This window comes from Brucella anthropi (assembly GCF_046630315.1).
In the GTDB taxonomy this organism is placed as follows: Bacteria; Pseudomonadota; Alphaproteobacteria; order Rhizobiales; family Rhizobiaceae; genus Brucella; species Brucella anthropi_A.
This window is the reverse complement of sequence record NZ_LQBD01000016.1, coordinates 1-57671: the sequence shown is the minus strand read 5'-3', so window position 1 is coordinate 57671 and position 57671 is coordinate 1. Positions and strand designations below refer to the sequence as shown.

Below are 57671 nucleotides of genomic sequence, written 5' to 3'. Positions count from 1 at the left end.
CCGCAACCGACGATATCCGCCGCACGGCAAGCGAAATTCGCAACGAACTCAACACGACTCGCGGCGAACTGAAGCGCGGCGTTCTCGACATGCCAGCCGAAGCCAAGGAAACGACGACCGCAATGCGCAAGGCCGTGAGCGAACAGATCAATGCGCTCAAGGAACTGGCGGAAATCGTCAACAAATCAGGCCGCCTGGTCGATGTCGGTGAAAGCCGTGCAGATCGTCCGGTTTCGCGCCCGGCGCCTGTAGCTGCGGTGCGCCCGGCACCTGTTCAGGCACCGGCGGCAGATGTTGCGGTGCGTCAGCGCGCCTATGAGGCACCGAAGACGCAGCCCGCACAAGCCGCTACCCAGGCCGAAAAGCCGCGTGGATGGGTGTCCGATCTTCTTGCCCGCGCTTCCCGCGAGGAAGAAGAAGCCGTGCAGCCCAAGGCACAGCCGACCGCCACACCCCGCTCGCCGAGCCATGTTGTGGAATCCCTGAACTCGCTTTCAGTCGATATTGCGCGTGCGATCGACCACGAAGCATCCGTGGAACTGTGGGACCGTTATCGTCGGGGTGAGCGGAACGTCTTTACCCGCCGTCTCTATACGCTGAAGGGCCAGCAGACCTTTGACGATATCAAGCGCAAATATCAGACGGATAGTGAATTCCGCCGCGCGGTTGACCGCTACATGGACGACTTCCAGCGTCTGCTCGAAGATGTGGCCCGCAATGACCGGGACAACATGGTCACACGCACTTATCTCACGTCGGACACCGGCAAGGTTTACACCATGCTTGCACATGCAAGCGGTCGCCTCCGCTAGAGCGGTTCCTGTTTTAACGGAATCGTCGGAACCGCTCTAACTATTTGTTTTGTCGCATTATCCTACGCAAAACCGTTTCACACTTTTGCTGGAAATGCTCTAAAAAGCTGAGATCAAAGAAAACGCGGCTTTCGGGCCGCGTTTTCGTTTGTCCAGTTGCAAGGATTTATATCGGCAGGTTTTACTTGTAAAAAAAGGCCGATGACGATCATCGACCTTTCTCAACCGTTACCTTTCGCCTCCGCTCAGAGCGTCGTTACCGTCCAGCTCACGATCTCGTTGGCAGTCCGTTCGAAGGCAGCGTTAAGCGCCTTCACATAGGCGGCATTTGTTGTGCCGCTGACCGGAATTTCAGTGCGGAATACGCGTGTCGCACGCACCTCGCCAGTCTTGTCGTTCATCAGGCGAACGGCCATTTCGACCACGGCAAGCTGTGGCGAGGCGTAAGCCTGAATGCCGAACACGCGCAAATCGGTCAGGACTTGATAATTGATCGCCAGCCCATCGCCCGGACGGCCGATACCGCCAAACACGCCGGTATTTTCATAAGCCTGCACCAGCCGCGACTGCACGATATTCGTCAGCCTGTCGCCCCACTGCGCACCTTTGAGATATTCAATGGAGCCGGGGGCCGAACTGACAACGATATTCTCGCTGTCGAGCGCCTTGAGCGCCGTCGGTGCGGGAACCAGCAACTGCATGTTCTTGCGGCTTGGCGCGGATATTCCAGGCTGCGGCGCTGACAGATTGAATGTGTCGAGCGGCGTTGCCGTGCCGCAGCCCGCAAGTATCATGCTGAGCAGAATGGAGGCCGAAGTCATGCGGCGAAGGGTGCGACGTGATTTCATGTCAAAAGAGCCGGCTTTGGAAATCAATGACGATTCCTCCCATCATACCGAGGCACGCTGCCAGGACCGCCGAAGATAAGCCGCTGTGGATTGCGCTCAAGTTCGGTAACGGCTTGTTCTATACGCTGTATGGCGCGACGGCTCTCCAGAACCACGCCTTGCACTTCACGCAAGCCCTGACCGGAAAAACGTTCGAGATTATTGGCAATCGGCCCCATCCGCCTGTCAAGATTGTCGGATGTCTGGCGAATGGATTCCAGCGTTGCCTTTGCCTGTGCGACAACACCATCCTTGTCGTCGCTCGACAAAAGCTTGTCCGTCTTCGCCAGAATGGCGTCAACGCGCACAGAGGCTGCATTCAGCCGGGCCATCATGTCCTTGGCGTCGGTAACGATCTGGTTGATGTTCCCCGTATTCTCACCAAGTTCCTGAATGATGTTGGCGTTCTTTGCCAGAGCATCAGTGAATATCTTCGTATTGTTGATCGTATCCGTGAGCGGTCCGCGCGCATCCTTCACAAAGCCTTCCAACTGCCCGAGCACCGAATTTGCGCGCGCGGCGATGTCCTGCGCCGTGGCAAGGAGATTGTTGACGGCGGATGGGTCTGCATCAATACGCGCAACCGTATCTTCCTTCGCAGCCTCGGTCAGGAGATTGGGTTCATCGAGACGACCGCCCTTCAGTTCGATATAGGCCTGTCCCGTCAATCCCTGAAAACCGAGCGTTGCGGTCGTCGAGCGGGTGATCGGCGTTGTCGCATTCACACGTGTCTGTACAATAACCATCTCGGGATTGGTTTCATCAAGGTGAAGCCGGCGCACGTCGCCGACCTTGATGCCATTGAACAGAACCTGGCTGCCAACCGTAAGCCCGGTCACGGAGCCGGGAATACGAACGTCGAGAGGCAGGGAATCCCGCGCTTCACCGTAACGGGCAATCCAGTACACGAATCCGAAAGCCAACAGGCTGACGATCAGCGTAAAGACACCCACCAGTACGTAATTGGCTTTGGTTTCCATAGTTTATCCAGTCTGCAAGCGGTTGCCGGGCCGCCGTCTCGTTGGCGCCGAGGGGTCGATCTGGCGCGCGCGCTTGCCCCGAAAATAGGATTTAACCCACGGATCATCTACTTTCAGCATGTCTTCGATGGTGCCGCTGACCAGGATTTTCTTGTTCCCGAGAACGGCAATCCGGTCGCAGATTGCAAAAAGGCTGTCGAGATCATGAGTGACCATGTAGACGGTCAACCCCATCGTATCGCGCAGGTTGGCGATCAAATCATCAAAATCGGCCGCACCGATCGGATCAAGACCCGATGTCGGCTCGTCAAGAAACAGAATGTCAGGGTCGAGCGCCAGCGCACGCGCAAGGGCGGCGCGCTTGATCATCCCGCCGGAAAGCTCGGAGGGAAATTTTTCCGCCGTATCCGGTTTCAAACCCACCAGGTCGATTTTCAACCGCGCCAGCTCGTCCATCAGCTTTGGCGACAGATCGAGATACTCCCGCATCGGAACCTGAATATTCTCAAGCACATTCAAGGCCGAAAACAGTGCGCCGTGCTGGAACAGAACCCCCATACGCATGTCGATGGACATTTTTTCCAGCTCGTTCAGCTGGTCGATGTTGCGGCCAAGAATCTCGATCTCGCCGGCCTGCTTCTTGTTCAGCCCCAGGATCGTCCGCATCAGCACGGACTTGCCCGATCCGGACGGGCCGATAAAGCCCAGAACTTCGCCCTGGTAAATATCAAGCGACAGTTTATCGAGCACAGTCTGGCGCCCAAACGAAACCGTCACGTCGCGCACCGAGATCATCGGCACAGCCGTTTGGGTAACCTTGTCCTGCGGTTGCGACTGATAGTCGATGCCGTTCTCCATAATCTTTCTTTAACCGAGCTTGGCTTCCGACTGAACCGCCGAACACAATTGCGGGTTCAATTTTTTGCGCGACTGTGTCCCAAAGAGCCCATAAAAAACAAAGAACATAAGCGGATACTAAAAATTGATTGCCGCATAGAACATGGCGAACAGCCCATCCACGACGATTACGACAAAGATCGCCTTCACAACGGAAGCAGTGACGCGGCGCCCCAGTGATTCTGCGCTTCCCCCAACCTTCATGCCTTCCACCGATGCGAGAACGCCGATAATCATGGCCATGAACGGTGCCTTGATAAGACCCGCGAAATAGGTATTCAGCGCAACCGCATCATGCAGGCGGCTGAGAAAGGCCTCTGGCGAAATATTGGAATAGAACCAGGCGACACCGGCTGCCCCGATCAAGGCGGAAAGATCCGCGATGATCGTGAGCAATGGCAGGACCACGACAAGCGCAACAAGCCGGGGAAACACCAGAACACCCACCGGATTGAGGCCGATAACGGTGAGGGCATCGGTCTCTTCGCGCATTTTCATGGAGCCGATTTCAGCCGTGATCGCACTGCCGGAACGGCCTGCGATCATGATGGCGGTCAGAAGCACCCCGAGTTCGCGCAGGACCAGAATGCCCACCAGATCGACCACGAAGATTTCCGCGCCGAAATAGCGCAGCTGAAATGCGCCTTGCTGGGCAATGATCGCGCCAACGATTGTCGACATCAGAATGATGATGGGAATCGCTCCAACACCCATCCGGTCCATCTGCGTGACGATTGCCGGAACCGGAATTCCGCTGCCGCGCCCATACTTCAACTGGGCTCCGCGAATGGTCGCGCCCAGAATATGCATGGCCATCTTGAAATCGTTACCCATGGAGATGACGCCGCCGCCAAGCGCCGCCAGGAACGAAATGAAAAAGAAAGGCTTTTTCTGACGCGGTGTATCAAGAGTCCGTTCAACGGCCTGCCCCACTTCCTGCATCAGGGGAAGCCAGGATTGTTGCACGCCTTCAAGCTGCGCATCCGCACTCCTTGCTATGAGCCTCTGCCGCATCCGTTCGATCAGCCAGGCGCCGGCCGTATCAAGACTGGATACGCCTGAAATATCGATGATCGTTGCTTTGTGTTCGTCAGTTTTCTCGAGACCGCGCATCTTGTCATCAACAAGATTGACGCTTTGCGACACCCAGCGACCGCTCAGGCGAATGCGCCGCGCACCGTCCTCCTCCACCAGATCGATCTTCGGCGCAGGATTGTCGGCGGCTCTTGCTTTGTCGGCGGTGTCGGTCAACATGGCCTACCTCATATACGAGTCGTTGAACGACCGAAATACTGCGTCGCAGAGGGCATCTCTATGCACAATACATTGAATATCATTGTCGAACGCTATCCCATCGCCGGAAAATTCACAATCTCCAGAGGCTCCAAGACGGAAGCTGCTGTTGTTGTGTGTGTGATCGGCAACGGTCCCCATCAGGGACGCGGCGAATGCGTTCCCTATGCGCGCTATGGGGAAAGCATCGAAAGCGTGATCGCACAGATCGAGACCGTTCGCTCCGCTATTGAGCACGGGGCCTCGCGGCAGGATATCCAGAGCTTGATGCCGGCCGGCGCTGCGCGCAACGCAGTCGATTGCGCTTTATGGGATCTGGAAGCCAAGGAAACGGGCAGAAGTGTCGCCGACATGCTCGGCACACCGACCCGTCCGCTTGAAACCGCAATCACCGTTTCGCTCGGATCGCCGTCCGAAATGGCGCAATCGGCAGCAAAAGTCGCGCATTATCCGCTGATCAAGGTCAAGATGGGCGGCGAAAACGATATCGAAAAAATCCACGCGGTCACAAAGGCCGCACCGAACAGCCGCATCATCATCGATGCGAACGAGGGGTGGACAGCGGACAATATCGCCCAAAACATGCGTGCCGCAGCGGATGCGGGCGTCGTGCTTATCGAACAGCCCCTGCCCGCGGATAATGATCAGATTCTCAGTGAAATCGAACGGCCTGTCATTATCTGTGCCGATGAAAGCGTCCACACATCGGTTGGACTTGAGGAACTGGCCCGGCGCTACGACGCCGTCAATATCAAGCTCGACAAGGCAGGTGGACTGACCGAAGGCCTTCTCATGCGTGACAAGGCAATCGACCTCGGCCTTCAGATCATGGTCGGCTGCATGGTCGGCACCTCGCTCGGCATGGCACCAGCCGTCCTGCTTGCCCAGAAGGCCAACGTGGTCGACCTCGATGGGCCGCTGCTTCTCGCGCATGACCGCGATCCGGGACTGCGCTATGAGGGTGCACTGGTTTACCCGCCGGAAGCCGCCGTCTGGGGCTGACCCGCACGTGGACAGCTCTCGTTTGCGGTTCGGCTTATCGGGGCGAGAGCATCCTCAAAAATATCCGCACAGGCGTCCCAGGTGAATGGTTTGAGCACATGCGCGGGATCAAACGGTTTCATTTGCAGGGCCGCCAGACATGCCTCCTTCAGATCGTCGGAGAGAACGCCCGCACCGGTGGCCCCGACGACATCGCGTGAACCGGGCACCGGATAGGCCGCCACCGGCAGGCCGGAGGCGATCGCCTCCAGCAAGACAAGGCCGAACGTGTCAGTCCGGCTTGGGAAGACGAACACATCGGCTGCGGCATAAGTGTTTGCCAATGCTTCACCTTCCCGCTTCCCCACGAACACGGCCTCTGGAAACCGTATGCGCAGATCATGGAGAGACGGGCCGTCTCCGACGATGAGTTTCGTGCCGGGTAGATCAAGCTCCAGAAAGGCCGGCAGATTTTTCTCCGCAGCCACACGTCCAACGCAGATGAAGACCGGGCGCGGCAGATCCCTAACCACATCCGGCCGCGGATGGAACAATGTGCGGTCCACACCGCGCGTCCAGAGGTCCAGCCCTGTAAACCCACGGCTTTCGAGATCATCCAGAATGGATTGGGTTGGCACCAGCGTGTGCTGGGCCGCATTATGGAAACGCCGCAGGAACGCATAGGTCCAGCGCGGCGGGACCGGAAAGCGCTCCTCCAGATATTCGGGAAAGCGCGTATGAAAGCTGGTCGTGAAGGACCAGCCCCTTTTCAGGCAAGCGCGCCGCGCCATGAAGCCAAGCGGACCTTCGGTTGCAATATGCACATAATCCGGCCCCATGGCCGCCAGCCGCCGCCCAAGAGCGCCGGGCGTCGTCAAGGCGAGCCGGATTTCCGGATAGGTGGGACAGGGAACAGACCGATAGTCGAGCGGTGATATGACTGCGACGTCATATCCGCGTCCCGTCATCAGGTCCCGGCATTTGGTCAGCGTGCGCACGACACCGTTGACTTGAGGATGCCAGGCGTCGGTGATGATGACGATTTTCTTCATCTGCGGAAGGTCGCCAGTTCGCGCGCCGGACGCGGAAGCCGGATCACCCTGCCCTCGTCATGCTCTTCGCCGTCAGAAACAATGTTCCCTGTCGTGGGGCCGCGATCACGGCGTTCCGTCCATTCGAGGAGTTCCATCCGCCCGTCGAAATGCTCGATCACCGCCGTGCAGCTTTCCACCCAGTCACCCGTATTGATGTATTCCACACCGTTCATGCTTTCGATCGTGGCATGGTGGATATGACCGCAGATCACGCCATCCACGCCGATCCGCTGCGCTTCTTCCGAAACCACGGTCTCGAACTGACCGATAAAGCTGACCGCTTTTTTCACACGAAATTTGGCCCAGGCTGAAAATGACCAATAGCGCAGGCCGAAAAGCGAGCGGACGCGGCTCATGACCGTATTGATCCAGATCGCCGTGTCATAGGCCCAGTCACCCAGATAGGCGATGAAGCGGGCATTTCGCACCACGACATCGAATTGATCGCCGTGAATGACTAGAAACTTGCGGCCATCCGCCGTTTCATGGATCGCCCGATTCATGACTTCGATACCGCCGAAATGCGTCCCCTGGAAATTCCGCAGGAACTCGTCGTGATTGCCCGCAATATAGATGATATTGGCCCCCTTGCGGCTCTTGCGAAGCAGCTTCTGGACCACATCATTGTGCTCCTGCGGCCAATGCCAATTGCGCCTCAGACGCCAGCCATCGACAATATCGCCCACGAGATAGATCGTCTCGGCGTCGTGATAACGCAGAAAATCCAGAAGCAATTCGGCCTGTGCCGCTTTGGAGCCGAGATGCACATCCGAAATGAACAGGGTTCGGACTTTTCTGGACTGCGGGGCGTCGGTGCTCATTTGGTTGTCCCTTTCGACGGCAACCTGATCTGAGCGCAGAAAACCCGATTCATGTCACAGACATATGACGGCCCGTTTCAGGGCGCGGAAAGTGATGTCCGCGCCCCGAAATTGCTCAATTGCCGCGTGGGTTTATTCAAATAAAGCGCGTCAGGGGTCGATATCAGGCGACGAGCTCCGCCTTTGGACCGACATAGCGGGATTGCGGACGAATGAGCCTGTTCGCCGCCATCTGTTCGCGGCAATGGGCTATCCACCCCATGGTTCTTCCCATGGCAAAAACGCAGGTGAACGCTTCACGCGGGAAGCCCAACTGTTCCAGCAACAGGGCGGTGTAGAACTCGACATTGGTTTCAAGGGAACGATCCGGCTTGTGCCGCTTGAGAATCGCAATGGCGGCCTTCTCCACGGCCTCAGCCAGTTCCACCCTGGGTTTTCCACGCCCGTGCCCAAGGGCCTCGATACGCCTCAAAGCACCTTTCAAGGCGTCGGCCCGCGGGTCGCGGACACGGTAAACGCGATGGCCGAATCCCATCAGCCTGTCCCCGTTGGCAACGGCTGATTCAAGCCAGCTTTCCGCATTGTCAGGCCGGCCGATCGCATCCAGCATGTCGAGAACAGGTCCGGGAGCGCCGCCATGCAGCGGCCCCTTCAGCGCGCTGATCGCGGCAAGCAGGGATGAGGTCAGTCCGGCGCGCGTCGATGCGACCACACGCGCCGCGAAAGTCGACGCGTTCAGGCCATGGTCGCAAACCGTCATGAGATAGGTGTCCAGCCCGGCAACCTCTGTCTCGTCGGGCATGGCCGCGTTCATCATGCGAAGAATGTCGGCACTATGCGGAAGTGTCGGGTCAGGGCGCACAGGACGACGCCCCTTTTGCGCACGCAAGATGGCTGTCGTGAAAACGGCAGGCGCTGCCATCAGATATAGGGCCGCAGTCAGGTCGTCATCGTCGGAAAGGCGGGCCATCAACGCACGAAGCGCTTCGATGGGCGACAACTCCATCAATGCGTCGTCAAGCGCATCGGTATGATGAAATATCTGTCGGCGCGCTTCCCCCAATGCCTTTTGAAGCTCCGCGCCCTTGGGAATATCCTGGAAGAACCCATCCCATAAAAGCTCCATCCCGTCCTCAACACTTGCGTGCGGAACCAGATCGTCCAGCGACCGACCGCGAATAACCAGTCTTCCGGCGAGTCCATCCACGTCCGACAGAACAGTTTCGGCAGCAATCACATCTTCAAGTCCGCTATTCATGATGGTTCTCCTCGTTTGCTTTCCGACATTGAAACCAAGTATAGTTGACGTCAATCTTGATGAAATCAATCAATGTAGGTCGCAATAATGGACTGGTTGACAGCGGAAGAAGCCCTCGCCGTTCTTCAGACAAAGCCGCAGACGCTTTATGCAAATGTGAGCCGTGGCCGCATCCGTTCCAAGCCATTGCCCGATGACCCCAGACGCAGCCTGTACCGATCGGAGGATGTGCATCGTCTGGCTGGCAGGCGTCCGGGCCGCAAGAGGGACAGCATGGTCGCCGCCGACACCATTCGCTGGGGGCTGCCCATCATGCGCTCGGGCATTTCGACGGTTATCGATGGCCGGCTGCTCTACCGCGGATGTGATGCCGCCGAACTGTCCGAAACCGCAACGCTGGAAGAAGTCGCCGCCTTGCTGTGGCAGATGGATTTCGATGGCAATACCGGCAATGACGCCGAAACGAGTTTGGATGCCCGAAAAGCAGATTCCGGGCCGCTGGAACGACTATTTGCCGTCTTTGGCATTCGCGCTGCGAACGATCTGCCCAGTTGCGGGCGCTCGGCGACAATCTTGCAGCGGGAGGCTTTCGGCCTCCTGCAACTCTTCCACGCCACGGTTCTCGGCGTTTCTTCATCCAATATGCCGATGCATGAGCGCATTGCACGAGCCTGGGGAAAACCACAGGCGAGCGATGTGATCCGGCGTGTTCTGGTTCTCCTTGCGGACCATGAACTCAATGCATCGACATTCGCCACCCGTGTCGCCGCATCGACAGGCGCACCGCTTTCTGCCGCAATTCTTGCGGGACTATCAACATTGATCGGCCCGCGCCATGGCCGTGCCGCGGCCGCAGCCGCCGCGATTATCGCGCAGGCCCGGCAGGTGGGGGCGGAAGCCGCGATTAAAGACAAGCTTAGACAAGGGACACAGTTCCATTTCTTCGGTCATCCGCTCTATCGCGAAACAGGCGATGCCCGCGCCTCGGCCCTGCTGGAACATCTGGAACTGCCGGCCCCTTACCGCGATCTGGAACAAAGCGCGGCAGACATTCTAGGCGAGAAACCAAATGTGGATTTTGCCCTTGCAGCCGTCACGGAGATTTATGATCTGCCCCCGGATGCGCCGCTGTTTCTGTTTGCTCTTGCACGGATCGTGGGCTGGCTTGCGCATGCGCTGGAACAGGTCGATAACGGGTCGCTGATACGACCGAGAGCCGAATTCACTCCGCCCCTCGAATAGCGAGGTTCACCAAATAGTGTTCGCAGGGATTGCGTTTCTGGCTCTAAAAAGTGGACACAGGAACCTGTAAACCAGAATCCGGTTGATTGGACCGCTTGCTTGGTGGCATGTCTTTAAAAACTTGAAAAATGCGAGGATCAAACCGTGGATCTGGGCCTCAAAGGTCGAAAAGCAATTGTGTGCGCTTCCAGTAAGGGGCTGGGGCGGGCCTGTGCCGAGGCACTCGCCGAAGCCGGATGTGATCTCGTTCTCAATGGGCGAAATGAAGAAGCCCTCGCGACGGCGGCGGAAGCAATTCGAAAGGCATATGGCGTGAAGGTCGATGCTGTTGCCGCCGACATATCGTCTCCTGAAGGACAGGCTGACCTCATATCCGCCTGCCCCGCGCCGGATATCCTCGTGAACAATAATGGTGGTCCGGCCTTCAAGGATTTTCGCCTTCTCGATCGCGATGCGATCCTTCAAGGCGTGACGCAGAATATGGTTACGCCAATAGAACTGATTAAAGCCGTTATCGACGGGATGGTCGAGCGCCGTTTCGGACGCATCGTCAATATCACATCGACGTCCGTATACGCTCCCATTCCCGGTCTCGATCTTTCATCCGGCGCCCGCGCGGGCCTGACCGCCTTTCTGGCGGGCGTTGCCCGCACGGTGGCCGCCTCCAATGTGACCATCAACAATATCCTTCCCGGCGCGTTCGACACGGATCGCCTTCGCAGCGGCTTTGCATTTGCAGCCCGGAAGAACGGCACGACACCGGAGACGGAAGCCGAGAAGCGGGCGTCGGCTATTCCCGCCCGGCGGATCGGCCAGCCGAAGGAGTTCGGCCAGGCCTGCGCCTTCCTTTGCTCGGAACATTCCGGTTTCATTACCGGGCAGAATCTCGTTATCGACGGCGGCGCGTATCAAAGTGCGTTTTAGACTATAGAGACGATCAATCTGCAAATTTGGAAAAACTCATTCTCGAAAACGGGCCTACAGAGATTTGAGCCGATAGTCTAAGAACGATAATGGCCCAATGTGCGGACGCTGCGCGCGGAACCTCCATGCGAACCGCCGCGCCCTGCATGTGCAATGAGCTTTTTGCCCTGCACGAAAGATTTTTGGAAAGCGATGCGACCATGACCAAGAAAACACCATCCACTTCCCGTTCGGATTTCGATGAAGCAGCACTGTTCTTCCACCGTTATCCGAAGCCCGGAAAGCTGGAGATTCAGGCGACCAAGCCCCTTGGCAACCAGCGCGACCTGGCGCTGGCTTATTCGCCGGGCGTCGCCGCACCTTGCCTCGCAATCCACGAAGACCCCGCAGCCGCCGCCGAATACACGGCCCGCGGCAATCTCGTTGCCGTCGTTTCCAACGGAACCGCAGTTCTGGGGCTGGGAAATATCGGCGCGCTTGCATCCAAGCCGGTGATGGAAGGCAAGGCCGTTCTCTTCAAGAAATTCGCGGATATCGACGTGTTCGACATTGAAATCGACGCACTCGAAATCAATCGCATCGTCGACGTCGTTTCAGCTTTGGAACCGACATTCGGCGGCATCAATCTGGAAGACATCAAGGCGCCCGAGTGCTTCGAGGTTGAGGAACAGCTTCGTGCGAAAATGAACATCCCTGTTTTCCACGACGACCAGCACGGCACCGCCATCATCGTTGCATCGGCGGTACTGAACGGTCTGGAGCTCGCCGGCAAGAAAATCGGCGATGCCAAGATTGTTACGTCGGGTGCAGGCGCTGCGGCTCTTGCCTGCCTCAATCTCCTCGTCAATCTGGGCGCAAAACGCGAGAATATCTGGGTTTGCGATCTCGAAGGCGTCGTCTACGAAGGCCGCAACACGCTTATGGACCGCTGGAAGGAAGTTTATGCGCAGAAAACCGACGCACGTGTTCTGGCCGATGTCATCGGCGGTGCCGACGTTTTCCTCGGCCTTTCGGCTGCGGGTGTGCTGAAGCCTGAACTTTTGAAGCAGATGGCCGAGAAGCCGCTCATCATGGCCCTCGCCAATCCAAAGCCGGAAATCATGCCGGAAGAGGCCCGCGCCGCCCGTGCCGACGCGATGATCTGCACTGGACGATCGGACTATCCGAACCAGGTCAACAATGTTCTCTGCTTCCCCTACATCTTCCGCGGGGCACTCGACGTCGGTGCAACCGCCATCAACGAGGAAATGAAGCTCGCGGCGGTGCGCGCCATTGCTGCACTCGCCCGGGAAGAGCCTTCGGATGTCGCGGCGCGCGCCTATTCGGGCGATACGCCGACTTTTGGGCCCGACTACATCATCCCCTCGCCATTCGATCAGCGCCTCATTCTTCGCATAGCCCCCGCAGTCGCAAAGGCCGCCATGGAAACAGGCGTGGCCACACGCCCGATCGAGGATATGGAAGCCTATCTGGATCGCCTGAATCGCTTCGTCTTCCGTTCCGGCCTCATCATGAAGCCGGTCTTTGCCGCTGCCCGCGCGCATGAGAAGCCCAAACGCGTCATTTACGCCGACGGCGAAGACGAGCGCGTGCTGCGCGCCGCGCAGGTCGTAATCGAAGAGCGCATCGCGGCACCGATCCTTGTCGGACGCCCGCAGGTTATTGAAACACGCCTGCGTCGCTATGGCCTCAAGATCCGTCCGGGAACAGATTTCGAACTCATCAATCCTGAAGACGATCCGCGCTACCGCGACTACGTCGATCTCTATCTGTCCTATACCGGCAGGCAGGGTGTCACGCCGGAAGCGGCACGCACCATCGTGCGCACGAATTCGACCGCAATTGCTGCCCTCGCCGTTATGCGCGATGAAGCCGACGCCATGATCTGCGGTCTTGAAGGCCGGTTCGAACGCCACCTTCGCGTGGTGCGCCAGATCATCGGCAAGGTTCCCGGCATTCGGGACTATTCCGCCTTGAGCCTGCTCATTTCGCAGCGTGGCGCTCTCTTCCTCACCGACACTTATGTCAACGTGGAACCGGGCGCAAACGAAGTGGCTGAAATGGCAATTCTTGCCGCCAAGGAAATCAGCCGCTTTGGCATCGAGCCCAAGGCCGCCTTGGTCTCGCATTCGAACTTCGGATCGAAAGAATCAGCCAGCGCGGAAAAGATGCGTGAAGCAGCAGCAATTCTTGCAGAAAAGGCGCCGGAACTCGAATCCGACGGTGAGATGCACGGAGATTCCGCCCTTTCGCAGATGTTGCGTGACCGGGTATTCCCGAATTCGCGTCTGAAAGGCGAAGCCAATCTTCTCGTCTTCCCGAACCTCGACGCTGCGAACATCACGCTGAATGTGGTCAAGATGGTCACGGACGCCCTGCACGTCGGCCCGATCCTGCTTGGCGCGGCCCGTCCCGCGCATATCTTGACCCCTTCCGTCACGTCACGGGGTGTCGTCAACATGACCGCGCTGGCGGTCGTTGAAGCGTTGCAGAAGTCTGGCGAGACTCTTCGCAGGAAGGCTTAAGACATACAAATAATTTAGACATAAGTAATATAAAAATAATACGGCGAGTATACTTGAATATACTCGCCGTTAATATTTAATTTACTATATTTTTTAACCATGACCTTGCAAGCATCGTTGCAGAGGTCGCTATGTCTAACATTTCTACAAATTCTAATAGAATACTGTTCTCCTCAATACTCCTGACTTTTCTCGGTATATTGACGGGCTGCACAACCATGCGCCCTACAGAATTATGCACGCCTTTCGAGCAGGCGCAGCTCAGGAAACAACACATCGTCACCCAATCGCTTCTCGACCGCAAAGAGGCCGATCTTTCGCGTATGAGACGAACCGTCGCCCAGAACCAGTGTGCGGCAAGTGTCTTTGCGCCTGCTGCAAAAACCGCGCAGTGCACAAAATGGCGGGCGCGAACCGACAATCTGACGACTGAAATACAGACCTTGCGCGAACGCCTTCATGAGTTGAACCTGGCACTGGCTGGTCGGCCATCCCCCTCCCGGCATGTCAAATCGTGCAAAGCCTCATGGGTTGTGCCACATAGGAAGCTGCGATCAAAAACAGCCAACGCGCCGCAGCGCAAGCCCAAGGCCGCGACGGGCAAGCCGCACGCCGAACTCGCCAGCAGGATCACCGTGCCAGCCTATACCGCTCCAGCGCCCGCGAAAACGGAAGAAGTCGATTATACCCCGTCCGCGAAGATACAGACTTCCGACACACCGGCCTATGTAGCGCCTGTTACGGCTGCGCCTCCCATGGAGCGTTCATACACGACAAACGCCAAAGTCAGGGTTGTCGGGTCCGAGTTCTTTCAGGACCAATCAGCACCAGCAGATCGGCCAGTTCCGGCCCATGAGCCTGCCCAGTAAGCGCCAGCCGCAAGGGCATGAAAAGAGCCTTGCCCTTGCGTCCCGTCGCAGCCTTCACGGCTTCGGTCCAGATTTTCCAGGTCTGATGGTCCCAGGGACCAGACGGCAGCAGGGCGAAAGCCTCTTTCAGGAAAGCGCTATCCTCGGCAGTCAACTCAGGCACTGCCGGCAGATCCCCGGCAACAATCGTCCACCAATGTTCGACATCCTTGAAACGGTCGAGATTGCCTCGAACGGCCAACCAGAACGGCTCGGCCTTATCGCCCGAAATACCCAACGCGGCCAGACGCGATTGAGCATCCGAATAGGACATTTCGTGCAGAAGGGATCGATTGAGCGTTTCCAGTTCCGCCGGATCGAATTTTGCCGAGGACTTCGATATCGAAGCCAGATCAAAACGCTCCGCGAGACTTGTCATATTGGGTGCAGCCGAAACACTTTCCGACGTCCCGATCAGAACAGCCAGCGAGGCGACCGCCATCGGCTCGAATCCGGCCTCGCGGAGCGATCCGACTGACAAGGCGCCGGTTCGTTTGGAAAGCCCCTCGCCCGAAATCGTCGTCAGCAGATTGTGGTGCCCAAAAACCGGCGCTGTGGCTCCCAACGCTTCGAAAATCGCGATTTGTACACCCGTATTGGTCACATGGTCGTCACCACGAATGATGTGCGTAATGCCAAGATCGATATCATCGACGACGGACGGCAAGGTATAGAGATATGTGCCATCCTCACGCACCAGCACCGGATCGGACATGGAGGCCAGATCAACCGTTTGCGGACCGCGAACCAGATCGTCCCAATGGACCTCGGTACGCTTGGTATCAAACGGGTCGGCATCAAAATTCGGCAGCAGGAAACGCCAGTGCGGCTTGCGCCCTTCGGCTTCAAAGGCTGCCCTCTCTTCGGCGGTCAGCTTCAGACCTTCGCGGCCATATACCGGCGGCAGGCGGCGAGCCAGACGCAACTTGCGGCGGCGCTCCAATTCATCCGCCGTTTCATAGCAGGCGTAAAGCAGCCCGGCCTGTTTGAGCTTTTCGACTGCCTTGGCATACACGTCGAAGCGCCTTGACTGATATTCGACGCGGTCAGGCCTGACGCCCAGCCAATCGAGATCGAAGGCAATCGCCTGCGCATATTCTTCCCTGGATCGCTCAACATCGGTGTCGTCATAGCGCAGTATGAACTTGCCGCCATTCTTCTGCGCAAAAAGCCAGTTTGAAAGCGCTGTGCGCGTATTGCCAATATGAATATAGCCCGTCGGTGACGGAGCAAAACGAACGGTTACGGTCATTTTATTGTCTTTCAGCGGTCGCGGAAGCGGTTCGTTATAGGGTAGCGGCGATCGCGTCCGAAATTCTTCTTGGTAATTTTGACACCGGGGGCCGATTGTCGGCGCTTGTATTCAGCAAGGTAAAGCAGATGCTCGATCCGCTGAACGGTTTCGAGCGCATGACCGCGCGCAGCAATCTCGGTATTGCTCATTTCATTCTCGACAAGGCATTCAAGAATATCGTCCAGAACCGGATATGGCGGCAAGCTATCCTGATCCGTCTGGTTTTCGCGCAGTTCGGCAGATGGCGCCTTGGCAATGATGTTATGTGGGATCACCACACCCGATGGGCCAAGTGCACCACTCGGTACATGGCTGTTACGCCACTCCGACATGGCATAGACCTGCATCTTGTAGACGTCCTTGATCGGATTGAATCCGCCATTCATATCGCCATAAAGCGTCGCATAGCCCACGGACATTTCAGACTTGTTGCCGGTGGTGACAACCATCGAACCGAACTTGTTCGAAACGGCCATCAAAATGGTGCCGCGGGCGCGGCTTTGCAGGTTTTCTTCCGTAACACCGCTTTCAGTGCCTTCGAAAAGCGGATCCAGCGCTTCCAGAAAGCCTTCAACCGGCGCGGCAATCGGAACGATATCATAGCGGACGCCGAGCGCTTTTGCACAATCGGCAGCGTCTTTCAGAGATTCATCGGACGTATAGCGGTAAGGCAGCATGATGCAGCGCACCCGGTCCTTACCCAGGGCATCGACACCCAGAGCAGCACAGATTGCCGAGTCGATGCCACCGGAAAGCCCAAGCACGACATCCTTGAAACCGTTCTTGTTCACATAGTCCCGCAGGCCCAGCATACAGGCGGAATAATCCGCCTCCAGCCCCTCCGGAAGCAAAGCCTTCTCGCCTGCATCGCAATGCCAGCCACCATCACTCTTGCGCCAGACGGTCAGCGCAATCTGCTCTGCAAACTGCGGCATTTGCAGACAGAGCGACCGGTCGGCGTTGAATGCAAATGACCCGCCATCGAACACCAGCTCGTCCTGCCCGCCGACCTGATTGGCATAGATCATCGGCAGTTCAGTCTCGATCACCTGCTTCAGCACAAGTTGATGGCGCCGATCCATCTTGGCGCGATGATAGGGTGAACCGTTCGGCACGAGCAAAATCTCCGCGCCGCTTTCCGCCAGCGTTTCGGCCACATCAAGCTCGCCCCAAATGTCTTCACAGATCGGAATTCCAATGCGAACACCGCGGAAATTGACCGGCCCCGGCATTGGACCGGCCTGGAATACGCGCTTCTCATCAAACTCGCCATAATTCGGCAGATCGACCTTGAACCGTTCTGCAATCACCTCCCCCGCGTCCAGAACCGCTACGGCGTTGTGCAGACCAGTTTCACGGCGAAGCGGTGTGCCGATGATGACGCCCGGCCCGCCATCGGCGGTGTCACTTGCAAGCGCGCGCACGGCTTTTTCGCAGGCTGCGAGAAAGGATGGTTTCAGCACCAGATCTTCCGGCGGATAGCCGGAAATGAACAATTCGGTGAAAAGAACAAGATCGGCGTTCATGCTGGCGGCTTCAGTGCGCGCGGCGCGTGCCTTGGCCAGGTTTCCGGCGATATCGCCCATGACGGGATTGAGTTGCGCAACGGCAATACGGAGCATGGCAAGATTCTCGCGAGAGGCTAACATGTCCAAGCTTTAGCGCGCTTGGGCAAACAAATGCAACGGATGCAGTCGATTGACCGCTTTGTTTGTCAAACGAGATACGTGTTGGCGAGGATATAAGCCCAGACGGCAACGACGAACACGATGGAAATCAGGACGGCAAGCGAGCCGCAGTCCTTTGCAATCTGAATTTCCTTGTGAAAATCGCGCGAGACGGCATCGCAGGTCGCCTCGATACCTGTGTTCAGCACTTCCACGAGGATGAGAAACAGGATCGATCCAGTCATCAGCAGGAAAGCAAGCCAGCTTGGCGCAAGAAACAATGCCACGGGCAGGGAAAGAAGAAACAGCACCAGTTCCTGCTGAACGGCTTTTTCATGTCCGGCGAGATATTTCAGTGCCCGCATGGAATTGAGAAAAGCCAGAAAAATGCGCTGCATCATTACCTCAAACAAATTGGCTACAGTAACGGCCCGATAATCGGAAGCGATTTACGGGCTGGAGCGCCCTTTATTCACCCGCTCGGATGCGGGACACTCCAACGCAATCAATAGGTGAGTTTTGCTGAAAAGCAACAGGGCGGAGATCGAAACCTCCGCCCTGCATGTGCTGGAATATATAAAGATGCTCAGGCAGTCGCGGCCTGCCTGGCAACACCGGCATCCCGCTCCTTCTTGAGAAGTTCGGCCAGCAGAAATGCCAGTTCCAAAGCCTGATCGGCATTGAGACGCGGATCGCAATGCGTATGGTAACGGTCATGCAAATCCTCGGCCGAGATCGCACGCGCGCCGCCCGTGCATTCGGTCACGTTCTTGCCGGTCATTTCGACATGGATGCCGCCCGGATGCGTGCCCTCGGCACGATGGATCGCGAAGAAAGATTCCACTTCCTTAAGGATGCGGTCGAACGGACGCGTCTTGTAGCCACCGGCGGTGATCGTGTTGCCATGCATCGGATCGCAAGACCACACCACCTTGCGGCCTTCCTTCTCGACCGCGCGGATCAACTGCGGCAGATGATCGCCAACCTTGTCGTAGCCAAAGCGCGCAATCAATGTCAGGCGCCCTGCCTCATTTTCCGGGTTGAGCAGATCGATCAGGCGAATGAGATCATCCGGCTGCAAGGACGGACCGCACTTGAGACCGAGCGGGTTCTTGATGCCGCGGCAATATTCAATATGCGCATGGTCAGCCTGACGCGTGCGGTCGCCGATCCAGATCATATGGCCGGATGTGCCGTACCAGTCACCCGACGTCGAATCCACGCGGGTCAGCGCTTCCTCATAGCCAAGAAGCAGGGCTTCATGGCTGGTGTAGAAATCGGTTTCCCGCAGCGAATGATTGCTGTCCGCCGTAATTCCGATCGCACGCATGAAGTTCATGGTCTCGGAAATACGCTGCGCCAGGGCCGCATAGCGTTCCGCCTGCGGGCTCTTGCCGACAAAGCCCAGCATCCACTGGTGAACATTCTCCAGATTGGCGTAGCCGCCCTGCGCGAATGCACGCAACAGGTTCAGCGTCGCCGCCGACTGGCGATACGCCATGTCCTGACGCTGCGGATCGGGAATACGCGATGCCGTGTCGAACTCGATACCGTTGATGATATCGCCACGATAGGATGGCAGTTCCACGCCGTTTTGCGTTTCCATGTCCGACGAGCGCGGCTTGGCGAATTGGCCTGCAATACGGCCAACCTTCACGACCGGCTTCGAAGCGCCGAACGTAAGCACGACGGCCATCTGAAGAAAGACGCGGAAAAAGTCGCGAATATTGTCCGCGCCATGTTCCGCAAAGCTTTCCGCGCAATCGCCACCCTGGAGCAGAAATGCCTTGCCTTCCGCCACTTCGGCCAGTTGCTGCTTGAGCTTGCGTGCCTCACCTGCAAAAACCAGCGGCGGATAGGTGCGAAGACGGGCCTCAACGTCGTTCAAAGCCTGTGCGTCCGGATAAAACGGCACTTGCTTGATCGGTTTGTTTCTCCAGGAATGCGGGGTCCAGTTCTTCGTCATTTGAGCACCTGTTTGCTTCTATCCGCTCGATTTCTCTCGGATTATATCCTCCTTGCACGAAAGCCGGAATTCCTTGAGCGGCAGCCTGCATCTGACAAGGATGACAGCCTGCTCCGGAAATCCGGCGTGCGTGGTCGCGCTGATATAATGCAGGCTGGGACTTTATGCCAGCAATATTCGTTAACCGGACAGGCCGATGGCGAAAGAATTATCCGTCGACCTTCTCGCCATTCACGACGCGATAGGTCGGCTTGTACATCGTGACCAGCTCTTCGGCTGCGGTCGGATGCACGGCCATGGTGCGATCGAAGTCATCCTTGGTCGCACCGGACTTGAGCGAAATACCCAGAAGCTGAGCCATTTCACCCGCATCAGGCCCCATGATATGGGCACCGACAACCCGGCGGCTCGCGGCGTCGACGATGAGCTTCATGAGCATTTTTTCATTGCGGCCGGACAGCGTGTTCTTCATCGGGCGGAAAAGCGCCCTGTAAACCTCGATTTCCGGATACTTCTTCGCCGCCTCATCTTCCGGCAAACCGACCGTGCCGATTTCCGGCTGCGAAAATACGGCGGTAGCAATCAATTCATGATCCGGCTTTGTCGGATTGTCCTTGAATGCAGTTTCCAGAAAACACATGGCTTCATGAATGGCCACCGGCGTCAATTGAACACGATTGGTGACATCGCCCACCGCCCAGATATTCGCGACATTGGTGCGCGAATAATCATCGACGGGAATGGCACCCAGTTCATCCACCGCCACGCCCGCTCTCTCAAGTCCGAGGCCGGTCGTGTTGGCTTTGCGTCCGATAGCCATCATAGCCTGGCCGGCTTCCAATGTTTCACCAGTATTCAGCGCGATTTTGAGATTACCGTCAGACTGTTTTTCAATCTTTTCGAACACGGCCCCGCAAATGATGCGAATCCCCTTTGCCTCCATCGTTTCATGCAAAAGATGGCGCAGATCCGGGTCGAAACGCGAGAGGATTTCCTGGCCGCGATAAACCAGTGTCGTCTCGACACCGAGACCATGAAATATGTTCGCGAATTCAACGGCGATATAGCCGCCACCCGCAATGGCAATCGCCTTCGGCAGTTCAGCAAGATGAAACGCTTCGTTGGAACTGATGCAATATTCATGCCCCGGCATGGTTTCAGGCATGCTTGGATGACCGCCCGTCGCAATCAGGATCTGGTCAGCCGTGACCCGGCGGCCATCGGCCTTCAGCTCGATCGTATGTTCATCGATCAGTTCGGCGCGGCTGGCGAAAATCTCGACATTCGAGTTCTGAAGACCCTTTGTATAAAGCCCTTCAAGCCGGGCGATCTCCCTGTCCTTGGCATCGATCAGCTTTTTCCAGTTGAATGTCGAGGCGCCGACGTCCCAGCCGTACCCGGCTGCATCCTCAAAATGTTCAGGAAACTGGGAAGCATAGACAAAAAGTTTCTTCGGCACACAACCACGGATAACGCAGGTTCCGCCCATACGATATTCTTCCGCAAGACCGACTTTTTTGCCCATCGCCCCGGCCAAACGTCCAGCCCGCACACCGCCGGAACCGCCGCCGATAACAAAAAGATCATAGTCGAAGCCGGTCATGGGAGTCTCCAATCCATATTGCGTTGGCCGATATGTAGGCAAAAGAAAAAGCCCGGCCAAGGGACCGGGCTTTCAAATTCCGCGTTACCGCTCAGAATTACTGCTGTGCAGGCTGCGCCGGAGCCGCCGCGGCACCAGCCTGGGCAGCCAGAACTTCAGCCACGCTGGTTGCAAGATCACGGGCGATGCCGTTTTGCCAGATATTTGCGGCCTTGACGACTTCACGCGTTACAATCGGGCCTTCCGAGAGAAGCTTCTTGCCTGCCGGCGACGTATAGAACGCGGCAATGGCCTTCAGCTCGTCTTCCGAAAACGCCTTCGCATAGGCGCGCGCGGATTCGGTTTCGAGGTCCGCGCGGCGGGAAGCAAGGGCGAGAGCCTTGTCATCGACCGTCTTGGTGATGAGAGCTTCCAGATTTGGGTCCTTCTGGATCAGCTCGCCTTTGAGCGCGCGTGCGGCATTCGGCAGAATTTCGTCGAACTGCTGGGTAGCATCAATCGCAGAAATAGCAGCACGGGCAGCTTCCAGATGAGATTCGGTGATTTCCTGTGCAGATGCGGCATGAATGCCCGACATCAGTACGAGCGCGGAAAACGGTGCAATCAGACGGCGAAAGCCAGTTGCCGGGATCATGTGGTCAATACTCCGTTCAATCAGTTCAAGACCGGTTCATGGTGCGGATGCCGTCGTTGCCGGCAATCACTGCCGCACGCGCCAGTCCGATGAAAAGTCCATGCTCGACAACGCCTGGAATTGCGAAGAGAGCGTCAGATAGTGTCTTTGGATCGGGAATGCGGCCAAAAGATGCATCCACGATATAATGCCCACCATCTGTTACGAAGGGTGAGCCATCTTTTAAACGCAGCGCCAGCGGGCCCGCAAGACCACATTTTTGAGCCGCCGCTTCGATCGCGCGCATGGTTGCGCCGAGACCGAAGCGATTGACCTCCACAGGTAGAGGAAAACGCCCAAGCGTTTCAACCACCTTCGAACCGTCCGCAATAACGATCATCGCGTCGGAGGCCGCAGCCACGATCTTTTCGCGCAGAAGAGCACCGCCGCCGCCCTTGATGAGCGAAAGATCGGCGTCGACTTCATCGGCCCCGTCAATTGTGAGATCAAGATGAGGCGTTTCATCGAGTGTCGTCAGTGGAACGCCAAGCTCCTCGCAAAGCTTCGCGGTGCGTTCGGAAGTCGGTACGCCAATGATCCTGAAGCCGCTGTTTACCTTTTCGGCAAGCAGACGAACGAACTCCTCGGCAGTTGAACCGGTACCGATCCCCAGCCGCATCCCGTCCCTGACATGCGTGAGCGCTTCTGCGGCGGCTGCGATTTTCAGCTTGCGAGCTTCATCCATACCCAAGTTCCCGATAGTTCCCTGCGGATTCTCATTGTCATCCGGTTCGCCTCTAGCATGCGGGCGCAACACAACAAAGCGCCTATTCGAACTATGACGCAGAATTTCGGCTTTTAAGCAAATCTGATCGTGAGGTTGAGCCGCAGGCGACAATCGGATAGGAATTCCCCATTTCCCATTTCAAACACGAGAAGCGAATGTCTGCTGCCAATCCCAAGCCCATCATCGTTTTCGATCTCGACGGAACTCTTGTCGATACAGCACCCGACCTTCTCGACAGCCTCAACCACTGCCTGGCCATATCGGGCCTGAATACGGCGGATCGGGAATCGTTGCGGAGATTCGTCGGCCAGGGCGGGCGCGTCATGATTGAGCGGGCCTTTGCCGCCCAGCACAAACAGCCTGACGAAGCGCAACTCGACAAGCTCGTGGAAGAATTCCGCGAACATTATGCCGCTCATATGCCGGGACATTCGACTTTCTTTCCCGGCGTATTGGAGGCAATGGACCGGTTCTCGGCACATGGTTACGAACTGGCCGTCTGCACCAACAAGTTTGAAGCCCTGTCGGTCAAGCTCCTGACTTCGATGGGCCAAGCGGGACGTTTTGCTGCGATTTGCGGCGCCGACACCTTCGCCCATCGAAAGCCCGATCCGCGTCACCTTACCGAAACCATCGCGCGGGCCGGCGGCAATCGTGAGCGGGCAATCATGGTGGGCGACAGCCGCACCGATATCGACACTGCAAAAGCAGCAGGCATCCCCGTTGTCGCCGTGGATTTCGGCTATACCGACCTTCCTGTCCAGCATTACGATCCGAGCCGTGTCATCTCGCATTTCGACGAGTTCACGCTCGAAATGGCGGGACAGCTGATTGATGCCGTCACCGACCCCGTATAGGGAAAGGGCAGATGATTATGCAGCGTTTTCTAATATTTGGCGTCGTTTGTTCAGCTATGATATCAGCCGCGTCTGCGAAAGACGGCTCTCCGGGCCTGCCGGGCGTTCAGACCCCGAAGCCTATCGTGACCGCTCCGCCGCCTGCTCCCGAGCCGGATCAGAAACCGAATGGCAACTGGAAGAACTTTCGTATCGGCAATACGGATGTGTCGATTTCGGGCGACATCACAATCGATGCCGGCACCGGTAACAGCAGGACATCGGGGCGTTAGGCTGTAGTGACTGAATCAGATCGACGCTCTAATTCCACGACGTTCGCTCCAGCGCCAACAGGACCGTCGGAAGCTGTGCAGGCAAATCTTCGGCAATCATGCCATGACCGAAGCGTCGAGCGGCATCCGCGTGTATCCATACCGACGCGCAAGCCGCCGCAAATGCAGGCATGCCCTGTGCAAGAAAGCCGCAGACAATACCGGCCAGAACATCGCCTGATCCTGCCGTCGCCAGCAAGGGCGTTCCATTGGCATTGACGACAGCGAACCCGCCCGGTTGCGCGATGACTGTATCAGGCCCCTTGTAGATGATGACGGCATTGGCGCGCTCCGCGGCCTCGCGGGCCTTGTCAATTTTCGAGACGGATTTCCCCGCAATATCCGGAAAGAGCCGCCGGAACTCGCCTTCATGCGGCGTCAATACGAGCGCCGTCTGGACGCCTTGGCGCTTGTCGAAAAGCTCGGCCGGTTTCTGTTCAAAAGCCGTAATTCCGTCGGCGTCCAGAACCAGGCCATGAAATCCCTCCAAGTTGCCGCCCGCCAGATACAGCGCATGCTCACGCGCCAATGCTGGATGACCGTAACCGGGGCCCAGAACCGCTGCGGCAACCTTGCGTTCAGCACAAAATTGCCGAACATCTCTCAAACCGCGCGTTTCGCGAAGCATGATGCTGGTGAGGTGGGCGGCATTGACCGCCATCGCATCAGGCGGAGAAAGCAGCGTTACCGCACCCGCGCCGCTGCGAGCAGCAGCGAGTGCCGACAGGCGGGCCGCACCGGTCGCATGGGCACCGCCCGAAAACACCGCTGCATGGCCGCGACTATATTTGTAAGCCCCAACACCAAGCACCGGCAGGGTGTCTTTCCAAAGGTCTGGAGCATTTTCGAAAAGATGCGGTTCGATCGCCGTCAGTATGTGATCTGGAATACCGATATCCGCGACATGAAGAACACCGCAACATCCCCTTCCCGGCTGCAAAAGATGCCCCGGCTTTTTACGAAAAAACGTGACCGTCGCCCGCGCGCGGATTGCCGCTCCCAGTATGTCGCCACTTTCTCCCGATATGCCGCTTGGCAAATCAACTGCCACAACCGGCACATCGGATGCGTTGACGGCATCGATCGCCACGGCTTCGGCACCGTGAATGCCGCGGTCCAATCCCGCGCCGAACAAGGCATCGATCACACCGCCAAAACTCGCGGCTGAAAACTCACCAAAATTGGAAACAGACCCCTTGTAGAAAAGCGATGCGCGCATGGCATCCGAACCATGGCGAGGCGAAGCCGATGCGAAACACATGACTTCAAAGCCCGTTTCCAGAAGGAACTGTGCCGCGATATAGCCGTCGCCCCCATTATTGCCCGGCCCGCACAGGACAGCGACAGGTGCATTGCGCGGAAACATCCGTTCTGCCACGTCCGCGACAGCGCGTCCCGCCGCAAGCATGAGCGAGAATCCATCCTTGATTCCGCTCGCAATGGTCTGGCGATCAGCTTGCGCCATTTCCTGCGGTGTCAGCAACTCGTACATCGCGTCCCTTTTCAACACGGCTACCGGCCATGATTAAATACGCGCCACCGGACTTTATGCAAGCCTGCCCTGTTTTAATGCAATATGACTAATTTTTAGCCAGACCCATCAGGACCACAGACCCGATTTCATTGTTCACTTGCAGACTCCCGCTTGCACAAGCGTTGTTAATAGTGCCACTGTGCGCGCGGATGAGTGAAATCGAAGAAAATTCACACAGGACCTCAAACTGGCACACTTCATGCTTCTGTACTGGTGAAGCGGGCACGATGCCCTTTTCCGAAGAAGAGCGGAGACCATTCTCTGATGAAAAAGATCGAAGCCATCATTAAGCCCTTTAAGCTGGATGAAGTGAAGGAAGCCCTTCAGGAAGTCGGCTTGCAGGGGATCACTGTCATCGAAGCCAAGGGCTTTGGACGACAGAAAGGTCATACCGAGCTTTACCGCGGCGCCGAATATGTCGTCGACTTTCTTCCCAAGGTGAAAGTTGAAGTCATCGTCGCAGACGAAACCGTGGACAGCGCTATCGAAGCCATCCGCAAGGCTGCCCAGACGGGACGCATCGGCGATGGCAAGATTTTCGTCTCCAACATCGAAGAAGTTATCCGTATCCGTACCGGTGAATCCGGCGTGGATGCCATCTGACAAGACCTGCGTACAATCCATCGTCGCGCAAACAGGGAATTAAAATGACGACTGCCAACGATATTCTCAAACAGATCAAAGACAACGACATCAAGTTTGTCGACCTTCGCTTCACCGACCCGAAGGGCAAATTGCAGCACGTTACGATGGATATCGGCCTCGTCGACGAAGACATGTTTGTCGACGGCGTGATGTTCGACGGCTCCTCCATCGCCGGCTGGAAGGCAATCAATGAATCCGACATGGTTCTGATGCCTGATCCGACGACGGCCCATATCGATCCATTCTTCGCTCAGTCCACGCTTGTGATTTTCTGTGACATCCTCGACCCGGTATCGGGCGAAGCCTATGGCCGCGATCCACGCACGACCGCAAAGAAAGCCGAAGCCTATATGAAGTCGCTCGGCATCGGTGATACGGTCTATGTCGGCCCGGAAGCCGAATTCTTTGTCTTCGACGACGTCAAGTACAAGGCAGACCCATACAATACGGGTTTCAAACTCGACTCGACCGAACTGCCGTCGAACGACGACACCGAATATGAAACCGGCAATCTCGGCCACCGTCCCCGTGTCAAGGGCGGCTATTTCCCGGTTCCGCCAATCGACAGCGCGCAGGACATGCGCTCGGAAATGCTGACCGTTCTGACCGAAATGGGCGTCACGGTCGAAAAGCATCACCACGAAGTGGCTGCCGCGCAGCACGAACTCGGCGTCAAGTTCGACACGCTGGTCCGCAACGCCGACAAGATGCAGATCCAGAAATATGTCGTGCATCAGGTCGCCAATGCCTATGGCAAGACGGCAACCTTCATGCCGAAGCCGATCTTCGGTGACAATGGGTCGGGCATGCACGTGCACTTCTCGATCTGGAAAGAAGGCAAGCCGACCTTCGCAGGCAATGAATATGCCGGCCTGTCGGAAAACTGCCTGTACTTCATCGGCGGCGTCATCAAGCACGCCAAGGCCGTGAATGCCTTCACCAACCCGACGACCAATTCCTACAAGCGTCTGGTTCCGGGTTACGAAGCTCCGGTTCTGCTTGCTTATTCGGCTCGCAACCGTTCGGCTTCGTGCCGCATTCCGTTCGGCAATTCGCCGAAGTCCAAGCGCCTGGAAGTTCGCTTCCCCGATCCGGCTGCAAATCCCTATCTGTGCTTTGCCGCCCTGCTGATGGCTGGCCTCGACGGCATCAAGAACAAGATTCATCCAGGCCAGGCCATGGACAAGGATCTTTATGATCTGCCTGCCAAGGAACTGAAGAAAATCCCGACCGTCTGCGGTTCGCTGCGCGAAGCCCTGCAATCGCTCGACAAGGATCGCGAATTCCTCAAGGCTGGCGGCGTGTTCGACGACGATCAGATCGACAGCTTCATCGAACTCAAGATGGCCGAAGTGATGCGTTACGAAACAACGCCGCATCCGATCGAGTACGACATGTACTACTCGGTTTAAGAAAAAAGCGCGGGCGCTAATCCGTCCGTGCGGTTTCTTTTGTTTTCACCGAGGGGAACGACGCGCAACATCTGATGATTGCGCGCAAAAAGAAACCCCGGCATTGCCGGGGTTTCTTCATTAGAACAATGCCATAGGCCTGATATTTAAAGTGCCTTGAGCACGCGGGCGGCCATCATCATTTCGATTTCGCGGTTCTTGCGCCGCTCCACGGCTTCCGCGTCCGATCCCCAATGCTCGATAGTCCAATCCTCATCGATATGGGCCAGATTCCAGCCTTGTTCTGCGCTGACTTCGCCCTTCGCGATGGCAAGCGCGATAATCGCCGACCCCGTCAATGTCGTCATCGTATGCAGCGAGGCCAGCGCAATCGGATCCTTGAAAGCAGCCAGATGAACGCCGAATGCCGCTATCGCTTCTCGCGGCTGTTCGATATGCATCACACCTTCCGCGAGTGAAAAACGGGCGCCAAGCCCTTCCATCCAGTCGATCAGCGGGTCCCACTGCCGTGTCTGGCGGGAAACGAGTTCCTGTGGACTATCGGCGCGATAGCACAGCATGTCCGTGCCGGCAAAACGCAGAATATCCTCGAATACCGCTTGCGGATCCTGTGCAATGCCATCGATCGCCGTATTGACGAGCCGTGTTGCGGGCATCTTGCCGGGATCGATGACCTTTTCCTGAGCCGCGAATTCATCCGCCAATATCTGGGCGGCCATCCGGGTCGGCAACAGCAGAAGATTTCGTGCAGGTGTCTTGACCGGGCGAGCGTCCAGATGGACGGCAAAACCGCCGTCAATTTCTGCAACTTCTGCTTTTTCGTAGAAACGTTTTGGCAATTGCGCCAGCATCTGTTTTTGCGCTCGCACAATGGGATTTTCGTCCGAAAGATGCTTTCCCGCTTCAAGATCGCTCAAAATATCACGCATAGATTTATCCAGTTCTGTATCGCTGTCCCGGCAGGAAGGCTCGACAGTCAGAGAAACTCTTCGTCCATGCCGTGCAGCAACGCATGGAGTTCGGATGGCGCTTCCAGAATGTGATGGGCGCCAGCTTCTATCAATCCCTGTCTGTTATGATACCCCCAGGAGACGCCCGCCGCCACGGCACCGGCCGAGCGGGCCATCTGCATATCATAAACGGCATCGCCGATGACAATCGTTCGGCTGGGTTCTATCCCCATTTCCGCGCAGGATTCAAGCACCATGGCCGGATGCGGCTTTGACGGGCAATCGTCAGCGGTCCGCGTCACCGCGAAATGATGCCCGATGCCGTGCCGCTCGAAAACAGAGCGAACGCCACGTTGGGACTTTCCGGTCACGATACCGAGCAGAAGATCGTCTCTCGCTCCAAGTTCGATCAAAAGCGGCAGGATTCCATCATAGAGCGGCTCGGCAAAATCGGGCGCCTGTCGCAACATGACAAAATTTTCCTTGTAGCGCTGCGTCAGCCAATGCACCTGCTCGTCCGGTTCGCGCTTCAAAAGTTTGGCAATGGCCAGATGCAGCGACAGGCCGATGATCGAATGCGTTTCCTCGATTGCAGGCGGTTCCAGGCCAGCATCGGCAAAGCTGGTTGCCATGCATCTGTGAATGAAATCACCGCTGTCGACCAGCGTTCCGTCGCAATCGAAAAGGACCAGTTTCATCGGGCGTTGGAGACCTTTGCCGGTTTGTTGATAATCATCAGTCCGCAACCGATCAACGCAAGAGCCGCAAAGATTTTCCAGCCCAGAGGCTCATTGAGGATCAGACCGCTCAGTAACACCCCGAATGCAGGCGTAAGAAACGCAAAATTCGACAGCTTCGATGCAGGATATCGGCGCACCATCCAGAACCAGAGCGGATAGGTGAAGGCAACCACGAATATCGCCTGAAAGAGAAAGGCCGATAGGGATAAGGCATCCGGGCTGCGAAGCAGCGGACCATTCAACGAGATGAATGGCAGCGGCACCAGAGCCGCGACGACGAGTTGATAAAGAAGTGTCTTTTCGGGCGCCGTATAGGCAAGGCGTGTGCGCTTGATGACCAGCGTGGTAAGCCCCCACAACACACCCGACACCAGCGCAAGCAAATCGCCATAGATTGCATACGGTCCCGGTCGGCTGACATGATCGGAAAAGACCAGAAATACCCCCATAAAGGCGATGCACATACCAATGAAGGCACGGACAGACATCCGTTCTCCCAAAAGGAAGTGACTGCCGATAGCGACCCAGAACGGCATGACATTCATCATGAGCGTGACGCGCCCCACGCTCGTCAGCTCCATCGCCAGAAAAATCAGAACGAATTCACTGCCGAACAGCATGCCGGCGGCTATACCGGCCGCGAGCGTGCCATCCTTATTGAAAAGCGGAATACGACGCCAGTAACACCAGAGAAAGACGCATAAACCGCCAAGTGCAGCCCGCCCCGATGCCATCAGCATCGGATTGAACCCCCGATTGCCGATCTTGATGGCAACCTGATTGAGCCCCCAGCTGAACATGATGAACATGACCAGCACGATGGCCAGCCCATCGAACGAAACTCGTCCTTCGGACGATCCCCCCGCCTCGCCTGACATTTTTAATCTTCCGCGCTTTCCTCATCGAAGCCGAGCAGATTCCACGACTGCACCATATGCGGCGGCAACGGCGCCGTTACATCGATAATGCCGCCTGACGGGTTCGGAATGCGAATGCGACGCGCATGAAGATGCAGGCGCTTTTGTATCCCGCCCGGAAATTCCCAGTTCTGGTCTGCCTCGAAATATTTGGGATCACCAATGATAGGATGACCGATATAGGCCGCATGCACGCGCAGCTGATGGGTTCTGCCGGTATATGGCTCCATTTCGAGCCATGTCAGGTTGTTTCCCGCCTTCTCGATGATGCGATAGTAGGACACCGCATGGTCGGAATCAGGTTCGCCATGCTGGCAGACCCGCATCTTGTCGCCGTCCGGTGTCTGTTCCCTAACCAGCCATGTGGAAATCTTGTCCTCGCGCTTGCGCGGAACACCCTTCACCAGGGCCCAGTATGTCTTTTTCGTATCGCGTTCCCGGAAAGCCGCAGTTAAGGCCTGAGCCGCGCCCCGCGTGCGAGCGACGACGAGAACACCCGATGTGTCACGGTCGATACGATGCACAAGGCGCGGCTTTTCGCCCTTCTTGTTGCGCCAAGCTTCCAGCATGCCGTCCACATGTCGCGATACGCCTGAACCACCCTGCACGGCGAGCCCTGCGGGCTTGTTGAAAACAAAAACCTTCGGATCTTCATAGAGAAGCATCTGCGAAAGGACGTCGCCATCCTGCTGGCTGCGGATTGTCCGCGCCGTCACCGGCCCCGTTGCCTTTTCATCGACACCAAGAGGCGGAATGCGAACAGTCTGGCCGGCCTGAATACGTGTATCGGCCTTTGCCCGAGAGCCATCGATGCGTATTTGGCCCGATCGCAGAAGTTTTTGCAAGTGGCCGAAACCCAATCCCGGATAATGGACCTTGAACCAGCGATCGAGCCGCATGCCCGCTTCGCCTGTATCCACAATCTTCTGTTCTACGCCTGCCATGGAGAAACCCGATCAATGCATCCTGATACGGCACGCATGCGCGCGCCGATTGCTCGTTCCAGTCAATAGACGCGAGTGCCGGCGATTGCTAGGCAGAAATCCGCGAAACTTCAATTTGGCTGCTTTGGCCTAAACCGCTCCAGCATCCACTAAAGAATTCGGTTTCGACCGGGGAATCTTCACACTCGGTTACACACGTTTTTAATTTATGGTCGCTCTTGACACCCAATCGCCACTTCTTGCCGCCATCAGATATTGATAGAACAACGGGTCTATACCATTTAGTCCCGTGAAATAGAACGAGCGGGAGTGCGAAAGTGTCATTGCTCAAAATCTACTGGCGAGCCATGGAATACCTTGCGGTCGAGAAGACCGCGACGATAACCATGTGTGTCGCGAGTGTCCTGGTTGCCCTGGTCACACTTGCCGAACCCATTCTGTTCGGCCGGGTCATTCAGGCCATCTCCGACAAGGGCGATATTTTCTCGCCCCTTGCAATGTGGGCAGCCCTTGGCGGTTTCAACATTGTTGCCGCAGTCTTCGTGGCAAGGGGGGCTGACCGCCTTGCACATCGCCGCCGTCTGGGTGTGATGATCGATTCCTATGAGCGTCTCATCACCATGCCGCTTTCGTGGCATCAGAAGCGCGGCACCTCCAATGCGCTCCATACGCTGATCCGCGCAACGGATTCGCTCTTCACGCTCTGGCTCGAATTCATGCGCCAGCATCTGACGACCATCGTGGCGCTGGCGACGCTCATTCCCGTCGCGATGAACATGGATATGCGCATGTCGCTGGTGCTGATCGTGCTTGGCGTCATCTATGTGATGATCGGCCAGCTCGTGATGCGCAAGACCAAGGATGGTCAAACCGCCGTCGAAAAGCACCACCATAAACTGTTTGAACATGTGAGCGACACGATCAGCAATGTTTCGGTCGTGCAAAGCTACAATCGCATCGCCTCGGAAACGCAATCTCTGCGCGATTATGCGAAGAATCTTGAGAAAGCACAGTTTCCGGTTCTCAACTGGTGGGCGCTTGCCAATGGTCTGAACCGCATGGCATCGACGTTTTCGATGGTGGTGGTTCTCGTTCTCGGTGCCTATTTTGTCACCAAGGGGCAGATGCGCGTCGGCGACGTGATTGCTTTTATCGGCTTTGCACAGCTGATGATCGGTCGCCTCGACCAGATCAGCGCATTCATCAACCAGACGGTCACGGCGCGCGCAAAGCTTGAGGAATTCTTCCAGATGGAAGACGCCACGGCTGACCGTCAGGAACCGCAGAACGTTTCGGACCTGACCGACGTTCAGGGTGACATCGTTTTCGACAATGTTACTTTCGAGTTTCCGAACTCCGGCCAGGGCGTCTACGACGTGTCCTTTGAAATCAAGCCGGGGCAGACCGTGGCTATTGTCGGCCCGACCGGTGCAGGCAAGACCACGCTCATCAATCTGTTGCAGCGTGTCTTCGATCCGGCAGCCGGCCGCATCATGATTGACGGAACGGATACGCGTACCGTCAGCCGCCGCTCGCTGCGTCATGCCATTGCAACCGTCTTTCAGGATGCGGGTCTGTTCAATCGCTCGGTCGAAGAGAACATCCGCGTCGGCCGTGAAAATGCAACGCATGACGAAGTCCATGCCGCAGCCCGCGCAGCCGCAGCCCATGATTTCATTCTGGCGAAGAGCGATGGCTACGATACGGTCGTTGGCGAACGCGGCTCACAGCTTTCAGGCGGTGAACGTCAGCGCCTTGCAATTGCACGAGCAATCCTGAAGGACTCGCCTATCCTCGTTCTTGACGAAGCCACCAGTGCGCTTGACGTCGAAACCGAGGAAAAGGTGAAGCAGGCGGTGGACGACCTCAGCCACAACCGCACGACCTTCATCATTGCGCACCGTCTTTCGACGGTTCGTTCGGCCGATCTGGTCCTGTTCATGGACAAGGGGCATCTGGTCGAAAGCGGCAGCTTCGATGAACTTGCCGCACGCGGCGGCCGCTTTACCGACCTTCTCCGTGCCGGCGGCCTGAAACTGGAAGACAAGGCACCCAAACCTGTCGAGGGCAGTAATGTCATGCCCTTCCCGTCCAAGGGTGCCGTTGGCTAGAGCATTTCCAGCAAAAGTGTGAAACGGTTTTGCGTGAGGCAAATGCGACAAAACAAATAGTTAGAGCGGTTCCGGCGATTCTGCTAAAACAGGAACCGCTCTAAATTACAGAACGTCAAAATGAAAAGCCCGCGATGATCTCATCGCGGGCTTTTCATTGTACACTCGAAACTTAAAGCGGCATCTCGAAGCGGAGCCCGTCATATCCCGGCTCGACATTATGCGGCGTCTCACGCATGACAGTCTCGTAATCGAGCGGAACATGCATATGGGTGAGAATAGCGCGTTTGGGTGCCAGCTTCTCTATACATTCAAGCGCCTCGCCGAGCGAGAAATGGCTGGGATGCGGACGATATTGCAGCGCATCGATAATCAGAACGTCAGCTTCGCCCAGATATTTGAGACTTTGTTCGGGAAAAGCGCTCACATCGGTGCAATAAACGACAGAACCAATACGAAAGCCCAGCGATTCAATGTCGCCATGCACTTGGCTGAAGGGCTCGAAACGGATTGTCCCTCCCGCTCCCGATATGGAAAACGGCGTCTCGGGCGCGATGTCATGCATGCTGAGGATCGGCGGATAGCTCGATCCGGCAGGTGTTTCAAAACAATAGCCGAATGCGTCGAAAAGCCGGTTACGCGTCAGCCGGTTGGCATAGACATCCATGAGCCGACGGTTTTCAACGACATAGGTGCGAAGATCGTCGATACCGTGAATATGGTCTGCATGCGGGTGGGTATAGACGGCCGCGTCGAGGCTCTGCGCTCCTGCGTCGATCATCTGGGCGCGGAAATCCGGCCCGGTATCGATTACAACCGTTGTGCAGTTACCCGCATCGTCAAACCGCTCCACCAGAAGCGATGCACGGCGACGCCGGTTTTTTGGGTTTTGCGGATCGCATCTGCCCCAGTCACCATTGATGCGCGGCACGCCGGGAGACGACCCGCAGCCCAGAAGCGTAAAACGCAGGCAGTTACGCGGCACTGACACGATCAACTTCCTTTTGCGGCCAAATCTTCTGGCATGGGCATCTTGGAGAAAAGTCGGAAGACATTCTCGCTGGTGAGTTGCGCTATTTCTTCCCTGCTCACGCCAATCGTTTCGGCAAGCACGGCAGCGGTGTGCTGAACGAACGAAGGCTCGTTGCGCTTGCCGCGATAAGGAACCGGCGCCAGATAAGGAGCATCCGTCTCGACGAGCAAACGGTCGCGCGGAACGATGGAAGCAACTTCGCGGATTTCGGCTGAGTTTTTGAAAGTCAGAATGCCTGAGAAAGAGACATAACCGCCAAGCGCGATACCCTTTTCGGCCAGAGCACGACCGGAAGAGAAGCAATGCAGGATAAACGGAAAAGCACCCTTTTCCGTCTCACGCTCCAGAATCTCGGCCATGTCTTCATCCGCGCTGCGGGCATGAATGACCAGCGGCAATTGGGTACGGCGTGCGGCCTCGATGTGGACGAGGAAGCCCTGCCTTTGGGCTTCCGGCGGCGCATAATCATAGTGATAGTCGAGCCCCGCCTCACCGATAGCCACCACTTTCGGGTGTTCGGCCAGACCCACGAGATCATCGGCGGTCACGTCCAGTTCTTCATGTGCATTGTTCGGATGGGTTCCGACCGAACAATAAACGGAATCATATGTTTCAGCGAGCGCACGGATCGTGTCGAACTTCCTGACACGCGTGGAAATCGTCACCATGCGCCTCACCCCGGCATCCAGAGCGCGCTGAACGACATCATCGCGCTCCGGCTCGAAATCGGCAAAGTCGAGGTGACAATGACTATCGACAAGCATCATCGAACTCAGTTCTGCTCTTCTGTTTCCACATAACGCGGGAACACCGGCTGCGGGGCCGGCAGATCGGTGCCGCCGACAAGCTGGCTTGCCGCAACGTCAGAGAACTGGCGTTTGTCGGCAGGGATAGCCAGTATGTCGAGAAGTTTTTCCGCCGATTGCGGAATGAACGGCTGCACCATGATGCCAACGCGCCGGATCACCTCGGCCGTCACATAAAGAACAGTGCCCATGCGCGCGGGATCGGTCTTGCGCAGCGCCCAAGGCTCCTGCCCCGCGAAATAACGGTTGGCCTCGGCAACAACGGCAAAGATCGCTCCGAGCGCAAGATGCAGCGCCTGATCGTCCATTGCCTTGCGTGCAGTATCGAGCGCCGCATCGGCCTGATCGAGAATGGCCTTATCCGCGTCCGAGAACTCGCCAGGAACCGGGACCTTGCCTTCGCAGTTCTTGGCGATCATCGACAGCGAGCGCTGGGCAAGATTGCCGAGATCGTTCGCCAGGTCAGCGTTGGTGCGGTTGACGATAGCGTCGTGGCTATAGCTGCCGTCCTGTCCGAATGGCACTTCACGCATCAGGAAATAGCGCAACTGATCGAGCCCATAACGCTCAACGAGACCGAACGGGTCGATCACATTGCCGAGGGACTTCGACATTTTCTCGCCGCGGTTGAACAGGAAGCCGTGTGCAAAAACCCGCTTCGGCAGCGGAATACCAGCCGACATCAGGAATGCAGGCCAATAGACAGCATGAAAGCGTGAAATATCCTTGCCGATAATATGCGCATCGGCTGGCCAATAACTCCACTTTTCATCCGAAATATCGGGATAGCCGAGAGCGGTAATATAGTTGGTCAGGGCGTCCACCCAGACATACATGACATGCTTCTCGTCGCCCGGTACAGGAATGCCCCAGTCGAAGGTCGTGCGCGAAATCGACAGGTCCTTCAGGCCCGACTTGACGAAGCTCACGATCTCGTTGCGGCGCTCCGCAGGCATGATGAAGCCTGGGTTCTTCTCATAAAGATCAAGCAGCCTGTCCTGATAGGCTGAGAGACGGAAGAAATAGCTTTCCTCCTCCACCCATTCGACGGGCGTACCCTGCGGGCCGTAGCGAACGCCATCCTCGCGGACTTCCGTTTCCTCTTCACCGTAATAGGCTTCGTCACGCACAGAGTACCAGCCGGCATATCCACCCTTGTAGATATCGCCATTGTCAGCCATCGCTTTCCAGATCGCCTGGCTCGCCTTGTAATGGCGCTCTTCCGAGGTGCGAATATAATCGTCATTCGAGCTGTTCAGCACATCCGCCATCTGGCGGAACGCAGCCGCATTGCGGTCTGCAAGCTCGCGCGGCGTGATGCCTTCCTTGCGCGCGCTTTGCAGCATCTTGATGCCGTGTTCGTCCGTACCGGTCAGAAAGAAAACATCCTTGCCGTTCAGGCGCTGAAAACGCGCCATCGCATCGGTCGCGATCAGTTCATACGCATGGCCGATGTGCGGCTTTCCGTTCGGATAAGCAATCGCGGTTGTGATGTAATATTTTTCGCGGCTCATTATGGACCCGGTCTTTCGAAGTTTGAAAGCGCGCCTGAATGACTAGCAGACACACGAGGAGAAAAATTATCAGCGGTGACATAACGCATGTCAGCGGCCATGTCACGCAAGCGGAGGCCGACCGGCACGAAAAGCGCGATGCGTTTTTTCCAGAAGGATGACCACAGCTTGCCGCCGGTCGAGATTATAGGTTTCGGCATCTACAATTTCACGCGACAGATCGCTCCAGAATCGCGACCAGCGGTCTGCATCATGGAGTTGCCCAGCCTCGGCACGACGACGCGCCTCAGTCGCGACCCGCCCCAGCAGATGGTCACGGAACAGCTCATACTGAACCTCCGACTCACGCCCGTTCAATATGCCGGCAAGCGCCTGTGCTTTCGGCAAATCGAAAGTCTGCCCTTCAAGAAGGGAATCGGCTGTGTCGGCGATTTCAATACCGCCATTCGCCACCAGCAAAAGCGCCTTGCGCACACTGCCTTCCGATCGCTGAAGCAGCGTTTGCGTTACCGCGTCAGCATCAATTCCGATACCGCGGCCTGCATGGGTCACGGCGTCCGTCAGCGATCCATCGTCAAGCGGCTTGAAGCCGATGCTCTGGCAGCGCGACCGGATTGTCGGGAGCAACCGCCCCGCCGAATGAGAAATCAGAATAAAGAGCGCCCGCGCGGGGGGCTCTTCCAAAGTTTTCAGGAGCGCATTGGCGGCATTGCGGTTCATATCGTCGGCAGGATCGACAATAACGATACGCCAGGCGTGGTCCGATGCCGTTCGGGTCAGAAAATGCGTGATCCGGCGAATTTCCTCCACGGGAATACCCGTTTTGAATTTTCCGGTCTTCTGATCGAATGGACGGTTGATATGCAGGACAGCCGGATGCATGCTGCCCGCGATCTGTCGCCAGAGCGGCCTCGCAAAATCCGGCGCAGCAATATGCTCCGGCGCTTCGCCATTGTCGCCATGGGCCAGCATATGACCTGCCAGATGAAAGGCGAGCGTTGCCTTGCCGATCCCCTGCGCGCCTTCAAAAAGCAGTGCGTGATGCATGCGCCCCTCGCGATAGGCTTGCGCCAGAAAATCGCTGATCTCCCGGTGCCCGGCGATATAATCACTCGCAGATGGTTCTGGCACGCCCTCAATGGAATCGTGGGCTTTAGGGACGTCGAGTTCCTCGATCACAACAGCCCCCTTTTCGTCAGCACACGATCGACCTCTTTTGCGATATCTCTTGCAATCGCGTCTTGCGGCCGGTCAGCATCGATGACCTTGCAGCGCTCAGGCTCCGTTTGGGCAATTGCCAGAAAAGCCTGCCGTCGCGCCTCATGCACCGCAATATCTTCCTTCTCGAAACGATCGGCTGTTTCGCCACCGCGCCGTTTTCCGGCACGCGACAAACCTTTCTCCGCGGGAATGTCGAGAATGATCGTCATGTCGGGCATGGCGCCGTCAATGGCAATGCGCTCCACCGCCGCCATATAGGTGCTGTCGAGATTGCCGGTAACGCCCTGATAGGCACGGCTTGAATCGATGAAACGGTCGCAAAGCACGACCCGCCCCTCGTTCAGCGCCGGGCGGATAAGCTCATCTACATGGTCTGCCCGCGCAGCGGCGAACAGCAGGGCTTCCATCGCCGGGCCATAACTTTCTGCATTGCCGCTCAATATGACATGGCGAACTGCTTCCGCACCGGGAGAACCACCTGGTTCTCGCGTGATGACCGGATCGAAGCCGCTTGCCCGCAGGTGCTTGGCCAGCAACGCGATTTGCGTTGATTTGCCGGCTCCTTCGCCGCCTTCGAATGTGATGAACAATCCCGACAAACCAACTTCCAAATGTTTGAATCGATGCCCGAACGGACTTCTGTGAAAGTTAATATCGGCCTTTGGCCATCAGGTCGAGCCTGCATTACGCGTCGCGCAATCTAAAGGTATTTCCTCAGCCAGCCGGTGGAAAGTTCCATCGCCGCACCCAGGGCGCGCTTTGAAAGACTTCCCTCCTCGACAGATTGCGCGGTAAAAACAGGGACATCACGGAGAATACTGCCATCAAGCTCTAACTGAAGAACGCCAACCTGCTGGTTGTCGGCGACAGGGGCACCAAGTGGTCCCTTATAGATAATCCGGGCTTTCAGCTTGTCGCGGCCATCCTTCGGCAGCAATAGCTCGACACGATCCTTGACCTTCAACGGCACATGCGTGAGCGCGCCCCCGAAAACCTGCGCCTCACCCACAATTTCGTCTGCGGGATAAAGCTGCACGTCGTCAAACGCCGTCATTCCCCATTGCAGAAGACGCTTTGCTTCCTCTTCACGCTCCTTGATGCTGGCAAGACCGCTCATCGCCAGATAGAGCCTGCGACCGTTCTGTTCTGCCGACCCGACCAGCGCAAAGCCGGACGCTTCCGTAAATCCCGTTGCCATGCCGTCCGCGCCGACATCAAGCCGCAACAGGGGATTGCGGTTGCGCTGCATGATGTTGTTCCAGGTGAAAGCCGGTTGGGCATAATATTTGTAATATTCGGGATGGGCGGTCCGGATATGCCGTACCAGCCTGACCAGATCCTGGAGAGAGACAACCTGGCCCTCCGCCGGCAGACCTGTCGCGTTCACGAATTTGGAGCCCGTCAAACCAAGCGCCTTCGCGCGGTCATTCATACGTTCTGCAAAAGCTTCTTCACTGCCTGCCAACCCTTCCGCCAGCACAATGGCTCCGTCATTTGCCGACTGAACAATCATTCCCTGCAACAGGTCCGCGACCGTGGGGGCTGACTTGATGCGCGCAAACATCGTTGATGTTCCGGAAGGTGCGCCGCCGGTTCTCCAGGCATTCTCGCTGACGATATAAGGTGTTTCGAGTGTCGTGCCTCCTTTTTGAAGGGCTTCGAAAACCACTTCCGCCGTCATCAGCTTGGCGAGAGATGCCGGAGGGATCGGAGCATCGGCATTCTTGGAGAGAAGCACCGTTCCGCTGCGTTCATCGACGAGCAAGACCTGCGGCGCTTTTGAAACAATTGCCGCCTCGGCAGGTGCCGCCAGGCTTATAACCGGCACGAAAACAGCCAGCGAGCCGCTCAAAGCGGCCACGCGCGCAAGCACCAGTATTCTTGAAATCAGCCTCATGCAAATCCCGCTACGTGAGCAATGCGATGGAGATTACGCAACGAATCCGGCCAAAATCAATATGCCAGCGCTTATCACCGCATCGTGAGCGGTTAATCGAGACGAACGACAAACGCATTTGCTGCGCCCGCCTTCCAGGCCGCACGCAGCAGGGCATCATTTGCGCCCTTCTCCGCCACGGCTGTCAGTTCGTAAAAATCGCTCGTTTCGGTCGGGATTCTGGTGAGCGTAAATCGCGTCGAACGCGGCAACAGCGCCTGAATTTTTCGCGCCTCATCCAATGTCTTGAATGTGCCAAGCTCGACATATTCGCCGTGTTCCTCAGCCTCACGGCGTTTCCAGGCGCTTGAGATCGCATCCTTCGTCAGGATGCTGCCATAGGTGCGCTCCTCGGCATAAGCCGTTGCAGCAAGCCGGTCAGACGCGTAACCGGCAAGCCCGCCCACACCGGCGGCATTGGCGACCCCAAAGCTCGAGCCGGGACGCTGCGATGGTACAGGCACATTGGCCGGCAGCAAGGGAGCGGCTCCGGCAGACGGGTCGCTGTAAGCAGGATTGACCGCAAAGGGCGAGTTTTCAGGTATGGGTGCCGAGACGGGCTCCATCGCAGGCACCGGAATGCGTGATCTGGGTGAAGTCGGCGTCGGCCCGTTCATCGCCATCATGACACCGGTTGCGGGCTGGCCGATCATATCGCCGTTACCCGGTCGGTAGGAAGCCATCAGGAAAGCGTCATCATTGCCATCCAGCGGCGCCCTTCCGACATATTCGACTTTCACATTCGCCGTACCATGATGCTGGTAATCGAGCATCTCGGCAGCCTTCTGCGAAAGATCGATCACACGGTCATATTCGTAAGGACCGCGATCGTTCACGCGCACGATAACCGAGCTGCCATTGGCAAGGTTGGTCACACGGGCATAACTCGGCAATGGCATCGTGGGGTGCGCCGCAGTCAGATGCGTCATATCGTAAATTTCGCCATTCGCCGTCAGGCGGCCATGAAAGGCTTCGCCATACCAGGAAGCGTGACCGATCTTGACGTAGTTCTTGTCTTCCTTGGGATAATACCAGCGCCCCTTGACCTTGTAGGGCTGGCCGGTCTGATCGCGCCCGCCACCACGCGGCAGCGGCTTCCCCTTCCAGAAGGCAACGCGGGGACTGGCCTTCACGCCATATTTGGATTCAGCGAAATATTCTTTCGAGCGCTTTGTCTTCGATTTCGGCTGCGGCGCCGATGCGCATCCCGCGAGAGCGACAGCAATAGCCATGAATGACAACATGGCAACGGAACCACGCTTGCCGCGCAATTCCACTGCCTTGCCATTGACCGAATGTTTCAGCCCTCGTTTCGAATCCATACGCCACACGCTCTTTACTCAACAACGCAACCGAAAACGCTGGTTGCGCCTTTTAGAATTTAGTGATGTCACCGATTCATTGACGGATCATTAAAGCTTTTGGAATTCCGCGTATTTGAGTCGCCCAGCACCGAGGCTGAAGAACGCCTGCGCGCCTCGATTGCCCTAATTTTTGGAACAACCGTTCGTTCGAAACGTTGGTTTTTCAACAAGAAGGAGATGAGAGAATGTTAAGAGCAATGATCCTTTGGTTGATGGGTGTTCCACTCGTTGTCGTGCTGCTCATCTGGTATTTTTTCTTCTGAATATGGAACGTTCGAACCTTTGAACCGTTACTGATACGGCTCCAATGACCTCCGAGCCAGTCACCTAACGTCATGGATTAGGCCCGCTCAACAAGGCGGGCCATTTTTTACGGTCAATATCAGGGCTTCAACGACGGATCGGGCATATAGACATGGATCGCCTTGCGCAGCAGGCGAAAATGCGCCGGCGTCCAGGTGGATAGTTCGCCATCCGTATTCACGGCACGCGGCTTTTTGGTACGGATAATTACTTCAGTCGTCGGAAAAGCCCGCACATCATCCCATTTGGAATGGGTGCCGCGGCGCAGACTTGGGAGCAGGCGCAAAAGCTTCCACCAGTGATCGACCTCCAGACTGTAGAAATCCAGCTTGCCGTCATCCACCGTCGCATTCTTCTCGACCGCCATGCCCCCGCCATAGAATTTTCCGTTCCCGACAGAAACCTGCAATGTATGAATTTTCTCCGTCATGCCGTCATGTTCCAGATAGGCTGTGAAAAGCTCGGAGCGCATGAGAATGCGCGCCGCGACAAGCGCATAACCGAGCTTTCCCCACTTCTTCTTTGCCGCGGAACTGAGTTGCTGCGCCAGTTCGGCGCTGAAGCCGATGCTTGCGACATTGAAGTAGAGATGACCGTTCACCTCGCCGAGATCAATGGGATGCGACCGATAGGAAGCAATGCGGCGCGCCGCCTCGACCGGATCGGCCGGTATGCCAATGGTGCGGGCGAAATCGTTCGCAGTTCCAAGCGGAAGGATTGCAAGCGGCAATCCCGTTTCCATCAACCCTTTGGCCGCAGCATTCAGGGATCCGTCGCCACCGCCTACAATAACAAGGTCGCAATCTCTTTCACGAAGGATCAAATCTGAAATCGTATCGTCACCTTGCGGATTTCGCTCGATAAGCTGGAAGCCGCCGCTCTCCAGCGCGGAGCGGATATCGGTGCCGTATCCCCTGCCATTTCGGGCATGAGGATTGACGATAAGCAGTGCCCGGCGCTTGGTGGTTTTGCCCATGGATTTCCTGTCATCTGCGACAGCCGATAAATCATCGGCTGTATGATTGGGAGCGTTAACTGCAGATGGCCTTTCAATTCCGGATATCAATGGAACGGTTCATGAAAAATTTGTCACGACGCTGTAGCGTTTCGTGAGGACGCGCAACCAGGCGGCACGACAGGTCAATGCTGTTGACAAAACTGTTTGACGCGACCAGAAAGAGAACATAATTTGGCAAAACCAACTGTAAGATTTCTGGTGCAATCTCATCAGAAATGTCGCTAATTGACTGAAATATATTACAGTTTGCGGGTATGATGTAATGGTAGCCTGTCAGCTTCCCAAGCTGAACGCGCGGGTTCGATTCCCGCTACCCGCTCCAACAGGATTGCTCCTGAAAGCGATGATGATCACCGAACATTTTTCCCGGTTTTCGGATCGATTTTCACCTCCACCTTCGCACCGGCCTTGGTGATATATTCGATCTCGTAATAGCCGCGATCATTCCAGTCGACTTCATCGACGAAAGCCGTGTCCGCATTCTGTTCGATTTTCGCGATTATTTCCGAAAGCCTCATGCCTTCCGGCGGTGGAGCGGCATAAGCCGCAGCAGCAGAAACAGCGAGCAACAGGGCCGTGACGGCAAGACGCATGATAACCTCCTTTAGCTACCCCAAAAGAATAGAGGACCATGCATTCGCTTCAAGACCGGCAAACCGTTACTTGATGATAGGACTTATCGAACCGGTGAAGGTTTGATCAATCATCGCCGCGAGTTTTGGTTCCGCGCCTGACAAGATGACGACGATTGCAAGCATCAATATCAGGGGGGCGGCAAGAATCCCGCTTCTTACAGCCGGTTCGAGAATCCGTCGGGTTTTCGTGCTTCGCGTGGATTGCTGATTTCTCATGCAACCAACAGTAGACGAACAGACTTAATCGCTCATTAAATAATGTAGTTAATGCGTTATTGGCACCGAGTACGGCTCAATTTCCCTTGTTTCCGCGATAGATATTGACCCCGAGTTCGCGAATTTTCTTGCGCAATGTATTTCGGTTGAGCCCCAGAAGGTCCGCCGCCTTGATCTGGTTTCCACGGGTTGCCGTGAGGCATGCGAGGATCAGGGGATATTCCAGCTCGGCCAGAACCCGATGATAAAGCCCCGGCGGAGGCAAGTCGGAGCCGAAGGACGCAAAATAACGCTGCATGTTCTGCTCGACGGCCTGCGATATGGTAACACTCTCCAAATCGCCGCCGCCGGCGGGCACGATATCGGGCTTGGCCAGTTCGGCCTTCAATTCCGTTTCGATGATTTCCGGCGAAATTTCTTCTTGCGGATAAAGTGCCGCAAGTCTTCGCACGAGGTTTTCCAGTTCACGCACATTGCCCGGCCAAGGATACCGGCGCATCATTTCCAGCCCGGCGGTGCTGATGCGCTTCTCCGGCAGACCTTCCTCGGCAGCGCGCTTGAAAAAATGGCGCACGAGATCGGCCACATCCTCGCTGCGCTCGCGCAGCGGCGGCAAGCGCAGAGGCACGACATTCAGCCGGTAATAAAGATCTTCGCGGAACAGCCCCTGCGCTATCAGTTGCCGCAGATCCTTGTTCGTTGCCGCAACGATGCGCACATCGGTCTTGATCGGCGTGCGTCCACCGACCGTCATATATTCGCCCTGCTGCAACACGCGCAGAAGACGGGTTTGCGCTTCCAGTGGCATATCGCCGATCTCGTCGAGAAACAGCGTTCCGCCATTCGCCTGTTCGAAGCGCCCGCTTGAGCGGTTCTGCGCGCCGGTAAAGGCGCCTTTCTCGTGCCCGAACAACTCGGACTCGATCAGGTCGCGCGGGATCGCCGCCATATTGATCGCAACAAACGGGCCTTTCCGGCGGCGCCCATATTCATGCAGGGCACGCGCAACCAGTTCCTTGCCTGTACCGGATTCGCCCGTGACCATGACGGTCAGATCCGTCTGCATCATGCGCGCCAGCAAACGGTAGATTTCCTGCATCGCAGGCGACCGGCCGACCAGCGGCATGTTGTCTGCCTGTTCATCCGACAGAACGGCGACCGGCTTGCGTTTCGGTTCGGACAGCGCACGGCCGACGATATTGATAAGTTCCGTCAGATCGAATGGCTTTGGCAGATATTCATAGGCTCCGGCCTCCGATGCCCGGATAGCCGTCATGAATGTATTCTGCGCGCTCATCACGACAACCGGCAGGTCGGGGCGTATCTTCTTGATGCGCGGCAGAAGGTCGAAGGCATTCTCGTCCGGCATATTGACGTCGGTAATGACCAGATCACCGTCGCCCGCCGCCACCCATCGCCAGAGCGACGCGGCATTGGAGGTCACGCGCACATCGTAACCTGCACGCGACAAGGCCTGGTTCAACACCGTCCGAATGGCTGCATCGTCATCCGCCACCAATATGGTTCCTGTCGGACGTCCTGCGGTCATGCGTTATCTCCAGTATTTCCTGCTGCCGGTTCCGTATTTTTCCACGCGGGCATCAGAACGCGGAAAGTCGTGCGTGAAGGGTGGCTGTCGCATTCGATGATGCCGCCATGATCGCCAATGATCTTTGCAACCAGCGCCAACCCCAACCCCGAACCGTTGGTCTTCGTGGTAACAAAGGGATCGAACAGATGCGGCAGCATGTCCGGCGGCACACCCGGTCCGTTGTCATGCACGCAGAATTCGAGCGGCAGCGCCACCCTGTCCCGCGCGCCCGGCACTTGCAGGCGAATGCCCGGACGATAAGCCGTGGACAGGACAATCTCGCCGCCCTCACGGTCGCCTATGGCTTCCGAGGCATTCTTCAACAGATTGAGGAAAACCTGCACGAGCTGGTCCCGATTGGCAAAAACCGGCGGGAGCGAAGGATCGTAATCCTCCACGAAACGGATTTTTCGTGCGAAACCGTTCTTCGCGATCGCCTTCACATGGTCCAGAACCGCATGAATATTGACGGCAGTGCGCTCGATAGGCCGCTCATCCGAGAAAACCTCCATGCGATCGACCAGTGAGACGATTCGATCCGTTTCATCGGTGATGAGGCGCGCAAGCGCACGATCTTCATCGCTGACAACCTGCTCCAGCAATTGTGCCGCGCCGCGTATGCCGGATAGGGGATTTTTGATTTCATGGGCCAGCATCGAGGCAAGCCCCGTGACGGACCGCGCCGCACCGCGATGCGTCATCTGGCGATCGATCTTTTCGGCCATCGTCTTTTCCTTGAAGAGGATGACCACGGCACCCGGAAGTTCCGTCACAGGCGCCACATAAATATCGACGATACGTTCCGTCCCGAGACGCGGCGATGAGACATCGACCCGATATTCGTTGACCGGCATCTGGCTGGTGCGAACCTGATCGACCAGCGCCAAAAGCGGGCTGCCAAAGGGCAGAAAGGATTCCAGCCGGTTGCGCGCCAGAATGGACGAGCCGGAACGGAAGAACTGTTCCGCATCCAGATTGGCATAGGCGATATAATTCTCGGCGCTGACCATAATGACGGGCTGGCTGATCGCGTCGAGCACAACCGATGGAATGCCGTTCGTTTCTGTTCTCTCGCGCATCAGGCAACCTCCTTGAGCGCGGCTTCAGGAGTTTCGCGCGTGAATATCCGACGCAAGGCGTCAATGACGGCCTGCCTGTCGGTCAAAGTCATCACTTCCGCTTTCTCCGCCGACGTGCATGCCGCGCCAGCATGGCGATCGAGATACCAGCCGAGATGCTTGCGGGAGTGGCGGATGCCTGTCGTGCTTCCATAATGCTCGAGCATATCTTCATAATGCTTTATAATATAATCAAGAATTTCACTTCGCGACCGTGGGGCAAGATCGCTTCCGGCGATTGCACCGGCCAGCCATGGCTGGCCGTAAGAGGCGCGCCCGACCATCACGGCATCCGCCCCGGAACGGCGCAGGATTTCCTCGGCATCACGTCGAGACGCCACATCGCCGTTGGCGACCAGAGGAATTTTGATCGCGTCGCGGACGGCGTGGATTGCCTTCCAGTCCGCCTTGCCTTCATAGAACTGGCAGCGCGTCCGCCCATGGACAGTCACCATGGCGATACCGGCACCTTCGGCGCGACTTGCCAGCTCAGGCGCGTTGATGCTTTTCTCGTCCCACCCCAGCCGCATCTTGAGCGTAACCGGAACGCTGACTGCATTGACGGTCGCCTCGATGAGGGTCATGGCATGGTCGAGATCGCGCATCAGCGCGGAGCCGGAATAGCCGCCTGTCACTTTCTTGGCCGGACAGCCCATATTGATATCGATGATATCGGCGCCCTCGCCCTCGGCTATTCTGGCCGCCTCGCCCATCCAATGCGCTTCGCGCCCCGCAAGCTGCACGACATGCGTTCCAAGCCCCTTACCGGAAAGGCGCAGAAGGCTTTCCTTGTGACGGTTGCAGAGTTCGGCGCTGGCGACCATTTCAGATACGACCATGCCCGCGCCAGCCTCGGCTGCGCGCCTGCGGAACGGGAGGTCCGAAACGCCCGACATCGGCGCGAGGAAGACGCGGTTGGCAAGCACCACACCGCTAATGTTCAATGGTTGATCGAGAAAACTCACCAATAAATGCCTATTTGATGTGCATGGTGCAATTAGCACATACATTAATCAGCCTCCCTTTTCAACGCAAGGAAAAGCGCGCGCAAAATCACGATGGATCAATTGTCGTCTGGCATTTATTCGCGCAAGGCTTTATTCGGCTTGCAGATGCAAGCTTTGGCAGAGGTGACAGCCATTTCAAGGATAGCAGCAGTCATTGTGGCGGCAGGCCGCGGAGAGCGGGCCGGGCAAAGCGCCGAAGGGCCGAAGCAATACCGGCGCATCGGTGGCGAAGCCGTACTTGCCCGCACTTTGCGCGCTTTTATCGACTGCCCGCTGGTTGATAACATCGTTGTCGTCATTCACCCTGACGACCATGTGCTTTACGAACGCGCCCTTCCAGAAAATTGCGGCGACATCAGCGTGGTGAACGGTGGCGCCACCCGGCAGGAATCAACACGCCTCGGCCTCCTCGCCTTGAAAGGTCACGCGCCGCAATATGTCATGATCCATGACGGCGTGCGGCCGTTTGTCAGTCAGGATTTGCTGAAACGCATCGTGGAAAACCTCGCGCCCGATGAAGGCGTTCTACCGGCCCTGGCCGTTGCGGACACGCTCAAGCAATCGGCTGCGAACGGAACGGTGAAAACCACGGTGCCGCGCGCTGGCCTTTATGCGGCCCAGACACCGCAAGCATTTCCCTACATGCCGATCCTCGACGCGCATGAAAAGGCCTTCGCGATTGATCGCTCCGATTTCACGGATGACGCCGCCATTGCCGAATGGCAAGGCATAGCCGTCCGTATCATCGAAGGATCGGCGGACAATACAAAGCTTACCTGGGCAAAGGATATCGAAATGGCTGACAAGCGCCTGCGGCAAGATCACGTCTCATTTCCCGACATTCGTACCGGCAATGGCTATGACGTCCATTCCTTCGAGCCCGGCGATCATGTGACGCTGTGCGGCGTGAAAATCCCCCATGACGCAAAACTCAATGGCCATTCGGACGCCGATGTCGGACTTCATGCCCTGACCGACGCCCTGCTTGCAACGCGAGGAGCGGGCGATATCGGCACGCATTTCCCGCCTTCCGACCCACAATGGAAAGGTGCGGCCTCCCGCATATTCGTTGAACACGCCGCCAGTATCGTGCGTGAGGCAGGTGGCCGTATCGCCAATGTTGATGTAACCTTTATCAGCGAAGCCCCGAAGATCGGACCACACCGCGCAGCAATGACGGAAGCGCTTTGCGATATGCTGGGAATTGCCGCAGACCGCGTTTCCGTCAAGGCGACGACCAATGAAAAACTGGGCTTCGTCGGACGCCGTGAGGGCATTGCGGCCATTGCAACGGCAACCGTCATCTATCCCGGCGAGGTGCCCGAATGAGCGCGCTGATTGCAGAAGAAAAAGCTGTTGCCGTGCTCGATTCCTGCCGCAAGGCGGGCGTGATGATCGCGACGGCCGAATCCTGCACGGGCGGGCTGATAGCCGGCGCTTTGACCGACATCGCCGGATCGTCCGATGTCGTCGATCGCGGCTTTGTCACCTATTCCAATGAAGCGAAAGCCCAAATGATCGACGTTCCGATGGAACTCATCAATCGCGTCGGCGCTGTCTCGAAAGAAGTTGCGCTTTCCATGGCAGAGGGGGCGCTTGCCCGCTCCTATGCCGGTGTAACCGTGGCGGTTACGGGCATTGCCGGACCAGGCGGTGGCTCCGATGAAAAACCCGTTGGCCTCGTTCATGTCGCATCGGCGCGAAAAGGCCATCCGACCCTTCATCGCGAATGCCGTTTCGGCCCCAAAACCAGAGCCGAAATTCGCCATGCGACGGTTCTCGCCGCGCTGGACCTGGTTTTGGAAAACCTGCGCATCGAATAGAATTATTCTTTTTCCAGGCCGTAAATCTGGTCGGCCCGCTTCTCGAAGGCTTCGGAAAATTTCTTGAAAGCGAGATCGAACATCGTTCCCATGAGAATGCCGAGGGTACGGCTCTTGAACTCATAATCGATGAAAAACTCGACATCGCACTCGCTTCCGTCGCCCACCGGCCTGAAGGTCCAGCGGTTGTCGAGATAACGAAACGGCCCGTCGAGATATTTCACATCGATGACATTGTCATCGGGTTTCAGCAGCACCTGACTGGTGAATGTCTCGCGGATGAGTTTGTAGCCGACCGTCATGTCGGCAATCAGCAGCGCCTTGCCATCCCGCTCCTTGCGGGAGCGAACCGACAAAGCCTCGCACATTGGCAGGAATTGCGGATATTTTTCAACATCCGCGACGAGGCCGAACATCTGGTCTGCCCGGTGATGTACCCGCCTGACGGTCGTGAATTGCGGCATTTCCTGTCTTAAACCCGTGCGGCGATCTGCGCCTCGCGCGCTGCCCTCAGCTTGGCGAAATCATCGCCGGCATGATGCGACGAACGCGTCAACGGGCTGGATGCGACCAGAAGGAAGCCTTTCGTCCGGCCAATCGTTTCGAACGACTTGAATTCGTCAGGCGTCACGAAGCGGATAACCGGGTGATGCTTGCGGGTCGGCTGGAGATACTGACCGATGGTCATGAAATCCACATCCGCCGAACGAAGATCGTCCATCAGCTGAAGGATTTCATTCCGTTCCTCGCCGAGACCGACCATGATGCCGGATTTGGTGAAAATGGTCGGATCCAGTTCCTTGACGCGCTGCAACAGGCGGATCGAATGGAAATAGCGGGCGCCGGGACGCACCTTAAGATATTTCGAAGGCACGGTTTCCAGATTGTGATTGAACACATCCGGACGCGCTTTGACCACAACTTCGAGAGCGCCTTCCTTGCGCAGGAAATCCGGCGTCAGGATTTCAATCGTGGTCGCAGGGGCAGCCTCGCGGATCGCCTGAATGACCTCCGCAAAATGCTGTGCGCCGCCATCGGCAAGATCGTCACGATCCACTGAGGTGATAACCACATGCGTCAGGCCCATCTGCTTGACGGCCTTGGCGACATTCTCCGGTTCGTTGGGATCGAGCGCCGTCGGAATACCGGTCGAGACATTGCAGAAGGCGCAGGCACGCGTGCAGATCTCGCCCATGATCATGAAGGTCGCGTGCTTCTTTTCCCAGCATTCGCCGATGTTCGGGCAGCCCGCTTCTTCGCAAACCGTGACCAGCTTGTTTGAACGGACGATATCGCGCGTTTCGCCATAGCCGCGTGAGACAGGAGCCTTGACGCGAATCCAGTCGGGCTTCTTCAGGACAACATTGTCCGGACGATGCGCCTTCTCTGGATGCCGCTCACGCTTGCCTTGGTTCACCAGATCGAGAACTGTAACCATGCTTTTTCCTGCCTATCCGAAGCGTTTTCATGAAACGCTTCCAAGTTCGGTTCGGTCCTAATCCCTGCTCCCTACCCTGTCAACTTGGGCGATTTGCTACTCATCGCCGCGCTGCCAGTCCGAGAGCCCGGAAAACCAATGCCCATATCAGGCCAAACGCCAGGCCTGCGGCCCCCAGCGCCAATGTAAGCGCCCAGACTCCGTACCAGCCTGCCAGGGCCATTCCGTTGATCGATATGGTGTTGCCGCCAAGGACACTCAAGGTGCCAGCGGCAAACCCCAGCACCAGCCCTCCCACGATACACCATTTGATGATCGGCCAGGCGGCGCGCCGCCATGGCCTTCCATTCTCGATCAGCGGAATGAGCGTCTCTCCGTCTTCAAGCGTTCAGCGCGCGACCATACGCATCCAGAACGCTTTCCTTCATCATTTCCGAAAGAGTCGGATGCGGGAAGACCGAATGCATCAGTTCTTCCTCGGTCGTTTCAAGGTTCATGGCAATGACAAAGCCCTGGATGAGCTCGGTCACTTCCGCACCGACCATATGGGCGCCGAGCAATTGTCCCGTCTTCTTGTCGAAGATGGTCTTGACCAGCCCCTGATCTTCCCCGAGTGCGATCGCCTTGCCGTTTGCGGCAAATGAATAGCGTCCGACGCGAATATCGTAGCCCTTTTCCTTGGCCTTCGCTTCAGTCAGACCGACGGAAGCGACCTGCGGATTGCAATAGGTGCAGCCCGGAATCATGTTCTTGTCGAGCGGATGAACGTTTGGAAGACCGGCAATCTTCTCGACACAGATTACGCCCTCATGCTCAGCCTTGTGCGCCAGCATCGGCGGACCGGCAACGTCACCGATAGCATAGATACCCGCAACATTGGTCTTGCCATAACCATCGATGACGATGCATCCGCGATCCGTCTTGACGCCAAGCGCTTCCAGGCCGAGATTTTCGATATTGCCCTGCACGCCAACGGCCGAAATCATGCGGTCCACCGTCAACGACTGCGTCTTTCCGTCCTTGGTCTCGATATGGGCGGTCACATTGCTTGCGCCCTTCTCGACCTTGGTAACTTTCGCATCGGTAATGATCTTCAGGCCGCGCTTTTCAAGCTGCTTGCGCGCGAGGGCCGAAATCTCCGCATCCTCGACCGGCATGATCTGCGGCATCAGTTCCACGACTGTCACGTCGACGCCCATGTCCTTGTAGAAGGAAGCGAACTCGATGCCGATTGCGCCCGATCCCATCACGAGCATGGATTTCGGCAGTTCCTGCGGCACCATGGCTTCGAAATAGGTCCAGATCAGCTTGCCATCCGGCTCAATGCCCGGCAAAGCGCGCGGACGTGCGCCGGTAGCGACAATGACGTGTTTCGCCTTGTAGGTACCCTCGCCCAGGACACCCTTTGGAACGGGGTTCTGCGGCTGCATCGGCTGCTTTGAGGTTTTGCCGACCGAAATCTCAACCGGGTTTGAGCCAGAGGCGGCTTTGGTGAGCTTCGCTTCGCCCCAGATCACGTCGATCTTGTTCTTCTTCATCAGGAAGCCGACGCCGCCGTTCAGACGGGCAGAAACGCCGCGCGACCGCTGCACCACAGCCTTGACGTCAGGCGTGATCGTGCCTTCCAGCTTCAGCCCGTAATCCTTGGCGTGTTCGCCAAAATGCAGGATTTCAGCCGAGCGCAAAAGCGCCTTGGTCGGGATGCAGCCCCAGTTGAGGCAAATCCCGCCCAGATGTTCGCGCTCGACGATAGCCGTCTTGAGGCCAAGCTGCGCAGCGCGGATTGCGGTGACATAGCCACCCGGCCCAGAGCCGATAACAATAACGTCGTAAATGTCGGCCATATTGTCCTGCCTTTGCTCAGTTCACTTGCCGGGTGAGCAGCACCCAGTCGTGTCTTTTGTCCTGCCCAATGCGTTCTATCGCTTCGAGCCGCTCAATTTCCTTGAAACCATGGGCGCCGTAAAGGGAGAGCGCCACATCGTTGTGGCTTTCGGTTATCAGGCTGATTGCCGGGTTGCCGTTCCGGCGTGCAATATCGATTTCACGGGCAACGAGCGCATGGCCAATACCTTTACCGCGGAATTGCCGGTAAACACCAATGCTGTCGATAAAGCGGTTGCCAATGACCTTGCGCTGCAAATCGATCAACTGATCCAGAACCGGATGTTGCCGCGGCAGATCATTCAGGCTTTCATCAAGGGTGAAGCCAAGGGAAAGGCCCGCAATGTCGCCTCCCCATTCGGCAATCGTCGTGCCCCGCCAGCCTTCCGGGCCGTCGGCGCGCATATAATCGCGCCCACGTTCCATGGCAGTCTCGTTGCGGCCATCGAGAACCGCACCGTACCAGAGCCACGACGCAAAACCGTGCGACGAGATATCGACAAGAATGGCGATCTCTGCGGCTTCACGGCGCTCAGCCTGACGTAGGTTCAGTTGTCCAGCCATACAAAAACCTCAGGCGTCGCATTCGACAGAACGCGACGCCCTTGAAGTTGATCGATCAGACCAGCATGCCCATCGGGTTTTCGATGTGACGCTTGAAGGCCTGTGCAAGTTCTGCGGCCAACGCGCCATCGACGGCGCGGTGATCGGTTGAAAGGGTTACGGACATGACGGTCGCAACCTTGATTTCACCGTTCTTGACCACTGCACGCTGTTCACCGGCACCGATTGCGAAAATGGTCGCATGCGGTGGATTGATGATTGCAGCAAAGTCCTTCACACCGAACATGCCAAGGTTGGACACGGAGGTCGAACCGCCCTGATATTCTTCAGGCTTCAGCTTGCGATCGCGCGCACGCTTGGCAAGATCCTTCATCTCGTTGGAAATCGCCGACAATGTCTTCGAGTCCGACTGACGAACGATCGGCGTAATCAGACCGCCCGGAATGGAGACAGCAACGCCGACATCAGCGCGCTTGTGCTTGACCATGCCGCCTTCTGTCCACGACACATTGGCATCCGGAACATCGCGCAGCGCCAGAGCCGTTGCCTTGATGACCATATCGTTGACCGAGAGCTTGTAGGCGGGAACCTCGCCCTTTTCGGTCTTGATCACCGGCGCAGCGGCATTGATCTGCGAACGCAGGGCGAGAAGCGCATCCAGTTCGCAATCGATCGTCAAATAGAAATGCGGAACGGTCTGCTTGGATTCCACCAGACGACGGGCAATTGTCTTGCGCATGCCGTCATGCGGAACGATCTCGTAGGTGCCTTCTTCAAAGAGCTTGAGAACGGCATCATCCGACATCGGCTTCGGCGCGGCGGCAGAGGCGGCGTCCGCCTTCGGCTGAGCAGCCTTGGCGCTACCGGAAGCCAGAGCGGCTTCCACATCGCGCTGAACGATACGACCATGCGGGCCGGTGCCCTTCACGGCAGCGATATCGACACCGGATTCCCTGGCGATGCGGCGAGCAAGCGGCGACGCGAACACGCGATCACCCTTATTCGAAGCAGCAGCAGGCTGCTCTATCTTGGCTGGCGCGGGCGTCGCTGCAGGCGCTGCGGCTTCCTTCTTGGCTTCAGCCGGCTTTGGCTCTTCCTTCGGAACCTCGGCCTTTGCTTCGGCCTTCGGAGCAGACGCTGCACCCTTGGCCGCAGCCGCCACATCCTCGCCTTCTTCGGCGAGGATGGCAATCAGCGCATTGACCTTGACGCCTTCGGAACCGGCGGGAACCACGATCTTGGCAATCGTGCCTTCGTCCACAGCTTCCACTTCCATCGTGGCCTTGTCGGTCTCGATTTCAGCAATAACATCGCCAGGAGCGATCTTGTCGCCTTCCTTGACCAGCCATTTCGACAGGTTGCCTTCTTCCATCGTCGGAGAAAGCGCTGGCATGGTGATATTGATCGGCATGTCCAGACCCTTTCTGTTTAAGCGGTATAGGTAACGGCTTTCACCGCTTCGACCACTTCGGCGACCGTCGGCAGCGCCAGTTTTTCCAGATTTGCCGCATAAGGCATCGGAACATCCTTGCCGGCAATGGTGAGGATCGGCGCATCGAGATAATCGAAGGCCTGCTGCATGACGCGGGTGGCAATTTCCGTACCAACAGACGACTGTGGGAAACCTTCTTCCACCGTCACCAGGCGGCCGGTCTTCTTGACCGATTCCACGACCGTTGGGATATCCATCGGGCGGATCGTGCGCAGATCGATGATTTCAACATCGATACCCTGCTGGGCCAGTTCTTCAGCTGCCTTGACGGCATAGGTCATGCCGATGCCGAATGAAACGATGGTGGCATCCTTGCCCTGCTTGTGAATGCGGGCCTTGCCGATCGGCAGAACGAAATCGTCAAGCTTCGGCACATCGAAATGATGACCATAAAGAATTTCGTTTTCGAGGAAGATCACCGGATTCGGATCGCGGATAGCAGCCTTCAGCAGGCCCTTGGCGTCGGCTGCCGTATATGGCATGACGACTTTCAGACCCGGAATATGGCTGTACCAGGCCGCGTAGCACTGCGAATGCTGGGCAGCAACGCGTGCCGCAGCACCGGACGGGCCGCGGAAGACCATCGGGGCGCCCATCTGCCCGCCGGACATATAAAGCGTCTTGGCGGCGGAATTCACGATCTGATCGATTGCCTGCATGGCGAAGTTGAAAGTCATGAATTCAACGATCGGGCGCAGACCCGCAAAAGCAGCGCCAACGCCGACACCGGCAAAACCATGTTCGGTGATCGGGGTATCGACAACGCGCTTCGGGCCGAACTCGTCAAGAAGCCCCTGCGTTACCTTGTAAGCGCCCTGATATTCGGCGACTTCTTCACCCATCACGAAAACGTTCGGGTCCCGGCGCATTTCTTCGGCCATAGCGTCACGAAGCGCTTCACGAACGGTCGTGGAAACCATTTCGGTGCCGGCCGGAATGTCTGGGTCGGATGCGACTTCAAGCGCCGGAGCCTTGGGAGCAGCCGGAACAGCGTCAGCCTTCTTTTCTTCGGCTTTTGGCTCTTCCTTGGCTTCGTCCTTTTGCGTTTCAGCCTTGGCAGCCGGTGCGGAACCGATATCGGAAGCGCTCTCACCGTCACCGAGAAGCACGGCAATCGGCGTATTGACCTTCACGCCATCGGTGCCTTCATCGACAAGGATCTTGCCGATCGTGCCTTCATCGACAGCTTCGACTTCCATCGTCGCCTTGTCGGTTTCAATTTCAGCGATCACATCGCCGGACGTAACCTTGTCGCCTTCTTTCTTCAGCCACTTGGAGAGCTTGCCCTCTTCCATGGTTGGGGAAAGTGCGGGCATGAGAATTTCTACGGGCATGACAACACCTTCCTGGAATTAGAGCAGAATATCCGTGTAGAGCTCGGATGCATCCGGCTCCGGATCGTTTTGAGCGAAATCGGCAGAATCAGCGACAATATCGCGGACGTCCTTGTCGATTTCCTTCAGCTCTTCCTCGGTTGCCCAACCCTTTTCGATCAGACGCTGCTTGACCTGCTCGATCGGATCATGCTCGGAGCGCATCTTCTGCACTTCTTCCTTCGAGCGATACTTGGCCGGGTCCGACATGGAGTGACCGCGATAGCGATAGGTCTGCATGTCGAGAATGATCGGCCCCTTGCCGGAGCGCGTCCATTCCACAGCCAGATCGGCTGCGGCCTTGACCGCGCGCACATCCATGCCGTCCACCTGGATACCCGGAATATTGAAAGAGAGACCACGCTTCGAGAAATCCGTTTCCGCCGACGAGCGCGAAACGGATGTACCCATAGCATAACGATTGTTCTCGATGATGTAGACCACGGGCAGCTTCCACAGCGATGCCATGTTGAAGCTTTCGTAGACCTGCCCCTGATTGGAGGCGCCGTCGCCGAAATAGGTCAGCGTTACATTGTCATTGTCGCGATAGCGATTCGCGAATGCCAGACCGGTGCCGAGTGACACCTGCGCACCGACGATACCGTGACCGCCGTAGAAATTCTTCTCCTTGGAGAACATGTGCATGGAGCCGCCCTTCCCCTTGGAAAGGCCGCTGCGGCGTCCGGTCAATTCAGCCATAACGCCACGCGCGCTCATGCCTGCCGCCAGCATATGGCCATGATCGCGATAGGCGGTGATCACCTGATCACCTTCCTTCAGCGCCATCTGCATACCGACCACAACGGCTTCCTGGCCGATATAAAGGTGGCAGAAACCGCCAATGAAGCCCATGCCATAAAGCTGGCCGGCCTTTTCTTCGAAACGCCGGATCAACAGCATTTCGCGATAGGCGTCCAGCTCCTGCTTCTTGTCAAAGTTCGCAGGCGCAGGTGCCTTGGGTGCAGTCACAGAAGACGCCTGCGTTTTACCTGCAGGCGACTTTTTAGCCCTCGGTGCCATATCTCGCTCCCTAAATTGTCGTTCTATTGTGACGTTATACAGGCATATCACAAGATACAATATGCGCCCAGAGCATAGCTGCTATGTCGCCAAGCCCTTAAAAACATACCACAAAAAGACAATTAACTGGATTTCGGTTAATTCGATCTGTCTTCCCTGGAGGTAATAATTGTCACCTCGTCGGGATGGGAGAGATTAAGCGCCCTGCGCGCCTGCTCGTCAAGCATATCCTTCTCGATGGAACCGTCGCGCAAAAGCGTGACCCGCTTTTCGAGTGCGTTGCGTTCCGCCGTCACCTGTTCAAGCTGTTTGGCCAGAAGGCTTTTCTGCTCTTCAAGCTGGATACGGGAATAGAGACCGAATTCGCCGTGATAGGCGTGAAAACCGAAATAGCTCAGAAACGCAGCCGTCAGAATAGGCAATACAAACCGCCCACGGATCGATTTACGCTTCTGTTTGGTCCACATTTCGGCTTCCTTCCCGGATATTCGGAGCCACGACGAATCCTGCGAAGGGCCTCCATCCGAATTTCACCATCAAGCATTATTTTGCTTAACAGAGATTTACCACGAACGGATGTCGGGGGCAGACACTCCTGATTTTGTATAATACCGGGCGAGAAAAGCCGACATGGAACGGCCGTTCGATCCTGACAGGAATCGAGAACGGCTCGCCACAAGGACAAGCCGTTCATGCACATCTGCGAAAATGCCTGAAGAACTCAAACATCGACGATTGTGGAAAAACCGCCGAAGATCATGCGCTTGCCATCGAATGGCATCTGTTCACCCATCGCCTTCATGCGCGGGTCGCTCATCATCTTGCTATTTGCAGCGTCACGCGTCGCCTTGTCGGGATATTCGAACCAGGAGAACACAACCTCCTCATCGGCTTCCGCTTTGACCGCACGGCGAAAATCTGTGACCTTGCCATCGGGCACATCATCGCCCCACGCCTCGACCATGCGCGTCACGCCAAACTCTTTGAATAATACGGCGGCTTCAGCAGCATGCTTGCGATAGGCTTCCTTGTTCGCCTTGGGGACGGCGACGACAAATCCTTCAATATAGGCCATTTTCTCTCTCCCGGTTAAAGAGCTCCGCCTTTGGCTTCGAGCTTCCGTATCCCGCCCACCCCCAACATACGATCCATATGCACCACATTTATATTGATATCAATGCAAATAGTCAAATCCTGCATAATGCCCATCGAGTGAAACGCGACGCATTCGAAATGCAAGGCCGATATTCTTATCACAGACAAATCAGATATTGCTTCGCCTCGATTGGCCTCAGACCAAACACATAACCAATATGAAACCGTGCGACACATAAGAAATAGC

At 56.9% G+C, this 57671-nt stretch carries 55 protein-coding genes and 1 tRNA gene (1 of these 56 running past the window's edge); 13 read left to right on the top strand and 43 right to left on the bottom strand.

From position 1 onward, the window contains the following. On the top strand, window positions 1–812 hold the 3' end of the coding sequence (locus tag AVM02_RS10885) for a hypothetical protein (protein ID WP_411507001.1). It extends 1213 nt beyond the left edge of the window; 812 of the gene's 2025 nt are visible here — the last part of the coding sequence; its start codon lies off the left edge, out of view; the stop codon is at window positions 810–812. 245 nt (window positions 813–1057) lie between these two features. Here the strand turns inward: AVM02_RS10885 and AVM02_RS10880 are convergent, their stop codons facing one another. From AVM02_RS10880 to AVM02_RS10865, 4 genes are all read right to left on the bottom strand, one after another. Beyond that, window positions 1058–1660: an ABC-type transport auxiliary lipoprotein family protein gene (locus tag AVM02_RS10880; protein ID WP_411506981.1), complete on the bottom strand. Its 603-nt coding sequence runs from the start codon at window positions 1658–1660 to the stop codon at window positions 1058–1060. Between the two features lie 23 nt (window positions 1661–1683). Beyond that, window positions 1684–2679: an MlaD family protein gene (locus AVM02_RS10875; protein ID WP_411506980.1), complete on the bottom strand. Its 996-nt coding sequence runs from the start codon at window positions 2677–2679 to the stop codon at window positions 1684–1686. A gap of 3 nt (window positions 2680–2682) precedes the next feature. Continuing rightward, window positions 2683–3537, bottom strand: coding sequence for an ABC transporter ATP-binding protein (locus AVM02_RS10870; RefSeq protein ID WP_411506979.1), 855 nt, complete (start codon window positions 3535–3537; stop codon window positions 2683–2685). Window positions 3538–3654: 117 nt separating this feature from the next. Next, window positions 3655–4830, bottom strand: coding sequence for an ABC transporter permease (locus AVM02_RS10865; protein ID WP_411506978.1), 1176 nt, complete (start codon window positions 4828–4830; stop codon window positions 3655–3657). A 60-nt stretch (window positions 4831–4890) separates the two neighbouring features. On the opposite strand from AVM02_RS10865, the gene dgcA reads away from it, so the two are divergent. After that, complete coding sequence (gene dgcA / locus AVM02_RS10860; protein ID WP_411506977.1) at window positions 4891–5871, top strand: N-acetyl-D-Glu racemase DgcA; 981 nt, start codon at window positions 4891–4893, stop codon at window positions 5869–5871. Here the strand turns inward: dgcA and AVM02_RS10855 are convergent. From AVM02_RS10855 to AVM02_RS10845, 3 genes are all read right to left on the bottom strand, one after another. Further along, on the bottom strand, window positions 5841–6902 hold the full coding sequence (locus AVM02_RS10855; protein WP_411506976.1) for a glycosyltransferase family 4 protein: 1062 nt from the start codon (window positions 6900–6902) through the stop codon (window positions 5841–5843). The genes dgcA and AVM02_RS10855 overlap by 31 nt on opposite strands. Next, on the bottom strand, window positions 6899–7765 hold the full coding sequence (locus AVM02_RS10850) for a UDP-2,3-diacylglucosamine diphosphatase (protein WP_411506975.1): 867 nt from the start codon (window positions 7763–7765) through the stop codon (window positions 6899–6901). The genes AVM02_RS10855 and AVM02_RS10850 overlap by 4 nt, the downstream gene beginning before the upstream one ends. A gap of 163 nt (window positions 7766–7928) precedes the next feature. After that, window positions 7929–9023 carry a citrate synthase/methylcitrate synthase gene (locus AVM02_RS10845; protein ID WP_411506974.1) on the bottom strand — a complete coding sequence of 365 codons (1095 nt, stop codon included), beginning with the start codon at window positions 9021–9023 and terminating at the stop codon, window positions 7929–7931. A gap of 87 nt (window positions 9024–9110) precedes the next feature. On the opposite strand from AVM02_RS10845, the gene AVM02_RS10840 reads away from it, so the two are divergent. From AVM02_RS10840 to AVM02_RS10830, 3 genes are all read left to right on the top strand, one after another. Next, complete coding sequence (locus AVM02_RS10840) at window positions 9111–10265, top strand: citrate synthase (protein WP_411506973.1); 1155 nt, start codon at window positions 9111–9113, stop codon at window positions 10263–10265. A 144-nt stretch (window positions 10266–10409) separates the two neighbouring features. Then, entirely contained in the window at window positions 10410–11189 is a 780-nt protein-coding gene (locus AVM02_RS10835) for an SDR family oxidoreductase (RefSeq protein WP_411506972.1), read from the top strand. 200 nt (window positions 11190–11389) lie between these two features. Then, window positions 11390–13714 (top strand): NADP-dependent malic enzyme, encoded by a 2325-nt coding sequence (locus AVM02_RS10830; protein ID WP_411506971.1) that lies wholly within the window; start codon window positions 11390–11392, stop codon window positions 13712–13714. Between the two features lie 233 nt (window positions 13715–13947). On the opposite strand, the gene AVM02_RS10825 is transcribed toward AVM02_RS10830, so the two are convergent. From AVM02_RS10825 to rpiA, 8 genes are all read right to left on the bottom strand, one after another. Then, on the bottom strand, window positions 13948–14175 hold the full coding sequence (locus tag AVM02_RS10825; RefSeq protein ID WP_411506970.1) for a hypothetical protein: 228 nt from the start codon (window positions 14173–14175) through the stop codon (window positions 13948–13950). Between the two features lie 325 nt (window positions 14176–14500). Then, the gene (gltX, locus tag AVM02_RS10820; RefSeq protein ID WP_411506969.1) at window positions 14501–15874 is read right to left on the bottom strand and encodes a glutamate--tRNA ligase; all 1374 of its coding nucleotides are present in this window, start codon (window positions 15872–15874) and stop codon (window positions 14501–14503) included. Between the two features lie 11 nt (window positions 15875–15885). After that, window positions 15886–17565 carry an NAD+ synthase gene (locus tag AVM02_RS10815; RefSeq protein WP_411506968.1) on the bottom strand — a complete coding sequence of 560 codons (1680 nt, stop codon included), beginning with the start codon at window positions 17563–17565 and terminating at the stop codon, window positions 15886–15888. A gap of 65 nt (window positions 17566–17630) precedes the next feature. Continuing rightward, a complete protein-coding gene (locus AVM02_RS10810; RefSeq protein ID WP_411507000.1) occupies window positions 17631–17981 on the bottom strand; it encodes a diacylglycerol kinase in 351 nt (116 codons plus the stop codon). A gap of 188 nt (window positions 17982–18169) precedes the next feature. After that, the gene (locus AVM02_RS10805; RefSeq protein ID WP_411506967.1) at window positions 18170–19549 is read right to left on the bottom strand and encodes a class II 3-deoxy-7-phosphoheptulonate synthase; all 1380 of its coding nucleotides are present in this window, start codon (window positions 19547–19549) and stop codon (window positions 18170–18172) included. 208 nt (window positions 19550–19757) lie between these two features. Further along, on the bottom strand, window positions 19758–21152 hold the full coding sequence (gene gor, locus AVM02_RS10800) for a glutathione-disulfide reductase (protein WP_411506966.1): 1395 nt from the start codon (window positions 21150–21152) through the stop codon (window positions 19758–19760). Window positions 21153–21249: 97 nt separating this feature from the next. Further along, complete coding sequence (locus AVM02_RS10795; RefSeq protein WP_411506965.1) at window positions 21250–21786, bottom strand: DUF2059 domain-containing protein; 537 nt, start codon at window positions 21784–21786, stop codon at window positions 21250–21252. Window positions 21787–21811: 25 nt separating this feature from the next. After that, on the bottom strand, window positions 21812–22510 hold the full coding sequence (gene rpiA, locus AVM02_RS10790) for a ribose-5-phosphate isomerase RpiA (protein ID WP_411506964.1): 699 nt from the start codon (window positions 22508–22510) through the stop codon (window positions 21812–21814). A 197-nt stretch (window positions 22511–22707) separates the two neighbouring features. Here rpiA and AVM02_RS10785 point away from each other — a divergent pair, with 197 nt between their 5' ends. Then, window positions 22708–23409, top strand: a complete 702-nt coding sequence (locus AVM02_RS10785; protein WP_411506963.1) for an HAD family hydrolase — start codon at window positions 22708–22710, stop codon at window positions 23407–23409. 56 nt (window positions 23410–23465) lie between these two features. Beyond that, the gene (locus tag AVM02_RS10780; RefSeq protein ID WP_411506999.1) at window positions 23466–23681 is read left to right on the top strand and encodes a hypothetical protein; all 216 of its coding nucleotides are present in this window, start codon (window positions 23466–23468) and stop codon (window positions 23679–23681) included. 28 nt (window positions 23682–23709) lie between these two features. Here the strand turns inward: AVM02_RS10780 and AVM02_RS10775 are convergent, their stop codons facing one another. Continuing rightward, window positions 23710–25212: an NAD(P)H-hydrate dehydratase gene (locus tag AVM02_RS10775; RefSeq protein WP_411506962.1), complete on the bottom strand. Its 1503-nt coding sequence runs from the start codon at window positions 25210–25212 to the stop codon at window positions 23710–23712. A gap of 306 nt (window positions 25213–25518) precedes the next feature. Between AVM02_RS10775 and AVM02_RS10770 the strand changes: the two genes are divergently transcribed. Both AVM02_RS10770 and glnA read left to right on the top strand, forming a co-directional pair. Next, complete coding sequence (locus AVM02_RS10770; RefSeq protein WP_002964122.1) at window positions 25519–25857, top strand: P-II family nitrogen regulator; 339 nt, start codon at window positions 25519–25521, stop codon at window positions 25855–25857. A 44-nt stretch (window positions 25858–25901) separates the two neighbouring features. Further along, on the top strand, window positions 25902–27311 hold the full coding sequence (gene glnA / locus AVM02_RS10765) for a type I glutamate--ammonia ligase (RefSeq protein ID WP_411506961.1): 1410 nt from the start codon (window positions 25902–25904) through the stop codon (window positions 27309–27311). Between the two features lie 146 nt (window positions 27312–27457). On the opposite strand, the gene AVM02_RS10760 is transcribed toward glnA, so the two are convergent. From AVM02_RS10760 to AVM02_RS10745, 4 genes are read right to left on the bottom strand one after another with little or no spacing between them, the layout of a single operon-like run. Continuing rightward, window positions 27458–28240, bottom strand: a complete 783-nt coding sequence (locus AVM02_RS10760) for an ATP12 family chaperone protein (RefSeq protein ID WP_411506960.1) — start codon at window positions 28238–28240, stop codon at window positions 27458–27460. 47 nt (window positions 28241–28287) lie between these two features. Further along, complete coding sequence (locus tag AVM02_RS10755; RefSeq protein WP_411506959.1) at window positions 28288–28959, bottom strand: HAD-IA family hydrolase; 672 nt, start codon at window positions 28957–28959, stop codon at window positions 28288–28290. Then, entirely contained in the window at window positions 28956–29879 is a 924-nt protein-coding gene (locus AVM02_RS10750; protein ID WP_411506958.1) for a DMT family transporter, read from the bottom strand. Before AVM02_RS10750 ends, AVM02_RS10755 begins: the two co-directional genes overlap by 4 nt. A 2-nt stretch (window positions 29880–29881) precedes the next feature. Beyond that, a complete protein-coding gene (locus tag AVM02_RS10745) occupies window positions 29882–30862 on the bottom strand; it encodes an RluA family pseudouridine synthase (RefSeq protein ID WP_411506957.1) in 981 nt (326 codons plus the stop codon). Between the two features lie 317 nt (window positions 30863–31179). Between AVM02_RS10745 and AVM02_RS10740 the strand changes: the two genes are divergently transcribed. After that, a complete protein-coding gene (locus AVM02_RS10740; protein ID WP_411506956.1) occupies window positions 31180–32973 on the top strand; it encodes a glucan ABC transporter ATP-binding protein/ permease in 1794 nt (597 codons plus the stop codon). A gap of 172 nt (window positions 32974–33145) precedes the next feature. Here AVM02_RS10740 and AVM02_RS10735 read toward each other — a convergent pair whose 3' ends face one another. The 8 genes from AVM02_RS10735 to AVM02_RS10700 all read right to left on the bottom strand — a co-directional run bounded on the left by AVM02_RS10735 (window position 33146) and on the right by AVM02_RS10700 (window position 42126). Beyond that, a complete protein-coding gene (locus tag AVM02_RS10735; protein WP_411506955.1) occupies window positions 33146–33964 on the bottom strand; it encodes an MBL fold metallo-hydrolase in 819 nt (272 codons plus the stop codon). A 2-nt stretch (window positions 33965–33966) separates the two neighbouring features. After that, window positions 33967–34770 carry a TatD family hydrolase gene (locus AVM02_RS10730; RefSeq protein WP_411506998.1) on the bottom strand — a complete coding sequence of 268 codons (804 nt, stop codon included), beginning with the start codon at window positions 34768–34770 and terminating at the stop codon, window positions 33967–33969. A gap of 8 nt (window positions 34771–34778) precedes the next feature. After that, complete coding sequence (metG, locus tag AVM02_RS10725) at window positions 34779–36326, bottom strand: methionine--tRNA ligase (protein ID WP_411506954.1); 1548 nt, start codon at window positions 36324–36326, stop codon at window positions 34779–34781. Window positions 36327–36428: 102 nt separating this feature from the next. Further along, the gene (locus tag AVM02_RS10720) at window positions 36429–37505 is read right to left on the bottom strand and encodes a DNA polymerase III subunit delta' (protein ID WP_411506953.1); all 1077 of its coding nucleotides are present in this window, start codon (window positions 37503–37505) and stop codon (window positions 36429–36431) included. Next, window positions 37502–38146 (bottom strand): dTMP kinase, encoded by a 645-nt coding sequence (gene tmk / locus AVM02_RS10715; RefSeq protein ID WP_411506952.1) that lies wholly within the window; start codon window positions 38144–38146, stop codon window positions 37502–37504. The genes AVM02_RS10720 and tmk overlap by 4 nt, the downstream gene beginning before the upstream one ends. Before the next feature lie 101 nt (window positions 38147–38247). Then, complete coding sequence (locus AVM02_RS10710) at window positions 38248–39444, bottom strand: D-alanyl-D-alanine carboxypeptidase family protein (protein WP_411506951.1); 1197 nt, start codon at window positions 39442–39444, stop codon at window positions 38248–38250. A 92-nt stretch (window positions 39445–39536) separates the two neighbouring features. Beyond that, complete coding sequence (locus AVM02_RS10705) at window positions 39537–40805, bottom strand: septal ring lytic transglycosylase RlpA family protein (protein WP_411506950.1); 1269 nt, start codon at window positions 40803–40805, stop codon at window positions 39537–39539. Window positions 40806–41229: 424 nt separating this feature from the next. Beyond that, window positions 41230–42126, bottom strand: coding sequence for a lipid kinase (locus AVM02_RS10700; protein ID WP_411506949.1), 897 nt, complete (start codon window positions 42124–42126; stop codon window positions 41230–41232). Window positions 42127–42416: 290 nt separating this feature from the next. Here AVM02_RS10700 and AVM02_RS10695 point away from each other — a divergent pair. Beyond that, window positions 42417–42490 (top strand) — tRNA-Gly (locus AVM02_RS10695). A gap of 28 nt (window positions 42491–42518) precedes the next feature. Here the strand turns inward: AVM02_RS10695 and AVM02_RS10690 are convergent. From AVM02_RS10690 to dusB, 4 genes are all read right to left on the bottom strand, one after another. Further along, window positions 42519–42761 (bottom strand): PepSY domain-containing protein, encoded by a 243-nt coding sequence (locus AVM02_RS10690; RefSeq protein ID WP_411506948.1) that lies wholly within the window; start codon window positions 42759–42761, stop codon window positions 42519–42521. Between the two features lie 334 nt (window positions 42762–43095). After that, complete coding sequence (ntrC, locus tag AVM02_RS10685) at window positions 43096–44568, bottom strand: nitrogen regulation protein NR(I) (RefSeq protein WP_411506947.1); 1473 nt, start codon at window positions 44566–44568, stop codon at window positions 43096–43098. Further along, the gene (locus AVM02_RS10680; protein ID WP_411506946.1) at window positions 44565–45689 is read right to left on the bottom strand and encodes a two-component system sensor histidine kinase NtrB; all 1125 of its coding nucleotides are present in this window, start codon (window positions 45687–45689) and stop codon (window positions 44565–44567) included. The genes ntrC and AVM02_RS10680 overlap by 4 nt, the downstream gene beginning before the upstream one ends. Next, window positions 45689–46693, bottom strand: a complete 1005-nt coding sequence (gene dusB / locus AVM02_RS10675; protein WP_411506945.1) for a tRNA dihydrouridine synthase DusB — start codon at window positions 46691–46693, stop codon at window positions 45689–45691. The genes AVM02_RS10680 and dusB overlap by 1 nt, the downstream gene beginning before the upstream one ends. A 147-nt stretch (window positions 46694–46840) precedes the next feature. On the opposite strand from dusB, the gene AVM02_RS10670 reads away from it, so the two are divergent. Together AVM02_RS10670 and AVM02_RS10665 are read left to right on the top strand one after the other, a co-directional pair. Continuing rightward, the gene (locus AVM02_RS10670) at window positions 46841–48064 is read left to right on the top strand and encodes a bifunctional 2-C-methyl-D-erythritol 4-phosphate cytidylyltransferase/2-C-methyl-D-erythritol 2,4-cyclodiphosphate synthase (RefSeq protein ID WP_411506944.1); all 1224 of its coding nucleotides are present in this window, start codon (window positions 46841–46843) and stop codon (window positions 48062–48064) included. After that, the gene (locus tag AVM02_RS10665; protein ID WP_411506943.1) at window positions 48061–48558 is read left to right on the top strand and encodes a CinA family protein; all 498 of its coding nucleotides are present in this window, start codon (window positions 48061–48063) and stop codon (window positions 48556–48558) included. Before AVM02_RS10670 ends, AVM02_RS10665 begins: the two co-directional genes overlap by 4 nt. Before the next feature lie 2 nt (window positions 48559–48560). Here the strand turns inward: AVM02_RS10665 and AVM02_RS10660 are convergent, their stop codons facing one another. The 11 genes from AVM02_RS10660 to AVM02_RS10610 all read right to left on the bottom strand — a co-directional run. Beyond that, window positions 48561–49022 carry a type II toxin-antitoxin system RatA family toxin gene (locus AVM02_RS10660; RefSeq protein WP_411506942.1) on the bottom strand — a complete coding sequence of 154 codons (462 nt, stop codon included), beginning with the start codon at window positions 49020–49022 and terminating at the stop codon, window positions 48561–48563. Window positions 49023–49030: 8 nt separating this feature from the next. Next, complete coding sequence (gene lipA, locus AVM02_RS10655) at window positions 49031–49996, bottom strand: lipoyl synthase (protein WP_411506941.1); 966 nt, start codon at window positions 49994–49996, stop codon at window positions 49031–49033. A gap of 100 nt (window positions 49997–50096) precedes the next feature. Then, window positions 50097–50294: a hypothetical protein gene (locus tag AVM02_RS10650; RefSeq protein ID WP_411506940.1), complete on the bottom strand. Its 198-nt coding sequence runs from the start codon at window positions 50292–50294 to the stop codon at window positions 50097–50099. 82 nt (window positions 50295–50376) lie between these two features. After that, window positions 50377–51840, bottom strand: a complete 1464-nt coding sequence (lpdA, locus tag AVM02_RS10645) for a dihydrolipoyl dehydrogenase (RefSeq protein ID WP_411506939.1) — start codon at window positions 51838–51840, stop codon at window positions 50377–50379. A gap of 16 nt (window positions 51841–51856) precedes the next feature. Further along, a complete protein-coding gene (locus tag AVM02_RS10640; protein ID WP_411506938.1) occupies window positions 51857–52444 on the bottom strand; it encodes a GNAT family N-acetyltransferase in 588 nt (195 codons plus the stop codon). A 55-nt stretch (window positions 52445–52499) separates the two neighbouring features. Next, window positions 52500–53837 (bottom strand): pyruvate dehydrogenase complex dihydrolipoamide acetyltransferase, encoded by a 1338-nt coding sequence (locus AVM02_RS10635; protein WP_411506997.1) that lies wholly within the window; start codon window positions 53835–53837, stop codon window positions 52500–52502. Between the two features lie 35 nt (window positions 53838–53872). After that, on the bottom strand, window positions 53873–55270 hold the full coding sequence (locus tag AVM02_RS10630; protein ID WP_411506937.1) for a pyruvate dehydrogenase complex E1 component subunit beta: 1398 nt from the start codon (window positions 55268–55270) through the stop codon (window positions 53873–53875). Window positions 55271–55288: 18 nt separating this feature from the next. Then, the gene (pdhA, locus tag AVM02_RS10625; RefSeq protein ID WP_411506936.1) at window positions 55289–56329 is read right to left on the bottom strand and encodes a pyruvate dehydrogenase (acetyl-transferring) E1 component subunit alpha; all 1041 of its coding nucleotides are present in this window, start codon (window positions 56327–56329) and stop codon (window positions 55289–55291) included. 137 nt (window positions 56330–56466) lie between these two features. Then, the gene (locus AVM02_RS10620) at window positions 56467–56796 is read right to left on the bottom strand and encodes an FtsB family cell division protein (protein WP_411506935.1); all 330 of its coding nucleotides are present in this window, start codon (window positions 56794–56796) and stop codon (window positions 56467–56469) included. Window positions 56797–57050: 254 nt separating this feature from the next. Further along, the gene (locus AVM02_RS10615) at window positions 57051–57404 is read right to left on the bottom strand and encodes a DUF1428 domain-containing protein (RefSeq protein ID WP_411506934.1); all 354 of its coding nucleotides are present in this window, start codon (window positions 57402–57404) and stop codon (window positions 57051–57053) included. 14 nt (window positions 57405–57418) lie between these two features. Next, on the bottom strand, window positions 57419–57671 hold a 253-nt coding region (locus tag AVM02_RS10610; RefSeq protein ID WP_411506933.1), incomplete at its 5' end, for a hypothetical protein.

What these genes read in the sequence shown, in the direction of transcription:
- gltX (WP_411506969.1), bottom strand. Translation starts at nt 15,874, where the DNA reads ATGACCGTAACCGTTCGTTTTGCTCCGTCACCGACGGGCTATATTCAT.
- AVM02_RS10780 (WP_411506999.1), top strand. Translation starts at nt 23,466, where the DNA reads ATGATATCAGCCGCGTCTGCGAAAGACGGCTCTCCGGGCCTGCCGGGC.
- lipA (WP_411506941.1), bottom strand. Translation starts at nt 49,996, where the DNA reads ATGGTTACAGTTCTCGATCTGGTGAACCAAGGCAAGCGTGAGCGGCAT.
- AVM02_RS10785 (WP_411506963.1), top strand. Translation starts at nt 22,708, where the DNA reads ATGTCTGCTGCCAATCCCAAGCCCATCATCGTTTTCGATCTCGACGGA.
- AVM02_RS10870 (WP_411506979.1), bottom strand. Translation starts at nt 3,537, where the DNA reads ATGGAGAACGGCATCGACTATCAGTCGCAACCGCAGGACAAGGTTACC.
- dgcA (WP_411506977.1), top strand. Translation starts at nt 4,891, where the DNA reads ATGCACAATACATTGAATATCATTGTCGAACGCTATCCCATCGCCGGA.
- AVM02_RS10745 (WP_411506957.1), bottom strand. Translation starts at nt 30,862, where the DNA reads ATGGCAGGCGTAGAACAGAAGATTGTGGATACAGGCGAAGCGGGCATG.
- AVM02_RS10855 (WP_411506976.1), bottom strand. Translation starts at nt 6,902, where the DNA reads ATGAAGAAAATCGTCATCATCACCGACGCCTGGCATCCTCAAGTCAAC.
- AVM02_RS10620 (WP_411506935.1), bottom strand. Translation starts at nt 56,796, where the DNA reads ATGTGGACCAAACAGAAGCGTAAATCGATCCGTGGGCGGTTTGTATTG.
- AVM02_RS10850 (WP_411506975.1), bottom strand. Translation starts at nt 7,765, where the DNA reads ATGAGCACCGACGCCCCGCAGTCCAGAAAAGTCCGAACCCTGTTCATT.
- AVM02_RS10660 (WP_411506942.1), bottom strand. Translation starts at nt 49,022, where the DNA reads ATGCCGCAATTCACGACCGTCAGGCGGGTACATCACCGGGCAGACCAG.
- glnA (WP_411506961.1), top strand. Translation starts at nt 25,902, where the DNA reads ATGACGACTGCCAACGATATTCTCAAACAGATCAAAGACAACGACATC.
- AVM02_RS10770 (WP_002964122.1), top strand. Translation starts at nt 25,519, where the DNA reads ATGAAAAAGATCGAAGCCATCATTAAGCCCTTTAAGCTGGATGAAGTG.
- AVM02_RS10690 (WP_411506948.1), bottom strand. Translation starts at nt 42,761, where the DNA reads ATGCGTCTTGCCGTCACGGCCCTGTTGCTCGCTGTTTCTGCTGCTGCG.
- AVM02_RS10815 (WP_411506968.1), bottom strand. Translation starts at nt 17,565, where the DNA reads ATGTTAGCCTCTCGCGAGAATCTTGCCATGCTCCGTATTGCCGTTGCG.
- AVM02_RS10635 (WP_411506997.1), bottom strand. Translation starts at nt 53,837, where the DNA reads ATGCCAGCGCTTTCTCCGACGATGGAAGAAGGCAACCTGTCGAAATGG.
- AVM02_RS10795 (WP_411506965.1), bottom strand. Translation starts at nt 21,786, where the DNA reads ATGATCCCGGCAACTGGCTTTCGCCGTCTGATTGCACCGTTTTCCGCG.
- pdhA (WP_411506936.1), bottom strand. Translation starts at nt 56,329, where the DNA reads ATGGCACCGAGGGCTAAAAAGTCGCCTGCAGGTAAAACGCAGGCGTCT.
- AVM02_RS10755 (WP_411506959.1), bottom strand. Translation starts at nt 28,959, where the DNA reads ATGAAACTGGTCCTTTTCGATTGCGACGGAACGCTGGTCGACAGCGGT.
- rpiA (WP_411506964.1), bottom strand. Translation starts at nt 22,510, where the DNA reads ATGGATGAAGCTCGCAAGCTGAAAATCGCAGCCGCCGCAGAAGCGCTC.
- AVM02_RS10845 (WP_411506974.1), bottom strand. Translation starts at nt 9,023, where the DNA reads ATGAATAGCGGACTTGAAGATGTGATTGCTGCCGAAACTGTTCTGTCG.
- AVM02_RS10730 (WP_411506998.1), bottom strand. Translation starts at nt 34,770, where the DNA reads ATGCTTGTCGATAGTCATTGTCACCTCGACTTTGCCGATTTCGAGCCG.
- AVM02_RS10880 (WP_411506981.1), bottom strand. Translation starts at nt 1,660, where the DNA reads ATGAAATCACGTCGCACCCTTCGCCGCATGACTTCGGCCTCCATTCTG.
- AVM02_RS10630 (WP_411506937.1), bottom strand. Translation starts at nt 55,270, where the DNA reads ATGCCCGTAGAAATTCTCATGCCCGCACTTTCCCCAACCATGGAAGAG.
- lpdA (WP_411506939.1), bottom strand. Translation starts at nt 51,840, where the DNA reads ATGGCCGACATTTACGACGTTATTGTTATCGGCTCTGGGCCGGGTGGC.
- AVM02_RS10775 (WP_411506962.1), bottom strand. Translation starts at nt 25,212, where the DNA reads ATGTACGAGTTGCTGACACCGCAGGAAATGGCGCAAGCTGATCGCCAG.
- AVM02_RS10840 (WP_411506973.1), top strand. Translation starts at nt 9,111, where the DNA reads ATGGACTGGTTGACAGCGGAAGAAGCCCTCGCCGTTCTTCAGACAAAG.
- AVM02_RS10865 (WP_411506978.1), bottom strand. Translation starts at nt 4,830, where the DNA reads ATGTTGACCGACACCGCCGACAAAGCAAGAGCCGCCGACAATCCTGCG.
- AVM02_RS10750 (WP_411506958.1), bottom strand. Translation starts at nt 29,879, where the DNA reads ATGTCAGGCGAGGCGGGGGGATCGTCCGAAGGACGAGTTTCGTTCGAT.
- AVM02_RS10670 (WP_411506944.1), top strand. Translation starts at nt 46,841, where the DNA reads ATGCAAGCTTTGGCAGAGGTGACAGCCATTTCAAGGATAGCAGCAGTC.
- AVM02_RS10615 (WP_411506934.1), bottom strand. Translation starts at nt 57,404, where the DNA reads ATGGCCTATATTGAAGGATTTGTCGTCGCCGTCCCCAAGGCGAACAAG.
- AVM02_RS10710 (WP_411506951.1), bottom strand. Translation starts at nt 39,444, where the DNA reads ATGAGGCTGATTTCAAGAATACTGGTGCTTGCGCGCGTGGCCGCTTTG.
- AVM02_RS10825 (WP_411506970.1), bottom strand. Translation starts at nt 14,175, where the DNA reads ATGAAGGCGTTCGCGCAAGGTCTGTATTTCAGTCGTCAGATTGTCGGT.
- AVM02_RS10805 (WP_411506967.1), bottom strand. Translation starts at nt 19,549, where the DNA reads ATGACGAAGAACTGGACCCCGCATTCCTGGAGAAACAAACCGATCAAG.
- AVM02_RS10705 (WP_411506950.1), bottom strand. Translation starts at nt 40,805, where the DNA reads ATGGATTCGAAACGAGGGCTGAAACATTCGGTCAATGGCAAGGCAGTG.
- gor (WP_411506966.1), bottom strand. Translation starts at nt 21,152, where the DNA reads ATGACCGGCTTCGACTATGATCTTTTTGTTATCGGCGGCGGTTCCGGC.
- metG (WP_411506954.1), bottom strand. Translation starts at nt 36,326, where the DNA reads ATGAGCCGCGAAAAATATTACATCACAACCGCGATTGCTTATCCGAAC.
- AVM02_RS10680 (WP_411506946.1), bottom strand. Translation starts at nt 45,689, where the DNA reads ATGCGCGAGAGAACAGAAACGAACGGCATTCCATCGGTTGTGCTCGAC.
- AVM02_RS10665 (WP_411506943.1), top strand. Translation starts at nt 48,061, where the DNA reads ATGAGCGCGCTGATTGCAGAAGAAAAAGCTGTTGCCGTGCTCGATTCC.
- AVM02_RS10810 (WP_411507000.1), bottom strand. Translation starts at nt 17,981, where the DNA reads ATGCAGCGCATTTTTCTGGCTTTTCTCAATTCCATGCGGGCACTGAAA.
- ntrC (WP_411506947.1), bottom strand. Translation starts at nt 44,568, where the DNA reads ATGACCGCAGGACGTCCGACAGGAACCATATTGGTGGCGGATGACGAT.
- AVM02_RS10875 (WP_411506980.1), bottom strand. Translation starts at nt 2,679, where the DNA reads ATGGAAACCAAAGCCAATTACGTACTGGTGGGTGTCTTTACGCTGATC.
- AVM02_RS10760 (WP_411506960.1), bottom strand. Translation starts at nt 28,240, where the DNA reads ATGCGTGATATTTTGAGCGATCTTGAAGCGGGAAAGCATCTTTCGGAC.
- AVM02_RS10700 (WP_411506949.1), bottom strand. Translation starts at nt 42,126, where the DNA reads ATGGGCAAAACCACCAAGCGCCGGGCACTGCTTATCGTCAATCCTCAT.
- AVM02_RS10640 (WP_411506938.1), bottom strand. Translation starts at nt 52,444, where the DNA reads ATGGCTGGACAACTGAACCTACGTCAGGCTGAGCGCCGTGAAGCCGCA.
- AVM02_RS10830 (WP_411506971.1), top strand. Translation starts at nt 11,390, where the DNA reads ATGACCAAGAAAACACCATCCACTTCCCGTTCGGATTTCGATGAAGCA.